This is a genomic window from Proteus columbae, assembly GCF_002777965.1.
Classification (GTDB): domain Bacteria; phylum Pseudomonadota; class Gammaproteobacteria; order Enterobacterales; family Enterobacteriaceae; genus Proteus; species Proteus columbae.
In genome coordinates, this window is the sequence record NZ_NGVR01000006.1 from 1 (window position 1) to 57,671 (window position 57,671).

The 57,671-nt window shown below is 38.1% G+C and carries 49 protein-coding genes, 1 tRNA gene and 1 pseudogene (1 of these 51 running past the window's edge); 14 read left to right on the plus strand and 37 right to left on the minus strand.

Annotation, left to right across the window (positions count from 1 at the left end; genetic code table 11):
• From CBE70_RS01395 to yieE, 10 genes and pseudogenes are all read right to left on the minus strand, one after another.
• Nucleotides 1-579 (minus strand): annotated as a pseudogene (locus tag CBE70_RS01395) (VENN motif pre-toxin domain-containing protein); the annotation flags it as partial.
• The gene (locus tag CBE70_RS01400; RefSeq protein ID WP_100157909.1) at nt 474-11,741 is read right to left on the minus strand and encodes a two-partner secretion domain-containing protein; all 11,268 of its coding nucleotides are present in this window, start codon (nt 11,739-11,741) and stop codon (nt 474-476) included. The gene CBE70_RS01400 and the pseudogene CBE70_RS01395, both read right to left, overlap by 106 nt.
• A gap of 62 nt (nt 11,742-11,803) precedes the next feature.
• Entirely contained in the window at nt 11,804-13,483 is a 1,680-nt protein-coding gene (locus CBE70_RS01405; RefSeq protein WP_232797323.1) for a ShlB/FhaC/HecB family hemolysin secretion/activation protein, read from the minus strand.
• A gap of 433 nt (nt 13,484-13,916) precedes the next feature.
• On the minus strand, nt 13,917-15,296 hold the full coding sequence (locus CBE70_RS01410; protein WP_088493212.1) for an APC family permease: 1,380 nt from the start codon (nt 15,294-15,296) through the stop codon (nt 13,917-13,919).
• Nucleotides 15,286-15,495: a hypothetical protein gene (locus CBE70_RS18655; RefSeq protein WP_100157911.1), complete on the minus strand. Its 210-nt coding sequence runs from the start codon at nt 15,493-15,495 to the stop codon at nt 15,286-15,288. The genes CBE70_RS01410 and CBE70_RS18655 overlap by 11 nt, the downstream gene beginning before the upstream one ends.
• A gap of 768 nt (nt 15,496-16,263) precedes the next feature.
• Nucleotides 16,264-18,282 carry a ligand-gated channel protein gene (locus CBE70_RS01420; RefSeq protein ID WP_100157912.1) on the minus strand — a complete coding sequence of 673 codons (2,019 nt, stop codon included), beginning with the start codon at nt 18,280-18,282 and terminating at the stop codon, nt 16,264-16,266.
• 177 nt (nt 18,283-18,459) lie between these two features.
• Nucleotides 18,460-19,242 (minus strand): ABC transporter ATP-binding protein, encoded by a 783-nt coding sequence (locus CBE70_RS01425; RefSeq protein WP_100157913.1) that lies wholly within the window; start codon nt 19,240-19,242, stop codon nt 18,460-18,462.
• A complete protein-coding gene (locus CBE70_RS01430; RefSeq protein ID WP_100157954.1) occupies nt 19,242-20,330 on the minus strand; it encodes a FecCD family ABC transporter permease in 1,089 nt (362 codons plus the stop codon). Before CBE70_RS01430 ends, CBE70_RS01425 begins: the two co-directional genes overlap by 1 nt.
• 485 nt (nt 20,331-20,815) lie before the next feature.
• Nucleotides 20,816-22,303, minus strand: a complete 1,488-nt coding sequence (locus CBE70_RS01435) for an amino acid permease (protein ID WP_100157914.1) — start codon at nt 22,301-22,303, stop codon at nt 20,816-20,818.
• 118 nt (nt 22,304-22,421) lie between these two features.
• The gene (gene yieE / locus CBE70_RS01440) at nt 22,422-23,315 is read right to left on the minus strand and encodes a DNA-binding transcriptional regulator YeiE (protein WP_100157915.1); all 894 of its coding nucleotides are present in this window, start codon (nt 23,313-23,315) and stop codon (nt 22,422-22,424) included.
• Nucleotides 23,316-23,499: 184 nt separating this feature from the next.
• Here yieE and CBE70_RS01445 point away from each other — a divergent pair, with 184 nt between their 5' ends.
• Nucleotides 23,500-24,594, plus strand: coding sequence for a YeiH family protein (locus CBE70_RS01445; RefSeq protein ID WP_198585677.1), 1,095 nt, complete (start codon nt 23,500-23,502; stop codon nt 24,592-24,594).
• Between the two features lie 167 nt (nt 24,595-24,761).
• A complete protein-coding gene (nfo, locus tag CBE70_RS01450; RefSeq protein WP_100157917.1) occupies nt 24,762-25,604 on the plus strand; it encodes a deoxyribonuclease IV in 843 nt (280 codons plus the stop codon).
• Between the two features lie 84 nt (nt 25,605-25,688).
• Here the strand turns inward: nfo and fruK are convergent, their stop codons facing one another.
• Complete coding sequence (gene fruK, locus CBE70_RS01455; RefSeq protein WP_100157918.1) at nt 25,689-26,627, minus strand: 1-phosphofructokinase; 939 nt, start codon at nt 26,625-26,627, stop codon at nt 25,689-25,691.
• Nucleotides 26,628-27,088: 461 nt separating this feature from the next.
• Between fruK and CBE70_RS01460 the strand changes: the two genes are divergently transcribed.
• The 3 genes from CBE70_RS01460 to yeiP all read left to right on the plus strand — a co-directional run bounded on the left by CBE70_RS01460 (nt 27,089) and on the right by yeiP (nt 29,789).
• Nucleotides 27,089-27,505 carry an NUDIX domain-containing protein gene (locus CBE70_RS01460; RefSeq protein WP_100157919.1) on the plus strand — a complete coding sequence of 139 codons (417 nt, stop codon included), beginning with the start codon at nt 27,089-27,091 and terminating at the stop codon, nt 27,503-27,505.
• Between the two features lie 308 nt (nt 27,506-27,813).
• A complete protein-coding gene (gene mtr, locus CBE70_RS01465) occupies nt 27,814-29,055 on the plus strand; it encodes a tryptophan permease (protein WP_100157920.1) in 1,242 nt (413 codons plus the stop codon).
• Between the two features lie 161 nt (nt 29,056-29,216).
• Entirely contained in the window at nt 29,217-29,789 is a 573-nt protein-coding gene (gene yeiP, locus CBE70_RS01470) for an elongation factor P-like protein YeiP (RefSeq protein WP_088493223.1), read from the plus strand.
• 143 nt (nt 29,790-29,932) lie between these two features.
• On the opposite strand, the gene CBE70_RS01475 is transcribed toward yeiP, so the two are convergent.
• On the minus strand, nt 29,933-30,262 hold the full coding sequence (locus CBE70_RS01475) for a hypothetical protein (protein WP_100157921.1): 330 nt from the start codon (nt 30,260-30,262) through the stop codon (nt 29,933-29,935).
• A gap of 266 nt (nt 30,263-30,528) precedes the next feature.
• The gene (locus tag CBE70_RS01480; RefSeq protein ID WP_100157922.1) at nt 30,529-30,840 is read right to left on the minus strand and encodes a hypothetical protein; all 312 of its coding nucleotides are present in this window, start codon (nt 30,838-30,840) and stop codon (nt 30,529-30,531) included.
• A 346-nt stretch (nt 30,841-31,186) separates the two neighbouring features.
• Between CBE70_RS01480 and CBE70_RS01485 the strand changes: the two genes are divergently transcribed.
• A complete protein-coding gene (locus CBE70_RS01485) occupies nt 31,187-31,894 on the plus strand; it encodes a phosphatase PAP2 family protein (RefSeq protein WP_100157923.1) in 708 nt (235 codons plus the stop codon).
• A gap of 362 nt (nt 31,895-32,256) precedes the next feature.
• Nucleotides 32,257-32,871 (plus strand): bifunctional murein DD-endopeptidase/murein LD-carboxypeptidase, encoded by a 615-nt coding sequence (gene mepS, locus CBE70_RS01490; RefSeq protein ID WP_100157924.1) that lies wholly within the window; start codon nt 32,257-32,259, stop codon nt 32,869-32,871.
• Nucleotides 32,872-33,006: 135 nt separating this feature from the next.
• Here mepS and CBE70_RS01495 read toward each other — a convergent pair whose 3' ends face one another.
• The 3 genes from CBE70_RS01495 to rsuA all read right to left on the minus strand — a co-directional run bounded on the left by CBE70_RS01495 (nt 33,007) and on the right by rsuA (nt 35,801).
• Nucleotides 33,007-33,354, minus strand: coding sequence for a YejG family protein (locus tag CBE70_RS01495; RefSeq protein WP_072062745.1), 348 nt, complete (start codon nt 33,352-33,354; stop codon nt 33,007-33,009).
• Nucleotides 33,355-33,874: 520 nt separating this feature from the next.
• Nucleotides 33,875-35,059, minus strand: a complete 1,185-nt coding sequence (locus CBE70_RS01500; RefSeq protein WP_232797324.1) for a Bcr/CflA family multidrug efflux MFS transporter — start codon at nt 35,057-35,059, stop codon at nt 33,875-33,877.
• Between the two features lie 37 nt (nt 35,060-35,096).
• A complete protein-coding gene (gene rsuA / locus CBE70_RS01505) occupies nt 35,097-35,801 on the minus strand; it encodes a 16S rRNA pseudouridine(516) synthase RsuA (protein ID WP_100157926.1) in 705 nt (234 codons plus the stop codon).
• 181 nt (nt 35,802-35,982) lie between these two features.
• Between rsuA and CBE70_RS01510 the strand changes: the two genes are divergently transcribed.
• Together CBE70_RS01510 and rplY are read left to right on the plus strand one after the other, a co-directional pair.
• On the plus strand, nt 35,983-37,746 hold the full coding sequence (locus CBE70_RS01510) for a DEAD/DEAH box helicase (protein WP_100157927.1): 1,764 nt from the start codon (nt 35,983-35,985) through the stop codon (nt 37,744-37,746).
• Between the two features lie 144 nt (nt 37,747-37,890).
• Entirely contained in the window at nt 37,891-38,175 is a 285-nt protein-coding gene (gene rplY / locus CBE70_RS01515) for a 50S ribosomal protein L25 (protein WP_023581385.1), read from the plus strand.
• An 84-nt stretch (nt 38,176-38,259) separates the two neighbouring features.
• Here the strand turns inward: rplY and yejK are convergent, their stop codons facing one another.
• On the minus strand, nt 38,260-39,264 hold the full coding sequence (gene yejK / locus CBE70_RS01520) for a nucleoid-associated protein YejK (RefSeq protein WP_099074944.1): 1,005 nt from the start codon (nt 39,262-39,264) through the stop codon (nt 38,260-38,262).
• A gap of 155 nt (nt 39,265-39,419) precedes the next feature.
• Here yejK and CBE70_RS01525 point away from each other — a divergent pair, with 155 nt between their 5' ends.
• From CBE70_RS01525 to CBE70_RS01545, 5 genes are all read left to right on the plus strand, one after another.
• Nucleotides 39,420-39,647, plus strand: a complete 228-nt coding sequence (locus CBE70_RS01525) for a YejL family protein (protein ID WP_100157928.1) — start codon at nt 39,420-39,422, stop codon at nt 39,645-39,647.
• 26 nt (nt 39,648-39,673) lie between these two features.
• Nucleotides 39,674-41,410 carry an LPS biosynthesis-modulating metalloenzyme YejM gene (gene yejM / locus CBE70_RS01530; protein WP_100157929.1) on the plus strand — a complete coding sequence of 579 codons (1,737 nt, stop codon included), beginning with the start codon at nt 39,674-39,676 and terminating at the stop codon, nt 41,408-41,410.
• A gap of 86 nt (nt 41,411-41,496) precedes the next feature.
• Nucleotides 41,497-41,573: transfer RNA gene (locus tag CBE70_RS01535), tRNA-Pro, on the plus strand.
• 214 nt (nt 41,574-41,787) lie between these two features.
• A complete protein-coding gene (locus tag CBE70_RS01540; protein WP_100157930.1) occupies nt 41,788-42,042 on the plus strand; it encodes a hypothetical protein in 255 nt (84 codons plus the stop codon).
• 61 nt (nt 42,043-42,103) lie between these two features.
• The gene (locus CBE70_RS01545) at nt 42,104-42,673 is read left to right on the plus strand and encodes a serine acetyltransferase (RefSeq protein WP_100157931.1); all 570 of its coding nucleotides are present in this window, start codon (nt 42,104-42,106) and stop codon (nt 42,671-42,673) included.
• 89 nt (nt 42,674-42,762) lie between these two features.
• Here the strand turns inward: CBE70_RS01545 and CBE70_RS18430 are convergent, their stop codons facing one another.
• The 20 genes from CBE70_RS18430 to CBE70_RS01650 form a co-directional block, all read right to left on the minus strand.
• Nucleotides 42,763-44,205, minus strand: coding sequence for a hypothetical protein (locus CBE70_RS18430; RefSeq protein ID WP_232797325.1), 1,443 nt, complete (start codon nt 44,203-44,205; stop codon nt 42,763-42,765).
• Between the two features lie 5 nt (nt 44,206-44,210).
• Nucleotides 44,211-44,867 (minus strand): DUF2612 domain-containing protein, encoded by a 657-nt coding sequence (locus CBE70_RS01560; RefSeq protein WP_100157932.1) that lies wholly within the window; start codon nt 44,865-44,867, stop codon nt 44,211-44,213.
• Nucleotides 44,864-46,051 (minus strand): baseplate J/gp47 family protein, encoded by a 1,188-nt coding sequence (locus CBE70_RS01565; protein WP_100157933.1) that lies wholly within the window; start codon nt 46,049-46,051, stop codon nt 44,864-44,866. Before CBE70_RS01565 ends, CBE70_RS01560 begins: the two co-directional genes overlap by 4 nt.
• Nucleotides 46,044-46,388, minus strand: a complete 345-nt coding sequence (locus tag CBE70_RS01570) for a hypothetical protein (RefSeq protein ID WP_100157934.1) — start codon at nt 46,386-46,388, stop codon at nt 46,044-46,046. Before CBE70_RS01570 ends, CBE70_RS01565 begins: the two co-directional genes overlap by 8 nt.
• Nucleotides 46,385-47,077, minus strand: a complete 693-nt coding sequence (locus tag CBE70_RS01575; RefSeq protein ID WP_100157935.1) for a Gp138 family membrane-puncturing spike protein — start codon at nt 47,075-47,077, stop codon at nt 46,385-46,387. The genes CBE70_RS01570 and CBE70_RS01575 overlap by 4 nt, the downstream gene beginning before the upstream one ends.
• Before the next feature lie 2 nt (nt 47,078-47,079).
• Nucleotides 47,080-47,892, minus strand: a complete 813-nt coding sequence (locus tag CBE70_RS01580; protein WP_100157936.1) for a baseplate hub protein — start codon at nt 47,890-47,892, stop codon at nt 47,080-47,082.
• On the minus strand, nt 47,861-48,178 hold the full coding sequence (locus CBE70_RS01585; protein WP_100157937.1) for a phage baseplate plug family protein: 318 nt from the start codon (nt 48,176-48,178) through the stop codon (nt 47,861-47,863). The genes CBE70_RS01580 and CBE70_RS01585 overlap by 32 nt, the downstream gene beginning before the upstream one ends.
• On the minus strand, nt 48,178-48,705 hold the full coding sequence (locus CBE70_RS01590; RefSeq protein WP_100157938.1) for a phage baseplate protein: 528 nt from the start codon (nt 48,703-48,705) through the stop codon (nt 48,178-48,180). The genes CBE70_RS01585 and CBE70_RS01590 overlap by 1 nt, the downstream gene beginning before the upstream one ends.
• Complete coding sequence (locus CBE70_RS01595; protein WP_100157939.1) at nt 48,702-50,963, minus strand: hypothetical protein; 2,262 nt, start codon at nt 50,961-50,963, stop codon at nt 48,702-48,704. The genes CBE70_RS01590 and CBE70_RS01595 overlap by 4 nt, the downstream gene beginning before the upstream one ends.
• A gap of 85 nt (nt 50,964-51,048) precedes the next feature.
• Nucleotides 51,049-51,507, minus strand: coding sequence for a hypothetical protein (locus CBE70_RS01600; protein ID WP_100157940.1), 459 nt, complete (start codon nt 51,505-51,507; stop codon nt 51,049-51,051).
• Nucleotides 51,508-51,556: 49 nt separating this feature from the next.
• The gene (locus CBE70_RS01605) at nt 51,557-52,009 is read right to left on the minus strand and encodes a phage tail fiber protein (protein WP_100157941.1); all 453 of its coding nucleotides are present in this window, start codon (nt 52,007-52,009) and stop codon (nt 51,557-51,559) included.
• 10 nt (nt 52,010-52,019) lie between these two features.
• Complete coding sequence (locus tag CBE70_RS01610; RefSeq protein WP_100157942.1) at nt 52,020-53,507, minus strand: DUF3383 domain-containing protein; 1,488 nt, start codon at nt 53,505-53,507, stop codon at nt 52,020-52,022.
• 8 nt (nt 53,508-53,515) lie between these two features.
• Nucleotides 53,516-54,031 (minus strand): phage gateway protein, encoded by a 516-nt coding sequence (locus CBE70_RS01615; protein WP_100157943.1) that lies wholly within the window; start codon nt 54,029-54,031, stop codon nt 53,516-53,518.
• Nucleotides 54,018-54,389, minus strand: coding sequence for a phage collar protein (locus tag CBE70_RS01620; RefSeq protein ID WP_100157944.1), 372 nt, complete (start codon nt 54,387-54,389; stop codon nt 54,018-54,020). The genes CBE70_RS01615 and CBE70_RS01620 overlap by 14 nt, the downstream gene beginning before the upstream one ends.
• Nucleotides 54,389-54,847, minus strand: a complete 459-nt coding sequence (locus tag CBE70_RS01625; RefSeq protein ID WP_100157945.1) for a hypothetical protein — start codon at nt 54,845-54,847, stop codon at nt 54,389-54,391. The genes CBE70_RS01620 and CBE70_RS01625 overlap by 1 nt, the downstream gene beginning before the upstream one ends.
• Nucleotides 54,847-55,278 carry a DUF4054 domain-containing protein gene (locus CBE70_RS01630; protein ID WP_082151820.1) on the minus strand — a complete coding sequence of 144 codons (432 nt, stop codon included), beginning with the start codon at nt 55,276-55,278 and terminating at the stop codon, nt 54,847-54,849. The genes CBE70_RS01625 and CBE70_RS01630 overlap by 1 nt, the downstream gene beginning before the upstream one ends.
• A gap of 2 nt (nt 55,279-55,280) precedes the next feature.
• The gene (locus CBE70_RS01635) at nt 55,281-55,622 is read right to left on the minus strand and encodes a hypothetical protein (RefSeq protein ID WP_036895353.1); all 342 of its coding nucleotides are present in this window, start codon (nt 55,620-55,622) and stop codon (nt 55,281-55,283) included.
• A gap of 69 nt (nt 55,623-55,691) precedes the next feature.
• Nucleotides 55,692-56,759, minus strand: a complete 1,068-nt coding sequence (locus CBE70_RS01640) for a major capsid family protein (protein ID WP_004250578.1) — start codon at nt 56,757-56,759, stop codon at nt 55,692-55,694.
• Nucleotides 56,759-57,256, minus strand: coding sequence for a structural cement protein Gp24 (locus CBE70_RS01645; RefSeq protein ID WP_100157946.1), 498 nt, complete (start codon nt 57,254-57,256; stop codon nt 56,759-56,761). The genes CBE70_RS01640 and CBE70_RS01645 overlap by 1 nt, the downstream gene beginning before the upstream one ends.
• Nucleotides 57,256-57,671, minus strand: the end of a protein-coding gene (locus CBE70_RS01650; protein WP_100157947.1) for a DUF2213 domain-containing protein. It continues 847 nt past the right edge of the window; the window shows 416 of its 1,263 coding nt (coding positions 848-1,263); its start codon lies off the right edge, out of view; the stop codon is at nt 57,256-57,258. The genes CBE70_RS01645 and CBE70_RS01650 overlap by 1 nt, the downstream gene beginning before the upstream one ends.

Below are 57,671 nucleotides of genomic sequence, written 5' to 3' on the forward strand. Positions count from 1 at the left end.
GGTGTCTGAAAGGCGATTTAATGTTGACTCTTCTTTGGCAGTATTGGTGCCACGAATAGTATCAACTGTGGTTGCCAAATCAATAATCTGCGCGCCAATTTCACCCACTAACTGCTGTTTCTGTTGGCGGTTTTGCTCTTTCTCTTTGTCGAAAATTTTATTTAATATGCTGTGAGCGTTATCCGTGTCTTGACTTAATTGCGCGATATCTTGCTGTTGATTATTGCTATCACGCACTGTCCATGTACCTTGTGATACCGCAGATTGGGTAGTGTTTTCAGCGCTATCGCTATGGTTGCCTGCCATGGCTAATGCATGCCCCATATTGGCAAGCATATTACCTTCAACGCCACCTGAAGTACTCACTCCACCCGATTGATGCTCAACTTTATATTCTGCGTAATTATGGATATCACTAAAGCCTAATGTACCCGTATCTAACTGGTTATTTTCTGCATCGGCTTTACTGCTGATCACCGCACCATCAAGCTGGGTATGTTTACCCACACTAATATCAAATCCTTGATTGCCTGCAAATAAGCCTGTTTGTTCTTCCACTGAACGGTATTTGCTGTCCATTTTATCGCGGCTAAACGAAATATTTGCCGAACCNCTTGCTGGCTTTCAAGATGTAAATCACCGCCCACCTTAGCAATAACTTTATCACCTTGCGCTTGAGCGCCTTTTAAGGTTGTATCTTGACCACTTTGTAGTGTGAGCGTTTGCCCCGCATTTAATGTGCTATTGGTGTAATAGGTATGATCGCCATCTTCAAATCCTTTCGCTCGACTACCATTGGCATTAATATTGACCCCAACTCCCCCCGAGCCCACCGTTACGCCAACACCAACAGATGCACTTTTGCTGCTGTTTTTGCTGTCTATTGTCTCTTGGTTTTGTGCTGATTGTAATGTGATATCTCGCGTGGCACTTAAGGTAAGATCACCCCCCGCCTGTAGCTCACTACCTGTAATGGTGATATCGCCTTGCTCTTTTCTTGTTGCCGTAATAGAGAGATTTTCACCTGCACTTAAGCTACTGCCTTGGGCAATATTTTGTTGCTGTACACGTTCAGATTCAGAGGAACTTTTACCATAAGCAACATTGGCACCAATCAACGTTGTGCTCTCATTATCAGTGCCAGATTGCGCATTATCTAATGCAATTGCACCTGCTGCCTGAGCACCCGAAAGCCCTGCTTTGATACTCTGCAAAGTACTAATTTGGCTATCATCCGTTTCTTTGGCTGCTTTGTATCCCGCAATAGCACCATTAATTGCACTTCCTGCGGTACCACTTAGTACAACGGTAAAACCACTCTGCTTAGTTTTGGTTTTGCTTAGTTCGGTGTAACTGTTTTCGGTGGCCAAAATGTCAACAGAATCCCCTGTAAGAGATATCTCTTTTTTGGCTATCATTTCACTGCCATCAACAGTGAGATTATCCCCTGAGCTAATGTGGATACTGCCATCAGTACTACCAATTACACTACCTTTTTGAGTCACGGCATTACTATTATTGAGTTGCTCAAATGCAGATTTACCCACAGTAAAGCCGATCCCCCCTGTACCACCAATACCTGATTTTTTGATTTTTTCTTCATAAGATTGGAAAGCAAGCTCTTCTACTGTGGTGAGCGATAATTGATTACCCGCATCAAGATTTATATCTTGTGTAGCAATAATCTCACTGCCCTGTGCAATTAAATCATTGCCAGCAGAAATAGAGATTTCATTTCCTTTTAGTTGCGTTCCTATTGCTTGTTTATTATGAATTTCAGCATGTGTAGTGCGAGTTTCCGAAGAGCCAAACGATTTATCTTTCGTCACACTGTGTGCAATTTGATCAATAGAGGAATAGCCACTCTGTAATGAAATATCATTACCTGCATTTAATCCTAGCGAGCCTGTGGCTTGAATATCCGTTGCTGTAAGACGAATATCTTCGCCCGATGTTACTGAGATATCACCCGCATAAAGATGAGATCCAATCTCTTCCTCAGTGGTTTTATGTAGATAATTATTGCTGTCCCAATCAATATTTTCTTGGCGACGCGTATTAATAGTGCCTAATTCAATATTTTTACCTGCGGTTAACGCCAATTGGCTGTTATCACCACTCGCTAGAATATCTGTTGCTGTTAACGCTAAATTACGCGTTGCTTTTAATGCAATCTCACCGTCAGGCTCTGTTAAATAAATGGCTGCACCACGATTTAACCATTGGTCAGTACTATTACCCGATACGGTTGCTGTACTAATAATGTCATTACCCGCTTGCAGATTAATGCGGTCTTGTCCTGCAATTTGCCCACCTTCATTTTTAATATCTTGCAACGCAAGTAAATCTATCGTTTGCCCTTTAATTAACCCTTGGTTAATTAAATTATCGGTTGAAGCTTGTAATCCTGTTTTACTTAAAATAGTGCCTTCATTTTTTAACTCAGGAATATTATTTAAAATAACTTCACTACCTGAAAGTAAGGCACCACTGTTTTGTAAATCACCAGGTAGAACACGAGCATAAACTTGAGGTACTAATATTTTTTCAACGGAGCCATTAGGTAATGTGATCTCTCTACTGGTTAATAGCACCATATCCGTCGTGATCATTGCCATCTGTTCAGGCGTTAATGTCACACCCGGTTTAATGCCAAACTCTTCACTAAAGCGAATACCTGCATCCATTAAAGTATGATATTGCTGTTCGTTATCATTATGCCCATCAAGATATTGATTACCGGTTAGCTGAATAATTTGATCGCGTACTATGCGTTGTTCATAGAAACCATCGCCAATACGTTTATGCGTATTATTGTGATCAACAGATAATGCATTTTGCATATAATCTGAACTTAACCACTCCCTTTTATTAGTAAATCTGGAGTCAGTTTCAACAATATATTGGCTATCGGTTCCTTTATTGACATTAAATAAGCGGTTTTCAGGGAGCTTTAATATAGGCGCCACCGTCTGAATTTTAACTTCGATGATTTTCTCTGCATTTGGCTTTGCTAACTGTGGAACAGTAATTACTTTACCAATAGGAAACTCAGGTTGTTTCTCTGATCGTTTTATTTCTGGCAATACGCTATTAGGCTGCGTAATCGTAGTTTGCTCAGAGTTAAATACTGAAACCGTGTCACCACTATTTAATACGATTTCTGTCGATTGATTGCCATTAATTGCATCATCAAGTTTTGTAGTGGTTATTTTATCAATGAGAGCAAGATCACCTTGGTCTGTTAATAAGCTCTCTTTATATTTTGTTAGTGATAGATCATCCCCAAAATCATAATCTATTTTTTCAGGCGTAATAGAGGTTAGCTCCGCAGTATCAACATCGACTTGATTATGATGAGCAATTAACCGACCAAATCTTCGTGTAGTGAATACTTTTATTTCACTCTGTTCACTTAATTCAGGACGTTTATCTAAGGTTAGATCAGTATTTTCTTTATATTCAAGTAATCCTAATGATAAATCAGTAACCACTTCAAACGGCCCATATCGAGAATGTGAAGTCGAGCTACTTTTCTTCTTACGGCCTGCTTTACGTTTACCCGGTCTTTTATGCTTTATTGCTGTACCTTCATGGTATTCAATACGCTGACCTACGGTTTCCTGATTATTAATATGCATACCATCAATAATCAGTTTGCCACCTGCAATAATATGGCTATCAATATTGTTTAAATTATCACCTTTTAAAGTGATATCTTTGCCCGCCAATATTAATGCCGGATCACGATGCAATAATTTTGACTCTTCTGTAATGATATTATATTTAAACTCATAGAAGTCTTTATATTGACGACCATTAATATTTAATAAATGCTCACGCGTATTGATGTTATACCAAATTCGCTCATCATCGGAATCAAATTTATCGCCACTATGATCAACACCGAATTGATACATTGGTACTTCTGATACTTTTTCCGGATCGCTGATTTTTAAATAGAGATCTCGATTATTAATTTCTGAAACATGAGCAAATAAATTTCCACTCGCTTCAATTGATGCACTTTCATTATTTAACACATCAGCGGCAACACTTTCTGGCAGATTTTCTGTTTCAAAACCCGCAATAGCCATATCGCCCCCACTGTAAATAAGGGCGTGATTACGGTTATTTATTGTATTACTGAAAAGCTGTAGGTTTTCACGAGAGGCTAATACCGGAGCAATATCTTCAAACAGTGCGTAATTATCGAATTGGTGGCTTTTTAGCTGAATATTATCACCATAAATGCGTCCACCTGCTTGATTATAAATAGCATCAGCCGTTAATGTGAGTGAGCCACCAAAAGCATCAATCAATCCTGTATTTTGCAGTTTTTCTGAAATCGTTAATGTCAGTTGTTTTGCACTAATTTCGCCATTACGCTTTTCATGCTCATCAATGCTTCTTTTGCTACGAGTCGTAATCAAATCATCATTTTCTACTGATGCTATTGATTCATTATTATTTAAATTAGTTGCTTGAATTGAAAGTTGATTACCTACATAAATAAATCCAGCGTTATGAATTTCATCATCTGAAGAGAGTGTTAAAGAATTCTGCGCTTTAATTGTGGCATCTTTTTCTAACTTAAAGGCTGTTTTTAATTGAATTTCACTGTTACCAGCCGAAAGAATTTCACCATTACCACTCAGCTTTTCAGCCCATAAACGAAGCTGTTGTGTCGCGGCTAATAGCCCCTTTTTATTATCAATAGCTAATTTATTTTCGCTTTTACCTTCAATAGCCAACATTGCAGCAGATATCAAGCCATGCTGATTATTCAGGTTTTCAGCCGGAATTAATTTAAGTTGTTCACTGGCTTGAATAACGCCTTGATGATTAAGCAAATCATTCACTGCTATATGAATATTATTTGCTTTTAATCCTAGGTTTTCATCGTCTGTTTGCTGATTATCAAGTTGTTGAGCCGTTACAGTGAGTTGTTCTTGAGATTGGATCTGACCTAATTGGTTATTTAATTCATTACTTAGCGTGATTTCAGTATTGTTACCCGCAAGAAGAACACCTTGTTGGTTATTAATACTCTTGCCGTTAATCAGTAAGTTATTTGCTGATAAGAGTGTTCCTTGCTGATTATCTAACTCACTTTGATTTAACTGAATATTCAGTTTGTCAGTTGCCTGAATATGTCCTTTTTGGTTATTAAGCCCTGCGACGTTAAGTTGGGTTTCAGTCGTCCCAATAATTTTGCCATTTAAATTGATCAGATCATTTTGTCTGGTATTTAACTTAAGCTGGCTATCTGATTGCAATAATCCATCGGTATTAACCAATTCTTGAGAATGGATATTTAACTCTTTTTGGGCGTATATGGTACCTTGATTATTCTGCAACTCACCGCTATTAATGGTTAGTGCATTAAGTGCAGTTATTTTCCCTTGCTGGTTATCAATATCGCCACTGTTTAATGAAATTGCACCAGAAGATACCAGCGTCCCTTCACGATTAATAAGTGGCGTATTAGAGTGACTAATCGTTAATAAATCGCCAGAAGAGATTTTTCCTTGATAGTTATTTAACTGTTCTGTTTGTAGATCTGCTTTTTGGCCTACAGTTATCAGCCCTCGCTGATTATTTAATTTTTCAGGGCTAATTAGTTTCAGCATACCAGCGACAGAAATTAATCCATTTTGGTTGTCTAGCTGCTCAACAGTTGCGTTCAGATTATGTTGAGTAATAATGCCCGCTCTCGCCTTGTTATTCGTATTAATTAACTTACCATTTGCATTAATGGTGAGCGCTTTAACGGCATAAATTAGCCCTTTCGCATTATTTATATTATTGGCATTAATGGTTAATTGATCGCTATTACTGGCAATGCTACCTTGCCTATTATCCAGATCGGCAGCATTAATAATTGCTTGCTTATTAGTGGCTATTTTTCCTGTTTGATTAACAAATTGCCCACTATAAATAGTAAGGTTAGCTAATGCACTTATTAGTCCATTTTGGTTATTAATATTCTGTTTTTGCGTGTTAATAACGACATTTTGATCCGCTCTAATAACACCTTTTTTATTATCAATTTCGGCTGATTTTAAATTTAAATCTCCCTGTTTGCTGCCTAATTGTGCTTGGTGATTAATCAGTTTTGTACTAGAAACATTTAAGTTATCATCAGAAATAACTCGCCCTTGAGTATTATTAAGCTCACCACTTTTTAGGTCTAATTTTCCTTGGCTAATAATGCCACCAGATAACGTTTGGCTATTGTTTAATTCATAACCTTGTGTATCTAAAGTGAAATTACCAACTGAATAGAGTGTGCCTTGTTGGTTATCTAGCGCTTGAGTCGTTAATTTAAAACCGTTTGCCTGACTAATAACTTCGCCACTACGGTTATTCACGCCTAAATTATTGAGTAATAAAGATTTAGCAGAAAAAATATAGCCAGATTGATTATTTAAATTACCTGTAACAAGGTTTAAGATCCCATGACTGATAATCCCAGCCTGAGATTTGGTATTGCTGTTATCTAACTGATTATTTTTTGTTGTAATATCTAATTGCGTTTTTGCCGTAATAAGACCATTTTGGTTATTAATAGCACCACTTTCTATAAATACACGTTCTTCTATGCTACCAATCTTACCTTTCTTATTATTGATTTCTTCAACAAACAGTGATTGTTTAGTCGTTGACGTGATTTTACCTTCAAGGTTATTAATATTGCCGGCATTAATATTTAATTCACCTTTACTTGTCATACCGCCACTCGTTGCCGTATCACTATTATCAATACGCTGTTTGTCAGTGTTAATGTTTAATGCTGTATTCGCCGTGATCAGTCCTGCATAATTTAACAGTTCATGACTAGCTATAATTAACTTGCCTGTTTGGCTTGCTAATACACCTTGCGTATTATCTAGTCGCTGTTTATTGGTATTAATATTTAGTTCTGTTTTGGCTGTAATCAATCCTGATTGATTAAGTAATTGAGCACTCTCTATGAGCAATTTCCCAGTTTGGCTTGCTAATGTACCTTGGTTATTATTAATTTCGCCTAACGTCAGCTTATTTTCTTGCTTCGCAATAATACGACCTTGCTGATTATTTAATGACTTAGCTGTTATTTCGATATCACTATAACTGACCACACCCAGATCATCTGACGTATTGTTATTACTAAATTGCTCAGATAGTCCTATTTGCAGTTTTTCTGATGAATAAATCAATCCTTCATCATTATCAAGTTCACTACCTTTTAATACTAAGTTTTGCTTAAGACTTGCCAGTTTTCCTTGTTGGTTATTCAATTGATTGAAGGTAATTTTGCTATCATTTTCAGCCGTTAAGTTACCCTCATTATTATTAATATCACCAGCATTAAGCGTTAAACTAGCTTTGGTTAAAATACCACCATTATTTTTGCTATTGCTATTATCAATAACATTTCCGTAGGTATTAATTACCATCTCTTTTAGGGAGTAAATTAACCCAGAAATATTTTTGATTGATGCAGAATCAATAGAAATAGTGCCATTATCAGCGGAAATAACGCCGTTATTATTGGCGATTTGTTGCTGATGCGTATTAATTATTACGTTATATTTGGCAACTAACTGGCCATCTTGGTTGTTTAGTTTTCCACTATCAATGGTGATATTTTTTTGACTAACAATTCCGCCACTTTTCAAGGTTTGTGAGTTATCGATAGCATATTTATTTGAATCTAATTTCAGATCACTTTGAGCAGAAATAACACCACTACGGTTGTCAATTTGATGTGTATTTAAAGTCAGTGATGACTTCTCACTTCCTAAACGACCTTGATAGTTAATTAAATCGCTATAAGATAAAATATTCGCACTATTACGAGCGATTATTTTACCGAGTGTGTTATCTAATTTTCCTTTAGTTTCACTGAATAATGCATCGTGGCTAGTGATTTTTCCTTTAGTATTATTTAGCTCACTTCCCATTATAAGCGTCATTAATTTATTAGAAATAAGTGATCCTTGCGTGTTATTCAGCGCTTTTTTTGTCTCAATTTCTAACGTCTCAAGACTCCTTATTTCTCCTTGGCTATTGTTTAATTCGCCATTAGTTAAAATATTAACTGAAGCATTACTGATCAACTTTCCTTTGGTGTTATCTAATTCACCTGTTGTAATATTGAGTGCATTTTTACTAAATATCTGGCTATTAGTTTTAGTACTTTGGTTACTTAAACGCTCACCTTGTGTATTAATGGTGATATTATTGGCACTTATTGAGCCATTATCATTAATCAGTTGTTTACTAGTAAGTGATAAATCGCTATTTAAGCTGCCTAATATGCCTTTTTGATTAATTAAGTTGCCACTTTTAACGGTTAACTGATCAGCAGAAACAATACGACCTTGTGTGCTATCAATATCCCCACTATTGATAATTAATCTCCCTTTTGTTTCGATACCCTTATTACCATCAATTGTTTGACGATTAATCAGGTTATCACGCAAAGTTAATTGTAATTGTTGAGGAGAAAACAGATGCCCTTGGTTATTATTTAGCGATATTCCTTTTAGTGTTAAACTCGCTAATTCGCTAAGAATTTGTCCAGATTGGTTAGTCACGATGTTAGTTTGTAAATCAACTTGCTGCTTAGCTAGGATTTGCCCTTGTTGATTATCAAGATCACCACTGTGAATATTTAATCCACCTTGGCTAACTATTCCGCCACTTTTTTGTGTTTCACTATTCGTTATTTTTTGCTGGTGGCTATCAATAATTAGATCTTTACCGGTAATAATCAGCCCTGCATGATTATTTATCGCACCTGTTTTTAACGTTGCATGATCAGATAATGTTAATCGACCAAATTGGTTGATAAAACCGGCTTTAGCTGTATTTAGTTGTAATTGGCTAGCACTAATATTACCTCGGATATTATCTAATAATCCCGTATTCAGTAGTAAGTTTTGTGTTGCTTGAATACCTTTATCTTTTTGTGTATCGCTATTAATTAACTGCTGTTTATTTGAGTCAATTGTAATATTAAATGCCTGTATTAACCCTGATGTATTATCCCACCCTTGCGTATTAGCCGTAAAATCACCTTGTGTAACGATTTTACCTTGCTGGTTATTAACAATTTTACTCTGGTGATCAATACGGTTTTTAGCATTGATAATCCCTTGACTATTGTTAATATCACCAACGTTTAGATGCAACTTCTCTTTACTAATAATTCCGCCCGATTGATGCGTATTTTGGTTATTTAACTCTCCACCTTGAGTCGATAACCACAAGGATTTTTCTGATTGAATAACACCTTGGTTGTTATCAACGTTATTTGCAGTTAAACGCAATCTATCTTGTGAAATTATTGTACCTTGTTGGTTATCTGCATTTCCTGTTAAAGTAATATTTAACCCATTAGCACCAATTTCACCTTTAGCGTTATTTAATGTACTCGCTTTTATTTCGCTGTTATTTTTACTAACAATTTTTCCTGCATTATTATCAAGCTTATTGTTCAGGGTAAGATCAATTGCTTTATCAGCATGAATATTGCCTTGTTGGTTAGTTAATATGTTGGCATTAAGTTTCAAATTATCTGCGGATATCAACTCACCTTTATCATTAGTAATAGTTGCTTTAGCGGTTATATCTAATCGATTTTGATTTAAGGTTCTCACTTTACCTTGCGTATTATCTATCTCTTTAGCATTGAGTGTTAATGCGCCTTGCGTCTGAATATTACCGCGTTGGTTACTGAGTGTTTTTTCTACGTTAATCGATGTAAGTTCAGTACCTGTTTGTTTTAAATTAGCGTCATTATGGTTAAGATTAACTGCACTGATCTCTATTTTTTTCGCTTGGGTTGTGGCTTTTTCTAAATCTAAATTTTTCCCTTGCAGAGAAAGTTGTCCTGTTGTTAATAGCGAACCTTCTTTACCCAATAGCGTTTCGGTTTTTAGGGTGATTGTGCCTTGTTGAGGTAGCGATATTGTGCCTTGTTGATTATTAAGCACTGTTGTTTTAATTATTAATTGGCGACCAAGACTTTGAATATCACCTTGTTGATTATTCAGCTTTTGATGATTTAGCGAGAGGTTTCCACTGGTATTAATCTCTCCTTTTTGGTTATTTAATACAACAGAATTGAGTTGTAATTCATGACCACCTAATTGACTTAATTTACCCTCGCTATTATCAATAAGATTAGGTGCAATAAGTTGAAGCTTATCACCACTGATCTCGCCTTTACGATTCATAATGTCTGTTTTGGCATTAAGCATTACCGTATTAGCATTAACTTGTGCAAGCTCTGTTTTAATTTGCCCTACTGATGCACTAATTTGTAGATCTTTACTTTGCGTTTTGCTATTTGAAATATCGACATTTTTAGCCGTTAAATTAATTTTATCGCCACTTAAATGCTGGCCAGCAGAAACAATATCATCCGTTACATTTAATGTTAACGAGGCAGAATTAACGGCATTACCACTATTATCAATGCCTGCACCCAATAGGCTCTTTTGTGTTGCTAAATATCCCTTAGCATCAATCTGAATATTTTCTTGTGCGAGTACCTTGCCTGATGCTGTTTGAGAAATGTTTTCTGTTGCTTCTAGTTGGATATTATTTTTAGCTTGTAATGTACCACTGTTCACAAGAACACCAGTGGTATTTAACGTTAGATTGTTATCTCCAGTGATCACACCTTGGTTATTTACACTTGCTGTATTAATTTGTAATTGTGCTTTAGACTGAATTATCCCCGTATTTATTAACTGTCCTTTTTCATTTAGAGTTAAACCACCTACTTCAGCACCAATCTCGCCTGCATTACGTACACCAACACCATATTCGGTGCCAATGAGTTTAATTTTATTGGCATACATACCACCGACAAGTGCCACATCAATGGAATAATCATTTTGTTTAGTCGCCGAATTATCTTGGCTAACCACATCACCATCATTATCTAATGTATTTTTACCCGTCGTAATTTCTAATTTATGGGCTTGAATGCGTGAATTAACCTCTACGGCACGCGCTAAAAGACGCGTGTAATCACTTTGACTATCATTTAGACCACTACCTGAAATGACAATCTTACCATTATTAATTTCATAGCCAGAAATTGCGCCTTCATGCGTTAATGTTTTACCTGCAACTAAAGTAGTATTTACAGCATTAATAAAGCCACATCCTTGGCAACTAATACCTGCTGGATTTGCAATAATAATTTCAGCGCGTTGTCCTGCTATTTCAATAAAACCATTTAATTGGCTCGGATTTTGGCTATTAATTTCATTTAAAATAACCTTAGCTTCACCATTAACAAGCCAAGGATTGCCAGTTACCATACCCGCTAATTGAGTTTGAGTATCTTGTAGACTGTTATTAAGGATCGCACCTTTATTATCAACATCAAATTGCGTAAATTGGTTACGAGAAACGCCATGTTGATTTGGCTGCTGGATATTAACTTGAGCTAACCCATTACTTGTTTGTAATACCGTTGCTTGTTGATTTTTAGGCGCGTGTTGATCAGCAATAATTTGGCTTGCTTGTGCTGAAAAACTCACTAATCCTTGCATTACCAGTAATACAAATGCCACGCTATTAAGTGATGTGCTAATAGGTAATGAAAAAATATTATTCCGTTTATTATTTTCACCGCTAGATTTAGTTAATTCAGAAACAACAACCATTAATTGTCGAGTACGATTATAAATAACGCGATAACATAATTTATTCATGAGTAAGATCCTTGCCATCAAGACAATAAATTTTTATTTAATTATTATTTTTTATTTAATATTTGAGTTAATTCTATGCTTTAATAATTAAAGTTAATACTAAACCCCAAATTAACATGATCCGTTTTAAAGCCATCGGGTTTAGATAGTGGTGTACCAATAAATGAGTCATATTTTATTGTGGATGAAAATAATGAACCTTTTATGCCCACAACTCCACCAGCAAGATGTTTACCTAATAATCGAGGATTATCCGTGTTTGTTTTTAGCTCACCGTAATCTACACCAAGATAAATAAACTGTTCCGATGCTGGATATTGCCAGCTCAATGTATTTTGTAAAAACCAACCTTCATTTGCACTGAGCGTTCTTTCACCATCAAATCCACGAATAGTCCAACGATTGCCAATTGCAAACTGATCAATAGGTGTTAATGCATCCTGTGTCATTTGTTTTCGATAATTTGCTTGATATTTAAACTGCTGCTGAGCAATAGATATTGGAATATCTAATTCGGCACGCCATGTTAAAATATTAGCTTTATCTGTTGCATAGTAATTATCAAGATACTGTTCTTCATAAGCAGCCATTGAACCAAACCAGCGAGTTCCTTTTTGGTAATTTATGCTAGCTTCCAAAGTTCCAAAACTGAAATATTGACGATGAGAGAGATTCATTAACCAATGACTAACTCGTCGGCGTTGTATTTCAATTTCAGTATTATCAATATAGTTTCGTAAGACTTTAGCTTGAACACCATAACGTAATGCCGTTTTACTCTTCTGATTACGGAAAAGAATGTATGACACACCTGCATTAATACTGTCACTTTCTCCTGAATAGAGAATATCTTTAATATGACCTGCTACTGTTTGAGAATAATCGTATTTAGAGGCGTTAATATCAAATAGCCAATAGCCAAAAGGAATTGAATAATGCGCCATAATATTTTGGTTATTCTTACTACCAACAAAATCTAAATCACGTTCTGTTGATAAATAAAACAAATCACTCATCGCTAAAGGGTTATCTAGCGCTAACATTAAGCCACCTTGATAACGCCCCGTTGCGGGTGATCCTGCATCATTGATCCATAATGAAGTATGCCAGAAACGAGATTGTTTTCGTTTTATCACAATATCGCTTTCACCCGCATTTTCACCTGGTTTAATTTCCATTTCAGCACTAACAACTGGCAATCGCTGTAGGTTTTCTAACCCTTGTTCAATATCACGTAAATCGAGTAGCTGTTTTTTATGCGCAGGCATACTGGTATACAGCAAAGCATATTTATCAGAATCATCAGTAAACTTAACATTGCGAATAATGCCGGGAACTATTGTTAAATATAATGTTCCACGACTAATATCTTGTTCAGGTACAACAATACGTGTTGTGATCCACCCATGTGTTAATAGGCGATTTTGCATGCGGGTGACGACGGTGTTTATTCCGTTTATCCCCAAACATTGCCCTATAAATTCAGTTTTAAAAAGAGGTAAGTTAACCCAATGAGGAATAACTTCTGCATTAGTTATTTCAATGTGCTCGATTTGAAAACAGAGTTTTTCTTCCGCTTCATTCTCTTTTTCTTCATATTGGCTAATATCAAAATATATATCTGGTGTTTCAGGTGTTAATTGTTGATAAAGAGCCTCTTGTTGACTTTGGTTATGCTGTTGTTGTTGATTAAATATTTCAGTCGCTTTTTCAGAAGCATATACTGAAGATATAGGAATATTAAATAGTGTAAAAAACACCCATAATTTCAAAAAGAGTATGATTTTTTTCATATTATGTAATAAATAAAGTCTGTGCTTTTAATTGTATTTATTTAGGATACATCTAATCTTTAATATTATTGATATTAATATATGTAAAGTAAATATCAATAATTGAATAACAAATAAAATACCGTGACTTTAACAATATAAAAATTAAAAAAATCAACTTATGTTAAAAAATCAGTCTTATGTAATAACAAAAATCACTTAATAAATTTATTAATGTTAACCTTAATAAATTATGAAAGTTAAAATAAATTACATTTTATATTATTTTAATTTGAAAAATTTAAAGTAAAATATTTTATTATTGAAATATTTATTCCATGTAAATAAAAACTTAAAATAAAAAAATGGCTTCATTACTGAAGCCATTTCTACACTGATTTTTATGACAATTTTTATAGCATTACTTTTCTGGCATTTGTGGCATTGGCCGGCGGAACCGACGAGTGATCCACACCATATAAAGTATACCAATTGCGCCCCAAACAAGCCCTAACTCCATAGAACCTGGTTCAAGGTTTATCCACAAGACACCCATTGTCGCAGCACCAATGATAGGTAATATCAGGTAATTAATGTGATCCATTAATCCTTTATTACGGCGCTCACGAATATAGAACTGTGAAATAACAGACAGATTCACGAAAGTAAACGCAACTAACGCACCAAAGTTAATTAATGCAGTTGCAGTCACTAAATCAAAGAACACGGCACCCAAGGCTAAGAAACCGACTAATAGCACGTTAAATGCAGGTGTACGCCATTTAGGATGTACGTAACCAAATGTCTTCTCTGGGAATACTCCATCGCGACCCATAACATAAAGTAAACGAGCAACACCTGCGTGAGCCGCCATACCGGATGCTAATACAGTCACACAAGAGAACACTAAAATAATGGACTGGAATAAAGCACCAGCGACATACAGCATTATTTCAGGTTGCGACTCTTCTGGATTCTTGAATCGTGAAATATCTGGGAAATACAATTGTAAAAAGTAAGAAACAGCAATAAAGATGATCCCACCAATTAGCGCAGTTAAGAAAATTGCTTTAGGGATAACTTTACCAGCATTTGGTGTCTCTTCTGATAATGTACTGATACCGTCAAAACCTAAGAATGAGAAACAGAGTATTGTCGCTCCGGTTATCATCGGTATAACTTCAGCATCAACAGACGCAAACGGTCTAAAGGTCCATAACTCCCCTGCACCTTCTCCGTTATAAACACCGTGAATAAGTAATCCAACAAACACAACCATTACTGCCACTTGCACAATAACAATTGCTGTATTTAAGTTAGCAACAACGTTAATACCACGCAGGTTAAAGAACGTCATTAAAGCCACTAAGCCAAATACAAAGATCCACGGTTCAACACCCGGGAATATTGCTTGTAAATAGATTTTCGCCAATAAAATATTGATCATTGGCATAAATAAATAGTCGAGTAAAGACGACCAACCCACCATAAAGCCAACATAAGGACTCATGGATTTTTGAGCATAAGTATACGCAGAGCCTGCGGAAGGAAAACGCTTAACTAATTTTCCATAACTTACAGCTGTAAATAAAATTGCAACTAAAGCAATCGCATACGAGGTTGCTACGTGACCATTCGTAATGCCAGAAACGATACCAAATGTATCGAAAATAGTCATAGGCTGTAAAAAAGCAAGCCCCATCATGACTACCTGCATTAGAGTCAAGGTTTTACGTAATTGAACTCGATTGTTAGCACCAGTTTGGTTAGTGCCGATAGAGGAGATGACGTTATCTGACATTAGCGAACCCTCCCATAACTTCGGTTTGAGTATTAGATAAACTCAACCGACAGTTACTGGGAAGACTTCGCATCTGCCTATAAACAGAATAGAATGAAGTTTTTAAAGATGTGTATGTGTTTAGGAGACGCCGTGCTCCGTAGTCATCATTGCCCGCAGTGCCGTTAGGCCCGACTGCGAAAGAGAATAATTGTACCATATTAGCATTCCTCTATCATGACAACCCTTTCTCTAAGGGGCTGGCTGCTAATCAAATTATGTTATCTATTCAGACTCAAATGAATCTGACCTCTTGGTGTAGTAATAAGTAAAAATGCAAAAAAAAACCGATGCACTTTAAACGCATCAGTCATATTTTTAGTGGGCGCATTTTGCACGTCTCAGACTTAAATAGCAATACATTTTCATCAAAAAGCCTCCTTTTTTTACGATCTTTTCAATTCGCAAACTAAGTCAACATATAACGCCACATTTTATTAACAATAATTGTGCTTTTATCACAAGTTTTAAGTTTTAAATACTTCAAAAGTCATTACTACATCGAAATAAAATAAAACATAATACATTGATAAATAAGAATTAAACTTCACATTAAAATTAATATCATCAACAGAACATCAAAATAAAGCATTTAAAATACATTAATAAGATTAATGCTAATATTTTGTTAACTCATGCTTTCTTTATTTCCCAAAAATAGACTTTTAATAAAAAGTGTCTATTTTTTAATAGCCTGTTTTATATAAATAAAAAGTAAGAAAATAAATTAAGAAAAAAATGACTGGTAATAAGTAGAAATAACAATCTAATAGTCCGAATAAAACGATGAATAAGATGAATTATTGAGCTAAATATAGACCTCAATATTTAAACTTTCCAGTATTAATTCTGAGCAAATGAAAGAAAATTAGAGATAAAAAAAGACTCCACAAGTGGAGTCTTAATGACACAAACTGAGGGTGAAAAATTAGAAGTTATAGTTCAAGCCAATGTTGTAACGACGACCTTCTAATGTAGTATTAAAATGTTCTTGGTCAATACGACGATCTAGCACGTTATAAACACCACCAATCACATTAAGTTGTTTGGTTAAGCTGTAGCTGGTACCAATATCAACAAATGCATAAGAAGGCGTACCATGTGACATAGAGGTGCGTGATAAGTAATCAGAGGTTTTACCTCGGAAGTTAATACGCGCCCAGGTTTCCATTTCTGGTGTTGTTTCCCAGTTTAAGGTCGCATTAGCCATATGGCGTGGCTGTTTATTTAATGGCTTACCTTTGAAATCACCACTTTTTTGTTCAGTATCAGTAAAGGTATAGTTAGCCGCTAAATTCCACTCTGGTGATATCGTCCAATTAAAGGTGGCTTCAATACCACGCATATTGGCTTTATCTACGTTAGTTCTATCACTAACAAAGTCATAAGGCTTCCCATTATTACCAACACCATCTGCTAATGTACAATCACGTAGATCCGTCATTTTAGAACCGTCTTTATTTGTACGGCTATCACAACGACGATCTTCCATAATCTTATCTTTAAAGTCGGTATTGAAAAGACCTAAACTTGCCGTCAGGTTTTCACGGTTATCCCAAATAATTGAGATTTCTTCAGTCACTGATTTTTCAGGTTTTAAGCTTGGGTTACCATAAATAACTGCATCATAACTACCACCACCTGTACCTTGACCCCATGATGCTGTTGCTTGACGTAAATCAGGAGAACGATAACCGGTAGATACCCCTCCTTTTAACGTCCACTCATCAGCAAGATGCCATACGCCATATACTCGTGGTGTCCAGTGCGTACCAAAGTTTTCATCTTTATCCATACGCAGACCGCCCGTTAAAGCGAAATCGTTGGTCATCGCCCACTCATCTTCAGCAAATAATGCCCAACTATAACGGTCTAATTTATTGCTACCTTTAAGTTTATTCCCTTCATCTTTTAATTCTTCATAACGATATTGGGCACCAACACTTAAGGTATGATCACCTAACATTAAAACCGTCTGATTACGCACGGTTGTGTCGTCATAATCCATTTTACGAGATGGATTACGGCTTTCATCACGCTGAACATATGTATTCATCGTTCCAAAATCATAAACACCATCATGAGTAAGTGCATAATGTGTCAGTTCATAGTCAGTAAAACTACTTTCAGGGGTTTTTCCTCGGCTAGGCACCCCTGATTTAGAATGCCACACACGGGAGTCACGATGTTGATTATCTTTTTTAAACTCAAAATCAATCGTGTTCTGCTCATCAGGTGTCCAACTTAAAGTACCGCCACCTGTTGCTGTGATCTGACGGTTATAGCCATTCACAATTTTGTCTTCGCTACGGTGTGAATATTGACCTTGAATTTTCAAGCCCAACACATTATCAATTAATGGACCACCCGCATAAAAACTGCCTTGATTAGTGTTACCTGAATCTTTACGCTCTGTAATAGTACTGTCCGCACGTAAACTAAAGTTCCACTCTTTTTGCGCTTTACGGGTAATAATATTGATAACCCCACCCATTGCATCTGAACCATATAAAGAAGACATTGGGCCACGTACAACTTCAATACGTTCAATAGCAGGTAAAGGCGGTAACCAACCTTGTTCAATACCAGAGTTATCACTATTAGGACGCGTTTCACGCGATGTAACACGCTTACCATCAACCAAAATCATGGTATATTTTGCATCCATACCACGAATACTAATATCAGAACTACTTCCACCGCCTGTTACTAATACGCCGGGAACATCTTTTAATGCGTCAGTCACATCACGGTAAGATTTGGTTTCTAGCTGTTCACGAGTGACAACAGAAACCGATGCAGGTGCATCTTCAACAGTTTGCTTAAACCCAGAAGCGGTTGTTACAAGCAATTTTTCTACATTTTCTGCTGATGCAGTCATAACAAAACTTGATGCAATAGCAGCAACAACGCCAAGCGCGATTTTATTTTTATTTAACACTACCATTCCCGATTCTCCAAGAATATATATTCTTTACGTTTTATATAGATGGATATATCGACGATTGCTCAGAAATTAGGGTAATAAATAAATTTAATTACCCTTGGTTATTTTAATATTATTTTTATATCCCTATTTACTGCATCCCTATATTGACTTCTTTTCTCTTTCTCTTTTACTTCTCTATATTTTATCCACTAAACCATCAATAATAATTTGGGGTATTCCTTGTGAACAATATTCCAATCGACCTTGAACACCATAAACATCGGCAAGGCTTTGTGCCGTGATAACCTTATCTGGTGCGCCTTGTGCAATTAACTGTCCTTGTTTCAACATTAATACATGTTCGCCATGTCGTAAGGCGATATTAATATCGTGGACAACGACGACAGTAATAATATTTCTACGTTGTGTTTCTTTAGCAACTAAATCCATTACATGATATTGGTAATTAAGATCTAGTGCGCTTAATGGCTCATCCAATAATAATAAAGAAGGTTGTCTAATTAATGATTGAGCAAGCCCAACTAATTGTTTTTGACCACCTGATAATTCATCTAAATATCGTAATGCTAAATGCTCAATACCTAATTGGCGCAATAAGTGCATTACCTGAGCTTCACTATGTTCATTATGTAATCCACCTGAAGCACGCTGCGCCACAATAATGGATTCTAAAACATGTAAATGAACACCAGCAGGTAATGTTTGTGGCAAATAGACTACATTTTGAGCACGTTGTGCAAAATTCATCGACGCTAGATCGTTGCCATCTAAACTGACAACACCAGATGATTTATTTAATCCAGCCAACGCTCTTAATAATGTTGATTTTCCGCTACCGTTTGGCCCCAATAATACGGTGACTTTTCCTTTTGGCAATGGCTCAACATCTAGTGCCTTAATGATAAGATGTTTAGCATATCCAGCACTAAAATCTTGGATCTTTAATCCTTCCATCATTAGATATTCCCTCTATGACGTAAAATCATACTGAGGAAAAATGGCACGCCCACCAGCGATGTCACAATACCCACTGGAATAATGACACCCGGTATTAAATTTTTAGAAGCAATAGATGCCAATGATAAAACTAAAGCACCAATTAATGCGCTTGCTGGCAGATAGAATCGATGATCTTCACCAAACATCATGCGAGCAATATGAGGGGCAACTAAACCAATAAAGGCAATTGGCCCAACAAAAGCAACGGCGAGCGCGGTTAAAATACTGATGCGCAGTAATGAGCCTAATCTTAAACGCTTTACATCAATACCAAAGCTAATCGCTCTATCTTCACCTAATCGCAATGCAGTTAATTTCCATGAACTCATCCATGAAATCACCATAATGACAGCAAAAGCACCTGTCATAACACCGAGTTTTACCCATGTTGCACGCGCTAAACTTCCCATAGTCCAGAAAACCAAACCTTGGAGAGTGTCTTCTGTTGCAATAAATTGCATCATTGAGACTAGTGCATTAAAGGTAAACACCATTGCAATACCAAAAAGCACCACGCCAGATGTAGGAACACGAGTCCAACGAGTAATTCCATCTAATAATAAAGCTGATAATAATGCGAAGAGAAACGCATTCGCCGAAATAAACCATTGGTCAGGAATACCCGGAATACCAATACCTAAAACAATCGCCAATGCAGCACCAAATGAAGCTGCATTTGATAAACCGAGTGTGAATGGACTTGCTAACGGGTTATTTAGAATAGTTTGCATTTCTGCACCCGCTAATCCTAGCGACATGCCTACCACAACCGCCATTAGGGCATAAGGTAAGCGAATGTCCCATACAATCACTCGAGAACCTGCGTCAACAAGCTCTGGTTGAAAAAGGGTTGTTAATAATTTATCAAGCGATAAACCAGAAGGTCCCATGGTGAAATCTAACACCACTGAACCACAAATAATTAAAACGATAACTCCCAACCATAGCATGCGTTTATTCATCATTTTTCGATAATGGACTTTCACATTATCTGATTCATTTTTTTCATGCTCTTGTGTGGCGAGTCTCTCTGACATAATGCTCATATCAATTGTTGTACCTAGTTTTTTTTCTACGTTTTTCTGCTTCTGCCAACACATTCAACAGGCAAAAACATACCGTACAACTCATCAACTGTTTCTTATGTACCAAAAGCCAGTTATTAATTTGAGACAATTCATTCAACAAAGAAGTGAGTCGCAAAATTATTATACGGTGAAATATATCCGCTGTGTAACTTATTATATGGCGATAAATTATTGGTTGGCTGTATTGAGCACTAGAAGGGCTAATTATTATCAGACTCATTACATTAAGCATATTATTTACAACCAACAGCGCCATTATTTTATTTTTCAGCAAATAAATTATACGCCAACAATAAAGCAAATAATAATAATTATCAATGCGATTGTTAATATAATTAGAATTTTTGTATGTTTTTTATAATTGACTGGTGAAAAAATGAAAAACGCCCGTTTTATAGTGATCGATATCACAAAACGGGCGTTCTAATAACTTGATTTATAGGTTATTTTTTATTCGCAATATGTGTTGGAAATTCCATTTCGTTATAACGAATAAAGCGGGTCTTCTTCACAATCTTATAAGTAAACCAAATTAATAAAAATAATGGGATACCAATATAGGTTGCAATTGCACCATACCAATCAATCGTATCTTCTAAGAAAGCTTGGTAATTTTGGCCTAATGTAATAATTAAACACAATATAAAGGCAAAAATAGGACCAATTGGGAAGAAACCTGAGCGATAAGGTAAGTCATTTAAATCACGACCTTGTGCAACATAACCTTTACGGAAACGATAGTGGCTAATCGCAATACCTAACCATGCAATAAAACCGGTCATTCCCGAAGTATTTAATAACCATAAGTAGACAGTTTGGTTTCCGTACATTGAGCTTAAGAAGCATAGACCAGCAACAACTGTTGTCGCATAAAGCGCATTACGTGGTACACCGTTTTTAGACAATTTACCAAAGCATTTTGGTGCTTTGCCTTCTCTTGCTAATGTAAACAGCATACGTGTCGATGCATACATGCCTGAGTTACCAGCAGAAAGTACCGCAGTTAAGATAACCGCATTCATAATGGCAGCCGCAGATAATAATCCCGCATTTTTAAAAACTAGCGTGAATGGGCTAACGCTAATATCACCCACATCATTACGCAGTAAACTAGGATCAGTGTAAGGGATAATTAAGCTAATAATTAAAATCGCGAAGATATAAAATAATAAGATTCGCCAGAAGACTTTACGCACAGCTTTTGGAATATTTTTAGCCGGATCTTTAGATTCACCTGCCGCAATACCAATTAATTCTGTACCTTGGAATGAGAAACCAACAATCATGGCAACACCGATCATGGCGGCAAATCCACCCGCAAAAGGTGCATCACCAATTTCCCAATTATGCCAACCTGCGTTTTCGGCACCTTTCATAATGCCAGTGATCATCGCAATACCCACAATAATAAAGATAATTACTGTGGAAACCTTGATTAATGAAAACCAATATTCCGCCTCACCAAATCCTTTTACAGAGATATAGTTGAGTAGGAAAATAACGCCAAGGAAGAGAGCACTCCAGATCCAACCATCAACATCAGGGAACCAATAGAGCATCACCAATTGTGCAGCAACAAGGTCAACAGCAATAGTAACTGCCCAGTTATACCAATAGTTCCAACCTAATGCGAAACCAAAGCCTTCTTCTACATACTTAGAGCCGTATGTTGAGAATGAGCCGGAAACTGGCATAAATGCGGCTAATTCCCCAAGGCTTGTCATTAGAAAATAGACCATTAATCCAATTAAAGCATAAGAGAGTAATGCCCCACCCGGCCCTGCTTGAGCAACAGTTGCACCAGATGCGACAAAAAGTCCTGTACCAATTGAACCACCAATAGCGATCATCGCTAAATGTCGCGCTTTTAACTCTCGGCGCAAAGTGCGTACTGCGCCCGAACCAGCAGTACTATTTTGTTGTTCTGACATAACATTCCACTTTTATATTCACTTTTCTAACGAGGATTGTAGCAAATCTGTCGTTCGTGAATAGCAAGGATCTGGGATTATAAGATACCTTCATGATCGGGCGTTAATTATTAGCAATTTATGAAAAATTGCCGATTAAGTGTTCAGCATTGCAATACGTCAGAAGTTTTTTCAGTGCATCAGAGACATGTTTTTGACGATGATATACAAGATATAGAGTACGTTGTAAGGCCAACCCCTCTACTTTTATCTCTTTTAATGAGCCGTTATTAATCTGCTCTTCAATAACTCGGCGAGATAAACAGCTGATCCCCATTTCATACATCACGGCGTGTTTTATTGCTTCTGAGTTACCTAATTCCATTTCAATGCGGTAGCCCGGTAAAGAAGCGAATAAAAGATGGTTAAGTACATCTCGAGTTCCCGAACCATTTTCTCGTAAAATCCAAGGAGCTGACTGTAAATCAGTTAAAGTCACTTTTGGTGCTTTAGCTAACGGATGATCGGGCGAGCAAAAAATAACCATTTCATCTAAAAGCCATTTCTGACTAATGAGCTCAGAACTTTGACAAGCACCTTCGATTAATCCTAAATCAACACGGAATTCGCTCACTAATTTAACGACTTCCTCAGTATTTCCAATACTCATTTCTAGTGGAATATCAGGATAGTTACGATGAAAATTCCCCAGCATTTGGGGTAAAATATAATTACCTATTGTTGTACTTGCAGCGATGCGTAATGCACCATTTCCAGCTTGGAATAACTGCTCCACTTCTGTTGCTCGTTCAAGTAAAGATAATGCTCTGGGATAAAGTAATCGCCCATGTTCATTCGTGACAAGCCGTTTTCCCACTCTGTCAAAAAGCTGTACGCCTAGCTGGCTTTCAAGATCAGTTAAAGATGCACTGACAGCAGATTGAGATAAAGCAAGCTGTTGTGATGCTTGCGTTGTAGAACCACTCTTGAGAACTTCAGTAAAGACTTCCAGTTGCCGCAACGTAATTCGCATATCCATTCCACCTTTGAGCCGTCATTGTAATAACATACTATCCACAAACCAGTAACATACCAAGTACATTTAAGAAAATACACCCATATTAGTTTTACTGGTTATTATTATAAAAATAATGAGTTTAATAAATAAGATTACTTGTTATATGCTTATGCAAAATTCATATAAGCAAGGTTTTTCTATGTCAGAGCAAAGTCAACCTATTACATTGGCGAAAAAATGTTTTACTCCAGTTTATCGCTGGCTTCCTGGTTTATTACTAACAGGCGTATTAACTGCGCTTGCTATTTATATTGGTGATATTCCTTGGTTTTCTAGCATGGGTTTAGGCGCATTAACGCTGGCTATTCTATTCGGTATTATTGTGGGTAATACTTTTTATCCTGTTGCAAAGCCTTATAGTGACGAAGGTGTCAAATTCGCTAAACACTATTTATTACGTACAGGTATTATTTTGTACGGTTTTAGACTGACTTTTCAGCAAATTGCAGATGTAGGCGCAACAGGTTTAATTATAGATGCCATTATGCTGATATCGACTTTTCTTATTGCTATGTGGATTGGCCGTAAATATTTCGGTTTAGATGAACAAACTGTCATTTTGATTGGTGCGGGTAGTAGTATTTGTGGTGCTGCGGCTGTTATGGCGACAGAGCCTGTTGTTAAAGCACAAGCAAGCCAAGTCGCTGTTGCGGTTTCTACTGTTGTGATTTTCGGGACTATTGGTATTTTTCTTTACCCTTGGTTCTATCACTTAAATGCATTTGCAGGCTGGCTACCATTTACAGAAGAAACCTTTGGTATTTTCTCAGGTTCAACAATTCACGAAGTGGCTCAAGTCGTCGCCGTAGGACACTCAATTAGCCCTGATGCTGAAAATGCGGCAGTTATTAGTAAAATGATCCGCGTAATGATGCTAGCACCGTTCTTAATTATTCTTTCAACTTATTTAAGTAAAAAGAAAAGCAAGGCAAACAATGGTGCACAAGCTACTGAGAAAAGCCCAATTACTATTCCTTGGTTTGCCGTATTCTTTATTTTAATGGCGGGCTTTAACTCTTTGAATTTAATTCCGGCGTCTATTGTTAGCTACATTGTGACTATCGATACTATTCTATTAGCGATGGCCATGGTGGCATTAGGTTTAACAACTCATATTAGTGCTATCCGACAAGCAGGCGTCAAACCGTTACTGTTAGCATTATTCTTATTTTTCTGGTTAACCCTTGGTGGTGCGATGATTAATATCTTTATTCAAACTGTGTTGATGTCTTAATAGGAATATCGCTAAAAAATTAATCTCCCTTAAAATTTCGCCTTGAGAAGTACTTTTCAATTGCGCAACTATTTTTAGTTGCGCTTTTTTGCTTTTATCATCTCAATATGATGTTATACGCTGTATGTTTGTTATCATGGTGTGAAATAAATCTAAGGAGAGAAATAATGAAATTTGTTGGCGCACATGTCAGTGCTGCTGGTGGCGTCGATCAGGCGGTATTACGCGCACATGAAATAAAAGCGACTGCGTTTGCCCTTTTTACTAAGAATCAGCGCCAGTGGAAAGCAGCACCATTATCCACAGAGGTCATTGATAAATTTAAAAAGAACTGCGAGCTTTATAGTTATAGCCCTTCTCAAATTTTACCCCATGACAGTTATCTTATTAATTTAGGTCACCCTGAAGAAGATGCTCTCGAAAAATCGAGAGATGCATTTTTAGATGAAATGCAGCGTTGTGAACAACTGGGTATTGAGTTACTGAATTTCCATCCAGGAAGTCATTTAAATAAGATTGATGTTGATAAGTGCCTACAAAAAATTGCCCAATCAATTAACATCACTTTAGAAAAAACAAAAAATGTCACTGCCGTTATTGAAAATACAGCAGGGCAAGGAACAAACCTAGGTTATCGTTTTGAGCATCTAGCCTCCATTATTGATGGCGTAGAAGATAAATCTCGTGTAGGTGTTTGTATTGATACTTGCCACACTTTTGCCGCAGGTTATGATTTAAGAACAATTGAAGATTGCGAAAAAACATTCGCTGAATTTGAAAAGATTGTCGGCTTTCAATACCTAAAAGCGATGCACCTTAATGATGCAAAAAGCGAATTAGCCAGTCGTGTAGACCGTCACCATAGTTTAGGTGAAGGTAATATTGGTAAAGTGCCTTTTAGTTATATTATGCAAGATAAACGTTTTGATGGTATTCCGCTGATTTTAGAAACCATTAATCCTGATATTTGGCCTGACGAAATTGCTTGGTTGAAATCACAACAAGCCTAATAACGATACTAACAGCAACACTTGCAGTAATAAGATTTGCGGTTTATACAATTTTGGTTTTATAACAATAAACCGCAAATTATTTTATTTAATGGGTGTTAACTCAATCTTAGTCATCATTTCAGCAAGCTGGCTTCTGTCTTTTATTCCGACATCAGGCTGACTGACTGATAATGCAGAGATGGCGGTTGCAAGGCGTAATGTATGCTCACTCGTTTGGCTCATTAATAAACCATAGACTAATCCAGCAACCATTGAATCTCCTGCACCAACGGTACTTATCACATCACAATGTGGCGGTTTTGCAAGCCATGCACCAGATGCATTTACCCATAAAGCCCCTCTTTCACCTAGTGAAATAACGACATGCGCAATGCCTTTATCTCGCAGTCGATGCGCTGCTTTAATAATATCTGCCATTTCAGTTAATGAATGTCCAACCCACGCCTCTAATTCACGATGATTAGGTTTTATCAACCAAGGTGCTGCTTTTAACCCTGCGACTAAAGCATCACGACTGCTGTCAAAAATAATGCATGGGCATAATATTCTTAGCTTAATCATCCATTGGGTAAAGGCTTCAGGATCAACACCATTAGGTAAACTTCCACTGACAACCACCATATCAAAATGACCAAGCCAATTAAGCGAATCTGTTGCAAAACGCTGCCAATCTTGCGGTGATACTGTAAACCCTGAAAAATTAAAGTCGGTGACTCGCCCTTTTCCTTCGGTTAGCTTTACATTAATGCGTGTTCGTCCTGACACTAGATAAAAACGGTTAGCCATACCATTTTCACTAAAGAAGTGCTGAAACTCTTCTTGATTTTCACGTCCCATAAACCCGCTAACAGTAATATCGATACCTAAATCACGTAAGACTTTCGCGACATTATTGCCTTTACCAGCAGGATTAAGTCCAGCAGTTCGGACTAAATTAACACCACCTACGTCAATAGCTGGACAAGCACCAACAAGATCATAAGCAGGGTTTAAGGTGATCGTAGCGACACGGCGACTCATGCCTTCACTCCCCAATCATTTTTTATTATGAATATTTAGGGTGCTATATATAGCATCAATTAACCTTTTATTCAGTGAAATTGAGCGGCTTCTCCTTGCACTCTATTCATCCTCAATGGAGAATATCACCCGTAAAAAGCGACTTATTTTATACATTAACTAGAGCGTGCTGACCTTTTTATGGTCAATTTTTATTTGAATTAAAAGCATTTTAGATAAGACGAGAGATTCGCCGCCTAGTGAACTAGGCTAGAATTTCTCAACACAGAATAAAATGAGTAAAACGTCTTTTAATCGAACCCGTAGGGCTGTTTTGACGTTTGTTTTATTTTAAGTGGTCATTGTTAATATCAATCAATGCCCATAATTGTTGAATAGATTGCTTTACACTCTTTTCTTACTGTAAAAATAAGCAGAAAAGATCAACACGCTCTAAATAAAAAAGAAAAAAGGAGTCTCAAATGTCAGTCGTAGTCGGTGTTGGTGTAATTATCACTAATGAAAATGGTGAAGTATTATTAGGAAAGCGTTGTGGAAAACATGCCCCTTATTGGTCAATTTTTGGTGGACATGTTGATGAAGGTGAAACTTTTGAACAATGTGCTATTCGAGAAATAGAAGAAGAAATTGGTATTGCGATCACTGAACCACAAGTGATTGGTATTAGCAATAATCTAGAAACTTACCAATTAGAAGGTAAACACACAGTTTCTATTTGTATGATCGCACAACACCAAGGTGACGAGCCTAAATTGATGGAGCCAGATAAATGTTCTGAGCTTCGCTGGTGTTCTCCAGATAATTTACTTGAGCCACACTTTGAAGCCAGTCGCAATTCTATTGCATTATGGAAAAGTAAGCAGTTTTATCAAGGCTAATTGTTTTATCAAGATTGATTAAAAACACGCTATCACTTTCATTATTCTGGATCTTTTTTATTCAGAATAATGTTCGGATTATCTATTTCTACACAAATTTTCACTTATTTATGGTCGTATTTCTTTACTATTTCTAATAATCCTCACACTAATCTATTGATTTATATAATCACCTTTTTCTACTGTATTATTTTTACTCACTTTTTTCTTTTATAAAGCACAATAACCTCTATTTACACCTTTATAGCAAACGTGTATTCTTTACACCATCAAGCTAGTACATTGAGTCAATTTTATAAGGACATCTTATGTCAGAAGTCACATCAATAACAAAGCGCCCATCCATACTTGGTGGTGCAATGATCATTGCTGGCACCGCTGTGGGTGCAGGCATGTTTTCCATTCCTATTGTGACTTCCGGTGTCTGGTTTACCGGTTCTATTTTTCTTCTGATTTACACTTGGTTTTGTTTATTTATGTCTGGGTTAATGATTTTAGAAGTAAACCTTCATTATCCTTTAGGCTCAAGCTTTCATACCATTACCAAAGACTTATTAGGAAAAGGCTGGAGTACTATTAATGGGCTATCGATTGCGTTTGTTCTTTATATTTTAACTTACGCTTATATTTCTGCGGGTAGCTCTATTATTGTGCAAAACTTTGCAGATGTGATAAGCGTACCTCAAGCTATTGCAGGTTTAGTCTTTGCATTAATTGTTGCTTTCTTTGTTTGGTTATCAACACGCGCTGTGGATCGATTAAGTACCATTTTAATTGGCGGCATGGTAATTGCCTTTGTGTTAGCTATTGGCGGTCTATTTACGGAAGTAAAAATGCCAGTGTTATTTAACACTAATGAAAACAATGCAAGCTACTTGCCTTATGCTTTAGCCGCATTACCTTATTTACTGACCTCATTTGGTTATCACGGTAATATTCCAGGCTTAGTGACGTATTATCGTAAAGATGGCAAAGCGGTTATGAAAAGCTTGCTTATTGGTACCTTGATTTCACTGGCAATTTATATTTTATGGCAGTTTGTTGTACAAGGTAATATTCCTCGCGAAGGTTTCAAACAAGTAATTGCTGATGGTGGGAATATTGGTAACTTATTAGCACAAATGCGTTCAGCAACCGCCAATGCCTCTGTATCAATGTTATTAGACTTTTTCTCTTATATGGCATTAGCAAGTTCATTCTTAGGAGTGTCATTAGGATTATTCGATTACTTAGCAGACTTCTTTAAGTTTTCAAATACAGGAAGCGGTCGATTTAAATCTGCATTAGTAACGTTTATACCACCGACTATTTTGGCAATTATTTTTCCTGATGGTTTCTTATATGCCATTGGTTTTGCAGGACTGGCAGCAACAATTTGGGCTGCGATTATTCCAGCATTAATGGCAAAAGCGAGTCGTGAGCGTAACCAAAGTCAAAGTTTTAAAGCTCCCGGTGGTATGTTTATGATTGGTTTCGTCATTTTATTTGGTGTTATTAATGCCAGCGCACATATTTTAGCGAACTTTAATCTTCTTCCTGTTTACCGTTAATTTCTTTTCTAAAAGCCTGCATCTAAAGCCAGCCCATACTTGAGCTGGCTTTGTTTTTTTATCAAATCTTATAAAAAAATGTGTGAATAACTTGCCAAGTTTCTACACTGCGAGTAATTTTGTCGCCATTATCGTCAATGTTATTTAATGGAAGGTTTTATATGGCAAAAGCCAATGAAATTAAACGTGGTATGGCTGTTAGTTATAACAACAAGTTATTACTGGTAAAAGATATCGACATCCAAGCACCAAGTGCTCGTGGTGCAAGTACGCTGTACAAAATGCGTTTTACTGACATCCGTACAGGCCAGAAAGTAGAAGAGCGTTTTAAAGGTGATGATATGATTGATACCATCAGCTTAACACGTCGTGCTGTGAGTTTTTCTTACATTGATGGTGATGAATATATCTTTATGGATAATGAAGATTACACACCATATACCTTCAAAAAAGATCAAATTGAAGATGAATTACTGTTTATTCCTGAGGAAGGCTTAGCAGGAATGCAAGTATTAACAATGGATGGTCAAGTTTTAGCATTAGAACTGCCACAAACTGTGGATATGGAAATTGTTGAAACTGTTCCAGGTATTAAAGGCGCTTCTGCAAGTGCTCGTACTAAACCTGCAACATTGCCAACAGGATTAGTTATTCAGGTTCCTGAATACCTTTCTACTGGCGATAAAGTTCGTATTCATATTGCAGAACGTCGCTATATGGGCCGAGCTGACTAATCAACAGTCAAAAAAACCTACTCATTAGCTATATAGCTAATGTTGCTTTAAATAGGTCAGATAATCGTAAGAAACCCAATGTGACAAACGATTATTTGACTTGTTTATCTTTTGCAACCTACCTCTGTCTACCCACAGACGCCTTAAAAATATTGAACGTCAATAACACCATTTTTTTGGGTAGTATCCATCCAACGGATCTCAGCCTTGCCCATATCTTGAGGCAAAATAATAGTTTGTTGGGATTTATCAAAAGACGCAGGAACAATAGATTGAGTAGATGTAAACACTTTGTTGTGTTTGTAACATTGGTATTCAGCTTTATCAAATGTGAAATTCATCTCACATGCAGGATCCACAATCGCACCCCGCAGATAAATCTGCCCTGTTGTTTGCATGGGATCAGATGCCCAAGCTAATGATATCGAACTGGAAACGAGAAGACTGCATACTACGGTCAGATATTTTCTCATAACGACCTCACTTCTTGTTTGCGCTAGCAGGTATGAGGATCACACCTACCCGACATATTTTCATCATAGCAATAAAATATGACATTTATATAGACATAAGAGGAATATTTGATGTCTATCAAATATAAGTGTTCGATGTTTATAAATAAGAAATCAACGTTGATTAAACTTAAGTCAAATATTTTTAACTTTAATAACAGCTAAATAAAAGCATTAAAATTTTATTTAATTAATACAATTATTTTTATTATTAGATCTATGGAAGATTAATTATAAACAATGTTCATCACAGCTAAATCGTCATTAATCCATTTAATATCCATAGAACCTTTGTTGTTAATCAATTTAGAGTTAAAGTGCTTATTCCTTTCTAACTGATATTGAGATTCCTGCATTTCACTACCATTCCAACAGCTTGTTTTAAAAGTATTTTTCTCTGTATCCATTAGACAATTGCCCTCAACAATTGCACCAACAAAAGTTATAGTTCCGGAACCAATGACTTTATTTTCCTTAGCCAAAGTAGGTGTACTTAATAATAAAGTTAAGCACGTAGCTGCAATACAAAATTTATTCAAAATTAATCTCCTAAGATTATTGGGTGTGTAAATTCCACAAGCCAATATGTTATTAAAGTCCTAACTAATATCGGCTTGTTACTTTATTTATTTAACTTTTATCTTTAATTAAAGAATAGAAAAAAATTATATAATACTCAAATTACGAGTATCGAGAAAAAATATTCTAAATTTAGGATAAGTGGGTATGAAAAAATCTAACAGAAATGAAACTAAAGCATAACATTTGTATAGGCAGCAAATTGCAAAGATCTATTTTTTTATTTTGGTTATAGTCCTATAATCAAACTCAAACTTATTGTGATCTAGATCACCAAATACACGCAAAATTTGTCATTTTATTACTATGAAACTTTCTCATTTCCACCAAAAAGCACTGGCTATTTTTCTACTTAATCTTGCAGGTCTAATTATTTTTTTCTCTTGGTATCTTCCAGCACAACACGGATTTTGGCTATCAATTGATACCCATATTTTTTATTTTTTTAATCAGCACATTTTGCCTGATACTTTTTTTGCCTCTTTTGTGGCTTATACAAATAATAGAAAGTTTGATTTAGTTATTTTGCTGGCGATGGGGGTACTTTATTACAATACATTCCGTAAAAAAGATTATATGGGTAAACGCCATCTTGTAATTGTGGGATTAGTGATGGTAATAAGTGCGGTACTGATCAATCAAATTGGACAAAATATTCCCATTGAAAGACCAAGTCCGACACTTTATTTTCAAGATGTGCATAGAGTGGGCATTGTGACAGGCATTCCTACAAAAGATGCCTCAGGTGATAGCTTCCCTGGCGATCATGGCTTAATGCTACTTATCTTCTGTAGCTTTATATTACGTTATCTCTCGTTTCGTTCTTTCTTATGTGCTCTTCTTATTACTGTCGTATTTTCATTACCAAGAATTATGGCTGGTGCACATTGGGCATCAGATATATTAGTTGGTTCTATTTCTTTAACTTTAATCACAACAAGCTGGTTATTAATCACACCATTATCAGATATTATTGTCAGACAATTAGAAGAACATCTTCCTTTTAAAAAATAAAAGAGAAAACATATCTAATTTATTAAAAGAGAATAAGTGCAATATGGCACTTATTCTTTTGGTCATTTTTTTGACAGTTAAATGATATTATTATGACAAAATGAGATCTATTTTAAGTATTAGCACTTTATTATCTAATGTTTTGTAAATTAAGCTTCTTTTCTCTCGCCATTTAGCCCCTCTTTCTGTACACTTTTCTGGTTTCCTCATTATTTATTGTTTAATGTGGATATTTACGTGCTTTAGAGCACGTTTTTCGCGAAATAAGGTTGCCAGAGTTAAATTACACTATATTCTCTGGTTATTTGGTGAATAATTCATGTGCGCTTCTGCACGTAAGGATGTAAGGGAAATCTGTCACAATGAGAACAAAACCGTATATGAGAATGCTTAAGCTCATACCGGCGTTCATTGTTGTAGCTACGCTATCGGCATGTAGCTCACAGAACGCAAATTCACGCTTAGCGAATTCAAGCACCACCCCACTTAATACATCATCAAGCACATCTATTTCCCAAGCATCACAAGATGAATTTGAATCATTGGTGAAGAATCTCGATATAAAATCTAAGATACTTGACCAATATGCAGACTGGAAAGGCGTAGCTTACCGTTTAGGCGGAGATACTAAAAAAGGCATCGACTGTTCTGCCTTTGTACAAAGAACCTTTCTTGATCAATTCGGTGTAGAACTTCCTCGCTCAACCTCAGACCAACAATTCTCCGGTACTCAGGTTAATAAATCAAAATTACAAGCAGGCGATCTCGTTCTATTCAAAACAGGCCGTACTATGCGCCATGTTGGAATTTACATCGGTAATGATAAATTTGTACATGCATCCACCAGCAATGGTGTAACAGTGTCAGAAATGTCTAATGTATACTGGAATAAACGTTTTTACGCAGCAAGACGTGTTATTGACAAAAATGACGCAGCGCTTGTTGAAAACAACCTTTCGCAAAATGTATTAAGATAATTAATTCCCTTATATCTTATTGCCTTACTGCAATAAAAAAGCCTCATTAAAAATAAATAATGAGGCTTTTTTTATATTCTTGACCATGCTTAAACCGCACAGTAACTACGTTGGTTTTATAACATTAACTAGTTGTTATAAATAAGAATATGCTGTTGGGAATGGCTCCGCAATAGCGACACCCGCGTTTTTTAAGCAACATAATGCAGCACATTCATCGTCGCTATGAAGGAAAAGGCAAGGAGCTCCATCCCACTCAATCACAACGCTATCAATATGGAGATTACTCAGATACTGACGCAAATTCTGTATTGCTTCATCCAGTGTCATACCATCATGACTTAATAATTTTAAGCCAATCAGCGTATTTTGCTTTCCTGCATCATTTTCAGGCAGTATTTCTACTCTTGTACCTGCAAAGCCTGCTAGCCACCGATAACTCAGCGGCAGCTTATGAACTACCGAAAGTTGTACATTATCCACAAATCAATCCTGTTTCATCAACACGTTAATTTAATACATCATCAATACGAGTTTGAACTGACTTGCTCACACGCATATTAGAACTTTGTTAATCATAGAACATAAATATTACAATTGCTTTACAAAAAAAGCGAAGAGACGTATCAAACCATTCGTTTAGCTTAGTGTTTGCAGATATTCATGTCTGCAATGCTTAATCTCTTCAATTATTCTTTCATTTATTTAACATTTTATCAACCATATAAAATAATTGTATAAAATATTACGCATTCAAGTAAAACAATCCATCAATTTTTATCACGATACTTCATATCAACAAAACAATAATAGATGATTATTAAAATAAATTTTACTTAATTTAACAAAATAACAACATCAAGTATTGATTCAAATCAAAAAATCACACTAATTTGAAACGATTCATGAAATATAACAGAGGAAAATGTGGTGTTTTTAGAGGAAATAGAGACAGGAAAAGAGGAGCACGCTATAAATTTCTGTTATTTATAGCGTGCTATTCTTATTTATAACGACGAGCAAGCAAAATAAAACCCATAGCAAACAGCACACAGAATGCCATAGAGCTTACCATTGGCCATTCTGATTTTGCTGGTAGCATAGCAATAGCCGTTCCGACTAAAGCACCAACACCAAAACGCACTGTTCCTGCAAGAGAAGAAACTGTTCCTGCCATATGGGGATAGTCATCAAGAATAACGGCCATCGCATTCGATGTGATCATCGCGATCCCGCCCACATACATTGCTACGCCCACAACAAGGAAGTAGAAATGTAAATTAAGAGCGACCACCAGCAATAAAAAGATCCCCATAAAACATTGAATAGTTAATCCTAGGCGTAACATATTCAACGCACCAAATCGACGAACATATCGCCCATTAATGCTTGTCATCACAATTAAGAAGATGATATTGAAACCAAAATATAATCCAAATTGATCAAAGGGAATACCATGCAATTCGATGTAGACAAAAGGGCCAGCACTAAGAAATGAAAACATGCCAGCAAAAGAAAAACCTGAAGCCAAAATATAGCAAAGGACACGACGTGTTCTAAACAGACTAATAAATTGGCTAAATGTCACTCTTAAGCTAAAGCGTTGGCGACGCTCTTTTGGTAATGTTTCTGGAATATAAAAAGCAATTAATGCAGATGCAATCACGGCGGCTATCGCGATACTCCAAAAAATAGCATGCCATGAAAACCAATTCATCACCCAAGCACCTAATAACGGCGCTAATAAAGGTGCGATAGTCATAACTAGTGCAACAAAAGACATACTTCTAGAGAAGTCATCTCTAGAGAACATATCTCTCATCAATGCATTAATAACAACACTTGCCGCAGCTGCTGCAAAACCATGTAAAAAGCGCATCCCAATTAACATATCTATTGATTCAGATAATGCACATGCACTAGAAGCAAAAGCAAAAACAATTACGCCGCCCAAAATGACAGGCTTACGTCCCAAACTATCAGCCATAGGACCATAGACTAATTGCCCAATAGCAAAACCAAAAATATAGATACTTAATGTCATTTGTACTTTGCCACTAGGCACACCAAAATCTTGCGCAATAGTTGGTAAACTTGGCAAATACATATCTATAGCCAATGGCATAAGCATGGAAATAAGTCCCAGTATTAAAATGAGACTAAGGTACGACGAACGTTGCTGTTGCACGCAGATAAACTCCCAAAAACGACAGGATAAATAATAATTATTGAGGTAGGTGAATGCTGTTGATCTCTTCTTCTGTTAATGGACGATATTCGCCCTCAGCTAAAGTCTCATCTAATGTGATATCCCCAATACGCTCACGATGTAATGCACTCACATGATTACCCACTGCTGCAAACATACGTTTTACTTGGTGGTATTTGCCTTCACTAATAGTGAGCTTGACTTCTGTTGGCGTAATAATTTCTAACGTGGCTGGTTTGGTTAGATCTTTTTCACCGTTAAGTTGAACACCTTTTTGGAATTGTTCAGCAACACCCTCTCCAATCGGCTCTTCTAACGTAACCAGATAGGTTTTCTCACAATGATGTTTTGGTGCCGTAATACGATGTGACCATTGACCATTATCCGTTAATAAAACAAGCCCCGTTGTATCAATATCTAAACGCCCAGCCGCATGTAATTTATGTGCTAAAGGTTCATCAATAAAATAGAGGATAGTTGGATTAACTGGATCGTCTGTTGAACATACATAGCCAATTGGCTTGTTCAACATAAAGTAACGAGGCCCTAAAATTTGAGTTAAGACATTACCGTCGTAAGCTACTTCTTGCTCTGGTGCAATTTTAGTTGAACCGCTTTTCACCATTTCGCCATCAATTGTTACAAGCCCTGCTCTTAATTCACGAAGGATCAAGCTACGGCTAATACCCAATTGCTGGGATAAAAATTTATCTAATCGCATGAATTTCTCTGAAAAATGGAAGAATACCATCTGATATGAGGTATCTATTAAAAATGAATATTAACAATAAAACAACTAATTAATTTATAAATAAACTATTACGCTCTTTACGCCTCTCTTATTCGCGCCACCCATAAAAAAATGTTACGCTGACGCCCCGTTTGATTTCTTATGCAGAGTTATGGCTTTTACACTCAGACCTTATCAACTTGACGCTGTTAACGCGACAATCTCTTATTTTCGCCAACACAATACACCTGCGGTAATTGTATTACCTACTGGCGCAGGAAAAAGTTTAGTGATTGCAGAACTCGCTAAAAAAGCGCGCGGACGTGTATTGGTGCTAGCACACGTAAAAGAATTAGTAGAACAGAACCATAGCAAATATGAGGCTTATGGTCTATCTGCGGATATTTTTGCTGCGGGCTTACAACAAAAAGAGAGTAGCGGAAAAGTTGTTTTTGGTAGTGTGCAATCTGTTGCCCGTAATTTATCGCGGTTTAGTGATACTTTTTCTCTTCTTATTATTGATGAATGCCATCGCATTAGTTTGTCTGAAGATAGCCAATATCAGCAAGTCATTAAACAATTACAATCCATTAATCCACAATTACGGATCTTAGGATTAACTGCAACACCTTATCGTTTACCTACAGGTTGGATTTATCAATATCATTATCACGGTATGATCAGAGGCGATGAAGACTGCTTTTTCCGTGATTGTATCTATGAATTGCCATTGCGCTATATGATAAGCAATCATTTTTTAGTTCCACCAACTCGCTTAGATATGCCTATATTGCAATACGACTTTAGCCAAGTAAGAACAAGTCAAAATGGGATATTTAATGAGGAAGATCTAAACCGTGAAATAAAGAGACAAAAACGTATTACACCTCATATTGTTGCTCAAATTATTGAATATGCAGAAAGTTGCCGAGGTGTAATGATATTTGCAGCGACGGTTGAACATGCAAAAGAGATCCTTTCTCTTTTACCACAAGACGAAGCGGCATTAGTCAGTGCGGATACTCCTTCTAATGAACGTGATGATCTTATTTCTCGTTTTAAGCAGCAACAATTACGTTATATGGTTAATGTTGCCGTATTAACAACAGGTTTTGATGCGCCTCATGTTGATTTAATTGCTATCTTACGCCCCACTGAGTCTGTGAGTTTATACCAGCAAATTGTAGGGCGAGGATTAAGATTATTTGCAGGAAAAACAGAATGCCTGATTTTAGATTATGCTGGTAATCCTCATGATCTCTATCTACCCGAAGTTGGTACTAAAAAACCCAATCCAAATAGTAAACCTGTACAAGTTTTTTGTCCTATCTGTCAATTTGCCAATACCTTTTGGGGAATTGTAGATTCTGATGGGGATATCATTGAACACTATGGTCGCCGTTGCCAAGGTTGGGAGCTCAATGAACAAGGGCAAAAACAGCAATGTGAATTTCGTTTCCGCTTTAAATTGTGCCCTCATTGTAATGAAGAAAATGATATTGCAGCACGTCGCTGTGTTCATTGTGATGAGATCTTAGTTGATCCTGATGATATGCTCAAAGCGGCATTAAAACTTAAAGGGGCATTAGTTCTACGCTGTGGTGGAATGCAATTTAAATCAGGAAATGATGTTAAAGGTGAATGGTTAGAAATTAATTATTACGATGAAGAAGGCACTTCTGTTTCTGAACGTTTTCGATTAACAACACCAGCTCAACGAAAAGTATTTGAATTAAAATTTTTACGAGAGCATCAACGCGCACCGGGTGTCCCTTTTGTTTGGCATAATGCCAACGACATTATTAAACAGTTTGATTTGTTACGTCACCCTGACTTTATTGTCGCCCATAAAGGTAAAAAAGAGCACTTTTGGAAGATAAGAAATAAGATTTTTGACTATGCGGGCCGCTACCGAAAAGCAGATACCTTGTATTAATCTGGATTTATATTTGCTGTTAGAGGACTTTTTCGTTAAAATGCGACCCGCTTTATCTATTTTTAGATAAACCAAATCTCGAGCTTGTTGCTGGGTCGCCTGTAACAAGTATGTATTTTCTTTCTTTTTCATAAGAGAAAAAAGATGTTAACTATCAAAGCAACTGTACGTAAAGAGCAGGGTAAGGGTGCGAGCCGCCGCCTGCGTGTGGCTAACCGTTTTCCTGCTATCGTTTATGGCGGAAATGAAGAGCCAATCGCTATCGATTTAGATCACAACGAAGTAATCAACCAAGAACACAAATCAGAATTCTATTCAGATTTCGTAAACCTGGTTATCGATGGCAAAGAAACTAAAGTTAAAGTTAAAGCAGTGCAACGTCACGAGTATAAGCCAAAAATTACTCATATCGACTTCCTGCGCGCTTAATAAGCCACCCTTCGAGCTTTATTTTTCGGGACGCCGAGCATATAACGCCACTTAATGTGGCGTTATTTGTTTCTACCTGCTTAATTATTTTTCTGATGCTCTACGTTGTAGCTGATCACGTAAATTAGGCGGTGTACCTTTAATGGTGAGCGTATCTGTTGCTGGATCCCAGAATATTCTCTCCCCTAATAATTTCGCATCAAAATTCACTGTTAATCCACCACCACTTCCTGAGTATTTCATCAGTTGACGTAACGTACTGCGATCTGCGGGGAATGTTTCAGCTAATTCATAGCCTTTTTCTTCAGTAAATTGAGCAAAGTTTTGATCGCCCAAAGACGGTAATTCTTCAGCAAGCTCTGTTAAGGCAATTTCTTCGCCCGATTGTAATTGCTCATTACAGTAGCTATATACTTGCTCACGACAAGTTTGACGTTCTTGCTTGCCCATTTCTGAGGCTTCACAAAAATCGTCAACCGCTTGTAATAGACCTTTATTTTGAACTTTAGCGTTTAAACCTTCTTGGGCACCTAAAAAGTCCATAAAGAAATCAGAAACTTTACGTCCAACACGACCTTTTAAAAACGTTAAATAACGTAAAGAGTCGGGTGCCGTTTCCCACTCAGTTAAATCGATACGAGCAATAATGTCTGCATGAGGAATATCTAAATAGCGCGTTGATGACACATCAAGGCTGTCATTTACCCACATACTGTTACAACTACTAAGTACAGCAATTAAAAGGTAATCCACCGCTAAGTAGCGATAGTGACAAAAAAGAACGGTGCCACCTTCTGCAAAAGGATATTTTGCTAATTCATCTTTTAGTCTCACGGTAGCTGCGCGTGAAAAACCTAAAAAGTTCTCTTCGCCTTTACGTTGTAAGCGTAGCGCTTCTGCTAATTCACTTTCTTCATTAAACAGACCATAAGCTTTACTTTTTGCACTGTATACACGATGCAACTCTTCAATCATCTCCTGAACAACGGGTTCAATTTCTAAGAGTGAATCACGTAGCACAACTTCTAATGTCTGCTCATCTCGCTTAATAAGTTGATGCAAAACTAATTGGTTAATATCTAGACTCATGGTCGTCCTCTTCTATTGCGTCTCTTTATCGTGCGCGTATTCAAACACTCCCTACTTTCAGTATCAAGGGAAAATTAATTAATTTAATAGCGGAAAAAGGCCTAGTAATACGGTAATATATAGCGTTTTATTCATTTAGTAGGAATTCAGATTTTATGCCACAAAAATCCCGTTATAGTGATGAACAAGTTGAGCAATTACTAGCAGAACTTGTCAGCGTTCTTGAAAAACATCATACTCCTACAGATCTTTCTTTGATGGTGTTGGGGAACATGGTGACAAACTTAATTAATACAAGTATTGCCCCTGCTCAATGCATGCTGATTGCCGATTCTTTTGTTCACGCATTGCGTGCTTCAATTGATGAAGGCAATATTCACTAATAAACATAGAAAAATTATTTATAGACATGGTAACGAGACCTCAGTCCTATCGTGAAAAAGTATCCCAAATGATCAGTTGGGGTCACTGGTTTGCGCTATTTAATATTATTCTAAGCTTACTGCTTGGGAGCCGTTACCTGTTTATTTCTGATTGGCCTGCAACTTTTGCTGGTCGTTTTTACGCTATTGTGAGTTGGATGGGACATTTTAGTTTTATTGTCTTTGCTATCTATATACTCATCCTTTTCCCTCTCACCTTTGTAGCTGTTTCTCAACGGCTACTTAGAGTTGTTTCCTGTGCCCTAGCTAGTGCCGGATTAACTATCCTTATTTTTGATATCGCCGTTTACCAACAATTTCAACTCCATTTGACTCAACTTGTTTGGGATCTCGTTATTAATCCAGATGAAGGTGAAATGGCGCGTGAATGGCAACTTATCTTTATTGGTATTCCCATAATATTTCTTATTGAAATGCTTTTTGCAACATGGAGTTGGCAAAAATTACGCAGCTTAAACCGCCAACGCTGGGGTAAACCATTAGCTGGTGTCTTTATTACTTGCTTTATATTATCTCACTCTATGTCAATTTGGGCTGATGCTAACTTCTATCGCCCAATCACCATGCAACGAGCTAACTTACCGTTATCGTATCCAATGACAGCACGTAAATTCCTTGAACGTCATGGTTTTATTAATCAATCAGAATATGAGCAACGTGTTATCAGTGAAGGTAACCCAGCAGCACAAGGTATCACCTATCCTCTTGCTCCATTAATCTATGCCAAGGATACTTACTCTTATAACTTGCTGGTGGTTGTCATTGATGGTTTAGGTAACGAAGAAGTGCCTGAATTACCAAGCCTGCAACAATTTGCAGAAAATAATCTTTATTTTTCAAACCATTATTCATCAGGCATTAATAATGACACTGCATTATTTGGCCTATTTTATGGTATTTCGCCTTCTTATTTAGACAGTGTATTAAGTAGCAGAAAAAACTCTGCACTTTTCGATGCGTTAAGTTATCGAAACTACCAATTAGCAATGTTTTCAACTAATGGTTTCCAAACACCACTGTTTAAACAAGCTGTACTATCAGATTTCTCTCTCCCAACATCACGCAGTGGTGATAACAATGCCACCATTGATAGTTGGAGTAATTGGTTGATCAAAAACAGCCAAACAGCCCCTTGGTTCTCTTTCTTACAAATTAATGGTCACACCAATAATGCGTCTCAACGCACCACATTAAATGATCAACTAGAGACAATATTTAAAACATTACAAGACACCAAAGTGCTAGATAATACTGTTGTGGTTATCACTTCTAGCTATCATCAAGACAACAATAAGAAGCAGATTAATCAATGGCTTTCAGATAAGACCACTTTCAATTTAAGCCAATCACAAGTGCCATTGATGATACATTGGCCAAATATGACGCCACAGGTTATTGATCGCATGACAAGTCATCAAGATGTTATGACAACCTTGATGCAGCATGTTTTACATGTCATTAGTCCAGCAGATAACTATTCACAAGGTGAAGATTTATTCGCTAGCACTCGTAATCATCCATGGATTTTTACAGGTGATGAAGAGGCGTTTGTCGTCTTTTTACAAGATAATACCTTATTGATAGATAAGCATGGTCGGTACGCTTTATTTGATAAATCAGGTCAAGAGATCAGCACTGCAAAACCTGATTTGAAATTATTACTGCAAGTTCTGGCTGAGCAGAAGCGTTTTATTGAACGCTAACACTATTAAGTGACGTATAAAATTACGTCACTTAATTAGCAAAGGGTTGCTTTAGCAGCCAAAAACAGTAATATACAGAGCACAGACGGCATGTAGCGCAGCCTGGTAGCGCACTGTCATGGGGTGTCAGGGGTCGTAGGTTCAAATCCTATCATGCCGACCAAAATTCCTTAGAAAAACCAACCGCTTATGGTTGGTTTTTTTATGCCTGAAATTTGCCACTGGTAAAACTCTGGTAAAACTCTGGTAAAACGACGACAAATCATCTCTCAAAATCCTCCTTTCTTTAGCTCATAAAATTGCCCTTTTCTCCTTGCTATTCTATTCGTTACCTTATATAAAATGCTGTATAAAAACACAGTTAAATAGGTGATGCCATGATTAAACTCGAAATCAATAATGCGGAATATATTGCTCAGTTAGAAGAGGCTCGTTTATCTGCAGATAATCCGTATGGCTATCTGTTTATGGATATTATCTTTTCTGATCCAAGGTTTGATGAAAATACGTTTGAAATGAAGAATGTTCGTAGGGAACCGATGAGAACGTATATGACAGAGGATGTGGCGAGAGATTTGTTTGAGCAATTGGAGCGATTTTTATATAGTAAAAATACTGTGTATAATTTTTAAAAAGATAAATATTCAGTTAAACACAATTAATTTATATAAAGATTTATTTTGGAATACAACAATGAATAGTTATGACTACACTAGTTACAGATTTTTAAAGCAATGTTTATCTGTCGAAGTGATTAAATCCAATGATAAAAAGTTTTCATGGCGTAGAGCCATGTTAAGAAGTTATAAGTGCCATGATAGGCGTTTTATTTTTTGGTGGAGAATTGCCAGTTTCTTACATCATAAAACTCATTCAAAACTCGCAAATTATATAAATCGAAAGATATCTTTAAAATATGGAGCTGAAATTAATTTAAATGCAAAAATAAAACCAGGGATATCATTTGCCCATTTATCTGGCGTCATTATCACAGGTCTAGCTACAATTGGTGAAAACTGTCACATTAGACAAAACACTACAATAGGTGTTGGTGGTTCTCGATATTCTGAAATCAAAAATAAGAGATTCATTATTATTGGTGATAACGTTGAAATCGGTGCCCACTCATGCATTATTGGTAATACACTTACCATTGGTAACAACGTTATCATAGGCGCGATGTCTTTTATTAATAAAGATATTCCAGATAATTGTACTTGCTATACAAAAAAAGAAAATATACTTATTATCAATAACGCATAACTCATTATAAGAAAGATGATACTCCATAGAAAAGCATCATCTTTCTAAATTAAATAAATTTAGTTTTAATCAAATCAAATCAAATCAAATCAAATCAAATATAGTTTCTTAATCGTCAGTGTGGTTGCAACAATATGTATTCTTGTTCCATTCTCTGTTGTTTTCATTCTAGTCCATTTATCACCATTATTTATAGTGACAAGAAGATTATCCGCAGGTATACGGATCTCTGTTAATCCAATTTCATTCCTATCCGATAACATATATAAAGAACGACCTCGAATATCATAATTGACCTTAACTGAATTTCCGTCATTCAAAGTACCATTATAAATCTCACCAACCCAATTTTTAGGTGTATATCGACTATCACTCTCAGCTTTAGTATAACTACTCCCAGCAGTGGCATAACTCCCTTTAGGCTGATATTTATTATCAGTTTCTGCTTTTGAATAACTGTAACCGGATGCTTGATAGCTCCCTTTTGGTTGGTATTTACCGTCAGACTCTGCCTTTGTATACGAAGCGCCTACTAAAGCGTAATTACCCACTGGTTGGTAATTCCCTTTGCTTTGATAGCGTACGTCACTTTCTGCTTTTGTATAGCTACTTCCAGCTGTCGCATAGCTCCCTTTAGCTTGATATCGACCATCCGATTCGGTCTTAGTATATGAATCACCAGCTAGTGACATTGTTCCATTTTGGTATGGAATTCTAACAATTCGATATTCGCTACCAGTGGTTATCGCTAGTGCGCCCCCATCGGCCAATGTTTTTAAGTGCACTCGGTTTGTACCGGAGTAGGCACCAATTTCATCCTTAGCATAACTAGCTCCAGTAAACGAAGCTCCTGATAGCAGAGCGTAATTTCCTTTAGGTTGATATTTACCGTCAGACTCTGCCTTAGTATATGAAGCACCGGCTAACGCATAATTGCCCGAAGGTTGATAATTCCCTTTTGATTGATAACGTCCATCACTTTCCGTTTTTGTGTAACTATCCCCTTTGTTTGCGTAGTTTCCCGCAGGAGCATAATTCCCTTTTGGCTGATACTTGGTGTCAGTTTCTGCCTTTGAGTAGCTATAACCAGATGGTGTGTAATTGCCTAAAGGTTGAAAACGTTGATCTGATTCTGTTTTAGAATAAGCGCCTACATCACCTGCTGTGGCATCGGCTTTTAACTCTACCCATGCATTGCCGGCAACCGGCTCAATATTGTTATTCTCAACTTTAGACTGCCAGACTTTATTTTTATGGTACACAATAGCGCGTATCGCATACGGCTTACCGGCTTCATCCCATTTTGGAAAACCAAATAGCTGAATTTCGCCAATCGCTTCCGTGATATCGTGAAATATCCCGTTCATTTTTTCACGTTCAATATCTTTCGCAGCAGGATCTGTGACTTGGTCACGCTCATAGTCGTAACCATAACCTTGTGTATAAGATACTGAGCCGTCTGGTTGGATTTCTACGGGTATAGAAGCCTTATCCCCTTGTGTTGCAAAGGGGGTTTTAAAAATAGTTGTCATAGGAATTATGCTCCGAAGTTACTGCCTAAGAAGTTTTTACGATGCTGACCAACGCCAAACGCTTTTTTGGTCACAATGCGATATTTGACACCAACGCCAGAAGGGCGTGGCATTAAGTCGAAGTTTTCAAGAAGAACTCGTAGACGTTCGTCAGGGTTGAAGTTAAAGACGTAATACATGTAAGTCATATCCAGTGGATCAAGGACAAAAACTTTGCTGTCATCACGCCAAAAGAAACGTTTTAAAAATTCATTAATATTGGTGACCGTGGGGCTTTGTGTCAGATTAAAATAGCGCATTCGTACTAACATACGTTTTTGTTCAACGGTCAGTGACAAGGTGTAATCCGCATTACGCCTGAAATTGGCTTTAAAATTAGCTTTCTTTTTGCTAAAACCAAACCCGACTTTATTTTTATCGCTCGGTGGAATATCAATACCTAACGGTACATCCAGAATGCGAGACCAAATCGACAAACCAAAATCATTCGCGGTATCGATATTAAACACATCTCGGTACCAGTTTTGCCAAAATGACACCATTGATTTTTCAAAGTGAGAGGCTTTAAAACTAGCGAGTTTCTTTAAATTCTCTGCATCTTCATACTGCCAGAGGATCGCTTTCAATAGGTCTGAATGGAACTCAAATTGTTGAACGTTCATACAATCACCACTTGCACAGCACCCCGTTGCAAGCGTGCGATTTGATTAATGGCAATCGGAATTAACGCAACATTCCACACTTTCCCATCTAGCGACAATTCAACTTTAGTCACGAACAGACGAGGCTCTACAGTATTCACTGCAGACGCTATCTCAAAAGGTGACACTTCACGCCCAACAATCAAACCGTTATCGCCATCCAACTCTCCACGCGTCCATTGTTCTATGGCACTGGGAATAATAGTTTGCGCATCAACGGCTGATTTTTTAACGGTCACTCGACAAAAAACGGTGATCTCCTTAGGGCGTGAAAATTTCACTTTATATTCTTGTCCACTTACCGGCTCTACAACACCGATTTCAATCTCACCATTAAAAGCCGATCCAATGGTTTTGGTTCTCAGCAATGATTTAGCAATTTCGTTACTGTCACCCCCTTCAACACAGACATAAATGCTATGAGGTAACAGAGAAACTCCATCAATAGTGAGCACTGCATCGGTGTAGTTCTCACGAAAAGAAAGCGAGTTAACACCCTCTAATTCATACAGTGAAGAGGTGATCGCTTCTGCGACACTGACGGTATTTTTAGCCAGTGTTTGCTTACGCCGTCGCCTTGCTTTGATATCAGATTCAGCATAACGACCAACAACTGCATGAGTGGGGTTATTGACTTTTTCCCAACCTAATACTGAGCTAGCCACAGAATTCAGTTGGCCGGCACCGCATTCAACAGGGCCATATTCAACCGCCCTCATATCCCCTGTTGCTTTGCCGGTATTATCAATAATCAAGGGTGAAACTGTTTCGAACATGGCACCAGCAACACTGGATGCTAATGAGCCCTTGGGAATAATCGTGCTGGGTACGCCACTAAATTCAACGCTGGAAAGATAAGAGTGAGTGGCATTAATGCGTTGGCCACCCATTAGCGCCCATATTGCATCAAGAAAAACACCACCAGCAATATCGGGATTGATTTGATTTGCTAACTCGGCATTATTTCTCACCATTGCATCACGGTTTTCAACTTCCATCGTCGCTAGTGCGCCCTGCGGTGTCTCAGGGGCAAGGTTAATCGATTGACCAAACACCGCACGAAACTCGCTTTCGACATCATCACGTATTGTGGCCGTGTCGGGAAGAATAACGCCTTTATTATTAATATAACGATAATCAGCCATTCAATGTAAATCCTCCGTATATCGTGCGAATTGTCGCTTGGTACTTCAATTCACCGTTCTCGACTGTGGCGCTAAAATGGATCACTTCAACCACCTCTTCAATTTCGCTCATACGTTGTCTAAACGCCGTTTCAAACATCGGGATATCAGCTTGGCGACCAAAGGTTGTTGGCCAGAACGGAATACCTTTATCTTTTTTATGTAACATTTCACCACGCACTGCCTTGGCAAAATGCTGACAAAGGTTTTTAACCGCATCGTCTTTTTCACTGAACTGAAGGTTTCCATCAGGGCCAATAAAGAGATCATTATTTTTATCGATTGAAAATGTTCTCATAGAGGCGCTCCTGAATTTCCATGACCGGTCTCAACACCACTATGCTGATGAGTAGAACCGATATCTTTTCCATTGTGTTTCATCGTGCCACCACTAGAGTCACTATTACCATTTACGGACTGATTGCCATTCACTGTGACGTTGCCATTAAACGTAGTTTCAGGCACATTGACTTCAAGAACGGGCGAATCTAAAACCGCTTTACCCTCATGCAGGGATAAACACACAGAGCCATCCATTGATTGGATCACCAAGGCATCAATGTTTTTTCCATCAATCGCCCAACCTTTAATCGTATCAGGGAAAAACATCGCATCACTGAATGAATGGAGGCGTGCGGTATTAGGTTGATCCTCCAATCCCCCGCGCTGAAAAATCAGGCTAATATCTCTGTCGTTGGCTTTTATCCAACCAAAATCACCCGGTTTAATCGGTGCGCGAATAAAGAAACCGCCACCCCCAAATCTAAAAACGGGAATGTTGGCCAATGGTGCACGCCCGACCGTTCCCCCTTCCGTTGTTACCATCATCACCAGTGGTTTGATAACAGCACGATTGGTTTTATCGTCATAACTGACCACTGTTGCAGGGAGCATGTCCTCTGTATTCATCATCAAGTTACGAAATGCAGACGAGAGCGCACCAGCCAGCGAACCATCACTGGCAATATCAGTATTGGGTTTATTCATGGTTATGCTCGTTTACAGGTAGCCTGATAAAAGAAAGGATCATCATGTGACGCAACATCAAATTTCAGTTGTTCAATGATATAGTCGCCATTAAGTGCAGAATTAAATTTACTCTCGAGCCGTAGCATCCCTCCTAGTTCTGAGGCACCATCAATCAAATAAGTGACAGATAATCCTTTTTCGGTGGCTTTAGGTATACCCACCATGCCTGATTTCATGCTGAGAATGCGCAGACGACCTTTTAAGGCTTGGTTATCATCTTTTACAAACAACGTATCATCATCAATAAAGGCTTTAACGTTTCCTGCTTCCTGCAGTCGTTGTACTTGCTGTAATGCTGAACCGCAAAAATACCAATTGGCAATATTTTTATCGGTAGCTTGAAAGTCCAATCTAACCTTGCAATCCTTCGCCACAGCTGAAGCGATCTCGCTCATTTTCTGCATAGCGCCACCACTGGAAGAAACAATATCACCTGAGCTGGCGTTATTAGTTTTAGCCTTAATGGTTAGCGTTACATCGGGAGGTGAGGCAATTTCTGCACTGACAATATCACCGGTAAAGATACGAAATAATCCCGTATTAATGCGCCCTACCTCAAGGTAAAGACGACGAGTTTGTTTACTTTTATGATAAGGGCTGGTTTCAGTGAGAAGGTAATCTCTAGTATGGGCGTTTAATCCATCAATACTAATTGTGCATTCATTTTGTAAGGGGTTTGCGTACTTGGTGCCGTTAGCTTTAATTCGTAATCCTTCATACCACTGCAGTCGTTCTGCAACTTCAATCCCCACCCGTATTCGTCGTAAGTCCATCTTCACTCCAAATAATTAATGATTGGGTTCTATCGAATAATTCATACCAGGGCAGAGCATCATTTTCTGTTATAAATGCTAAATTCGTGCCATCAGTCAGGTAGCGATAAGGAATGATAGGTGTGTTTGCTACCGCGCGCATACCCACGGCGATAACCTCACTTTCTCGTTCAATATCGAGATACATCGCATGTCGACCAGCTTTTATTGTTAGCGTCCAATTAACTCCCTCTAAATTGACAGATAAGCGTTGGTTTGGAATAGCTTTTAAGGGAATAGTTTTCATTAGAAGCTCCAATCACCATCTGCGATACGTGTTGCAACCGAACCTTTTTTCTTAGTCTCAGTATCGGCTTCTTTTGTTTGCACATTTCCCCGATTTACGGTTGATGACTGCGTTGGCTTTTGAGTAGCTCGAGGCGGTAAATCTCCGTATTCAGGCTCAACAGTGCGCCACTCAACAAACCGTAGCGACAGTTTTATCGCATCCATCATGTCGGGTATTTCATCATGATTAAAACTCGTCAATAACATGGGTTGATAGGTTTTTACTCGGGTTTGAATACCGACCAGTTTGTGTTCATCAAAAACTTGTTGCATCGATGAGAAACTGTTTTTTATTTCCCCTGTTAGTACTAAATCCATGCCAATTTCAATGGGGTTGATAATCACATGATCACTACGTGTTTCACCACTTTCAACTTGAAATTGTGTCGCTTTATGCTCATCTCTAATGTTGACTTGAATAGGACTCACACTATCAAACAGTGTAGAAAACGACTCTAAATCAAATATTTTGACCTCTGTGATCATTTTGCTACTCCCGTTGCATTTTGCTGATTGAAATCGGCTAGTTGATCTTGCAATGCATCCTTTACGCCCGATGCCATACCCTGCGCATCTGTGGCTTGAGTTTCAACCTTAATTTCTCCAATACTTACGTTACTTTCATTCTTCACATTGGATTGATTACTGATGGCTTGGCTGGTGATAGGGTTCATCGCATTATTGGCAATCGCATCTAATTGTGCATTGGCTTGAGCAATAGATTGTCTAACAGGTGGCTGTTGTGCCGTTTGGCTTTCTTCTTGAGGAATGGCATATTCAATCTCACCATTATCATTGACTTTACGCTCTACATTTTGATTAACAGTGATTTCTTCATCATCACCGAACCCAAAAAACTCTTTGGCTGACTTCCAGCCATTTTTAACCGCATTAAGTCCTGTATTTACCCAACCAATGATTTTTTCTACTTGCTCCCACATCCATTCAAACGCGCCCACAACGGCATCCGTTACCGTAGTAAAAACACCCGCAAAGGACTTACCCCATCCTGCAATCACTGAAATACAATTGATGAGAAACTTAACATAAGCCTTTAAGCCTGTTGCCATTAAATCCCAACCAGCGACAACAACATCTGCTACAACACCAACAATAACCTTTAGATATTCAAATAACTTTTTGAATGTTTCCCATAATGCAAGAATGATGATTTTCAACTGAGGGTATTTTTCAAGAATACGCCCAATCATCGAATCATTACCGTCAATAAAGTTCATGATATCGTCATAAACAATTGCAAAAGCTGCCGCTAATAGTGCAATAACGGCGATGATGGCAATAATAGGGAAAAGTGTTGTCCATGTGCTAATACTGGCCAACTTCATGGCATGTATGTATTTCCCCATCAAAATAGTTGCAACAGCAGTAAAGAAGCCTACTACAATATTTTTGTTTTCTTGGCAAAATTTGACAAAGGTTTGCACCCAAGAAAGGACTTTAGTTAACGCTGGTAACGCACTATTCATAATACTCATCATGACACTACTGAATACGGTTTTTAATCCTCCAGTCACTTCCTTATATTTTTGGGATTGTAATGCAAGTTCCTTTGTAACAACGCCATTCTCCTTTTGCTTTTTAGTCAACGCCTCGAGTTCTTTTCGTCCTTTAAGAATGGATTCAACAATTTTATTGTCTGTTATTCCCACTTCTTTAATTCGAAATACGGCTTCTTCTTTGCTCATCCCTTGCACAGCATCAGACAAGCGATATATGCCCTCCATTGCGCCAATAGATTCTCCTTTCATATCTTTTAATGAGATATTTAAACTTTTGAAAACATCTGCTTTCCCTGATGAAGTATCTTGTAATGCTTCACCAATACTTTCAGACATATCCATCAATGAGTCACGAGCGCCTTGAGCATCTCCTCCCATTGAGGTTATGACTTTGCCAAAAGCATCAACATCTTCAACAGGAAGTTCTAAGGCTTCCGCGGATTGAGAAAGCGTATTCACTTCTTCTGCTGTTGTTTGAATAAATGACGCAATTCCCCCTACCGTTAAACCAATCCCAACCATCCCTGCCATTCGACCGAGAAAACCAGCTAACGACGAGGTGGCCTTACCATAATTATCCGCAACCTCATCGGCAGACTCAGCTAATTCATTATTTCGCCTCGTCAGTCGTTCCGTTTCTCTAGATGCCGAATTATTCGTGGCAATTTGATCATTGATTGACTGTTCAGCTCTCTGAATATTACGTTCGAGTAATACAATGCCTTCCGATAGTTTTTTATTACTTTCTGATGAGAGAGCATTAGACTGTAAAAGTAACTTCGCATACTCAAGATAATCTTTCATTTTCTCTATGTATGCGCTTAACTCAGCTTGGGCAGTATCACTATCAATATTTATCTCAGTATGTTCATTGGATACATTACCTAAACTATCAATAATATTTTGAACAATATTATCAATGTCTTCAGAATTCCCCTCCGCTTCTTCAGTGATCCGTTTAATTTCTGAAATGATGGCATCAGAGGCATTTGATGCATCGCCATTAACATGAATATCAACTGAATTTGATGATAGCGCTGTCAATTGTGCGGATAGATTTTGAATAAATTGCGTAAATCCATCAGCACCGATAGTTGCCGATTGTTGCGCCTTTTTCATCTCAGCGATAATGTCATCAGTCGATTTGCTCACTCGATTAAACGCATCATCGGCTTGGCGGGTATCAAATTCAAATACCTGAACAAATGTATCTAGCAAGGCCATATGATTTATCCTTTCGATGAAGCCAGCGCTTCGTTATAACGATTAGTAATAGCAATTTCCCACAGGTCAAACGCCTCTTCTAAATCTATTGACGTTTTGAGTTCGGTGAGTGTGGCGAAACCGGCTGAGATGATGACGGCAAAGAAGCCATCAACGTTTTTATAATCGACGGGAGTGAACCGGTGATTTTGTTGAGCAGGAATTGGAGGAAACCTTGGCTCCCGTCTTTGCCGAAAAAACTGGTGTTATACTTCAACATTTCCAGTTCTAGACGAATAAGGGCTTCACCATCGGGCACATGGTTATCAATTAATGTGCTGGTCTTCAGATAAATCTCTTGCCCCTCTTTTTCGACAGCAACATACGCCATCATCTTTAACATAGCTTCTTTGCTGACTTCATAGTCGCCAATTTTAGGCGCATTCGATAAAGGGTATTTTGCCAGAATTTCACGTCCAATCGTTGCTGGTAATCGGCTAATAATAAAGGTGTGCTCTTCACGATCAGCATCGGTGATCGTAATTTCTTTCGGTTTAATCAACATGATTGATATCCATAAAAAAGGCGGAGGAACCGCCTAGAATTAACGTAAATTAACGTGCGCGCGTGCGGTCAAAGTCTTGGAATACGAAGGTATACGCTTTGGATTTGTGTCGTCCTGCACTGGCAACAGAGCTACCACGACTACCATTGGTGATTTTGCCGTTGCGTGCCGTGGTTGTTGAGCCATCACCATACGAAGCGACCAGAGTGATAATATCCCCCGCATGCCGTTGTCCACGTCGTGCGGTGTTCGATTCCAATAAGATAGCGAGATTTTCGTCTTCTTCACTGCCCGCTAAGACGTTAATGGTGACCGTTTGAGGTGTTGGCGTTGACCATGTAACCAAATTACCGTTGATATCCATTCCTGTTTGCGCAATGTCCACTGCAGGCAAATCTAATGGATCGGCATCATCAGCGAAGGTGGTAATTTGAATACCGGCAGGAAAGGTTTTGTGTGCTTGAATAACAATACTCAAGCCGGTTGCTGATACATCATGCATATTGTGTTCCTTACACTAAGTTGTGAGAGCCTTCGACTTTACGAACCCAATCGCCCTTACCGTAAATTAATACGTATTTCATCACGTACTCGGGTAAATCAGAGGGTCCTGTGTTTTCGACAATTTGAGCGTTGTACCAATAACCTTTGTTTTGTACATCGTGCCATGCTAAATCATCACCAGAAGCGTCTGTCACCGCGATTTTCTGCACATCAGTTAAGGTTTTTCCCGCTAGAATAGTGCCGCTATTAATCGCCTTGGTTACCGCCCCCGCAATCACCATCATTGCTCTTGCTTCACCGTCTTTATTAGCCGGTACTCCACGAGTGGACATCAACAAACTGAACCACTGTTGCGCGATATAGGCTTTTAACCATTGCTCATTAGCATGGACGCTCATATCTAATGGGTTAGCAACACCACCACATAAGAAACCACGTTGATAGAAACTTATATGCGAACCCGATACGGCCGTTTCTCCGTAATAATTCACCCGTAATTTATCTAAGCGATCGGCATCGATATCGGTCGTAATTTGAGACGGGAACGTGACACCAAATTGACGATACATATAGTTTGTTGTCGCATTGGTTCGGTCATAATCCGTGGCTGACATAATGGCCATAGGTAACGCTTGAACAAAAAAATTATCCGCTGTTTTCAAGTTTAAGCCCGTTGAAGCCGTACCCACCAGTGCCCCGCTAAAATCTTCTGCATTTTGATTGGTCACAGACAAGTGCAATTGATACTTCACGTTTTCACCTGCCACGTACTGCGCCAACTCTACGGCATGCTCTAATGAGAGTTCCGTTAAAAACGTTGCACTACCAAAAGAGTCAGAAACAGCCTCAGAAGCAATAAAGGCTTGTAACGGGGTTTGCGCTGGATTACCAGCTGATGATGTGCCGTGGCTAATATTCATTGCATCAGCAAGTACCGATTGACGCACACTAATATCTGCACGCTCTTGTACGCCACCGCTAATGACAAAGGCACTATCCAGTGAATTAAATGTGACATAAGCGCTAGCAAATTGAGGCTCACTTTCTGCGTTTAATTTCGCTTGCACAGCTGTTGCAACGTCCGCGTATGACGTACTTTCAGTGAGATCAATTCCTGTGATTGTTTTTGTCACTTTTCCGATAGTGATATTAAGTTCACCGTCATTAATTAATTTTAAATCAGCTAAATCTCCTGTCTTTTCGCCAAACAAGGTAGGCGCTCGACCAACAGGCTCATAAGAGGCAATTTGCAGTTCTTTCGGCTTACTTGCTGGTGCAGGACTGACATAGCTGAAATACTGACGCGCAAAATGTGCCTCGGGGGAGTCAGTACCCAATAAGTCATCCACTTGGCCACTGGCAAATTCAAGCACTTTACCGGCAGGGATTTTAGGGTTAGTTGAAAAAATACGAGCCGTGAGCTTACGCATCGGTACAGCAGACGCGCCAATCACCGCACTCGCGATATCGACATAGCGAGTTTGTTTGATAGACATAACGTTCCTTAAATACGATAGATATCGGGATACAACGCACTCACGGCGTCTGTATCAGGATGAAGTGTGCGATTAAATGTCACATTGAAATCAAATGAGGGGTTTTGTTCGTAGTTGCCCTGGTCATTCAGAAAATAAGGTGTTCGAATACCGCTTGCCCGCTGAACGCCAATGCCTTGTTTGCGGAGAGCTTCAACAAAGGGCAATGAATTGGCGATCATTCTGACAATAGCGGTAATATCACTCGCTGAATAATGGCCTAACTGGGTAACGAAAGCCTGAACTTGGTACGTTTTTTCGGATAACTGGTTTTCTTGGTGATTGGCTTTATTGCCTTGAACGTTATATTTACGCCCTTGCCAGCCGTAGCCGTTTTCATTAATGGGAAAGAACATCACCATATTATCTTCACGGCCTTGCTTGGTAGATTGAAAACCGGCTTTAACGGGGATCTCAATGTCGACTGCTTTTAACTGCAACAAGAGTTGTTTGCGAATAGCAATATCAACCTCATAATCCGTCATAAGTACCCGCCTCGATACAGATCACCGATTTCCAACCATCTTGTTCGTACCAGTCAGCATCACCCACAACATCATATTTTCGACCATTGAATACAAGAAAATCAGGAGATGTTCCTCGTTGTACAGCTTTAATATCATGAGAGGTATATAAGCGTCGGTACACTTGGCTCGAATCTAATCCCATTGATTGAACATCTTGAGTATCAACGGCCTGCCAACTGCCACGAACTTCTACGGGATCATAATAATAATTTTGGTCATTCCCTCGTTTATCAGGTGCCCGTTCTTTAAATCGAAACCAGAGCACCTTTTGCTGTGGAATATAACGTGAAGCAATACGATTTAAGTTACCAAACATTATTTATCCTCCACTGCGAAACTAACCGCTTGAAGCATTTGGCCGGTATCGACTAACGGCTTATCGGTGGCTTTCCCTTTGCTGTGACAGCGTGCTCTTGCTTTGACCGTTGACTCCTCCAGTGCAGGTGTTGTGACTGCTTTTATTGCCATTTTCACATCGCCCGCAACCGTCGCACCAATTTGAGTCAGCCCATTATCCAGAGTGATGTTGCCCTTAATAGAGGCTTTCACAGCACGAAAATTTAACTGACTATAATCCTGCTTTTTATCATTCATGGTCGGTCGTAAAAATGGGCGAGGAGGAATGCCACCAGCGAGATAGCCCAACTCTTGAATAGAGGCAATATAAGCAATAGGTGTTCCATCGGGATATTTTGCGTGCTCAAAGAAGCCAACACTTAATCGCTTTTTAGCCAATTCATCATAAACCGCTTTTAATTGCGCTAATTTAGTCATTAACGTAATCGCCCTCCTCGTGTAAACCGTCCTCCTACACCACGAAATGCTGAACGCTCACCGCCACCACCAAAATATTGAGGAACGCTACAACGTTTAATGAGTGCTAGAAACTGCTGGCCGAAGGTTGTCATTTTAAACCAGTGCGACCAGTCCGAACCGGCAGGAGGTGCCGTAAATGACACGCTTACCTTATCGATAGTCACACTCGTCACAACACCCGTGGGCGACTCATCATCAGCAATCATTTTTCTGAGTGTTAGCATGTGTGCAACAACAAGCATCCACAGCTCGTTAGTACAAACACCCTTACAGGCAGAGAAATAGTTCAGCGCAGATTGAGCAATGATAAATATTTCATCATCACCCACACCGTTAAACTGAGGATAGAGCACACGGAATGACGTTAAAGGAAATGTGCTCGTCTCCATGATCACTTACCTTTTTTGTTGGTTTTAGGAACGTCTAACTTTTCAGCCTCTAACGATTCAGGCGTGTCAGGGGCTGATTGATCGCTCGCTTCCATATCTGTGGCGACTTTTTCGGGATCTTCTTTACGAGGCTCAACGGTAATAAAACCATTCTCACAATGAAGGTTAAAAACGTGATTTTCTTTGAGCTGTTTATATTGCTCATCAGAAATTTCTGTCACACGGCCACGCGGTGTGTACATGTGTTTAGTCATCACGTTCGCTTGACCCGCAATAAACACTTTCCCGTCTCTCACGGTGTAGTTCTGGTCATTTGATAAGGTGCAATATGCGTAAAGAGGCATGGAGTACTCTCCTGTTGTTTGGATATAAAAAAGCCCTCAAATGAGGGCGCAAAAAGAGAAGTGGTAAGATTAAATGCCTGTTAAGCGTGTCACCGCCCACGGACGGGTCACAAATACACCTGCAGTCGCATTGGTTGCATCTTCCATATACCCTTTAATTTGGTTGAGTGAACCTAATAACTGGTATTTCACAGGAACGACTTGAAGGATCACCGCACTGGTTGCCGTTGAGCCATCATCAATGCTATCTGCGAACATATAGGCCACATCAGCCCCACCATTTGCGCCAACAAATTCAGGAGAGAAAACCAGACGCATATTTGGATAGTTTTCATTTATCCATTGTTTAACTGTTTCACCACGTGCCACCGGATTAGCCACATTCAGTGCAGAACGAAAGCCCAACGGTAATGTTAAGGTGATTGGCGTATCATCTTTGATGATACCGCCAGAACTCGTTTCAATACGTGAGAACATATCGGTAATATCAGCAGTAATATCTGCAAATGTTCCACCTTTCCATTTACCCTTTGCTGTTTCATAGGCGGGTAAGTTAGGCTCATTCATCAAACCAAAGACGCGCGTTTCAGGGCTATTAAACCCGTAGTAACCCACGCGCTCACGACCTTGCTCTAATGATTCAGTCACTGAATTACGTTTTTCTTCCATCGCAACAAAGCCAGCAGAAGATTGACGCGCTTCTTCTAATTTACCCACTTGGAAGCCTAATTCGAAACGGACAAGACCACGGCGCTCTTGGTCTTGCGCATAAGACGCTAATGGTACATTGGTATGATCACCATAAAGTTCGGCTTTACCGGTTGGTGTCGCCACATTCAGAATGATTTCTTCATCATGCCACTCGCCCGCATTAACGATACCCGTGATTTCATCTAACACACGCACGCGCGTAGCAGTACGAATGACACCCGGTAAAACGTGTTGCAACATTTCACGCTGAATTAAACCACCCTGCATTGCGCCACCGCTAATTGCGGAGTCCATCGCAGAAAAACCACCAAAGCCGATTTGCGCTAATTCTCCGTATGTCCATTTCTGGTCAGGGTTAATATTTAGTTGGCCATGTTTTTTGACATCACGGCCAGACATGTGAAACTTAATTTTACTGACTGGCATTATTCACCTTCCTTTGGAGATGCTGGATATGGGATTTCTGTTAAACGAATAATGCCCAAGTGAGCACTTTCTGTGGATTCAAGGTGTCGGCTGATAAAACCAATGACACGATCACCAGCACTAATGGTTGCTTTAGACGATAACGAGCCGTCAACTTCATCGAACACAACCGGTGCGTTGATTTTCCCTGCCACTTCTTTTAGCTCAACAAAAACTTCACCCATTGTCAGGAATTCACCTTGCGTACCGTTACGAGCGAATGCTTCTTCGATACGATAGGCTTTAGGGTTAATCATGATCCCCGCAAATGCCCCTTTACCCCCAACTTGAACAGACTCTACGGAATCATCTTTGTAGGTATAGGCGCGACCGAAAATATTCAGATTTTCATCTGCTGAACTAAGAATTGCTGAAACAGCACGAATAGGGCCTGCATGACTAATTTCACCGACAACACCAGAAATTAAGCCATTTGCTACTGATTTAGGAATTGCCATTATTTAGCTCCCCATTTATCCATAATTGTTTTATTGCTCACTGCAGAGTCCATTGTTGAGCTGGGCTTTTGAGAATCAGGTACACGTCCCTGCATCCATGCATCAAGAGCAATCGCTTCGGTTCCCTTACTGCATTGAATACCCAGTTCTTTAACACCGTACTCCGCGACTTGTTGTTGAGTCATAGCAGAGTGGTCAAACACACCAATAAACGGCGTTAATTTATGCGCTAACGCATCACGCGCACCGATTTGTTTGAGTAATTCACCCGTATCCATTGCCGGTTTTGCTTTCTCTAATCGCTTAATTTTACGTTTTAGCGATGCCATTTCATCCATTGCAGTCATGCTACGATTTAGGCGCTTTAAACGACGATTAAGACCATCGGTAGTTGCTTGGTCAAGATGCTCTTTAG

Excerpts from the sequence above, each read along its gene's own strand:
- CBE70_RS01590 (WP_100157938.1), bottom strand. The coding sequence starts at position 48,705 with ATGATCACAGAGGTCAAAATATTTGATTTAGAGTCGTTTTCTACACTG.
- CBE70_RS01410 (WP_088493212.1), bottom strand. The coding sequence starts at position 15,296 with ATGTCAGATAACGTCATCTCCTCTATCGGCACTAACCAAACTGGTGCT.
- CBE70_RS01445 (WP_198585677.1), top strand. The coding sequence starts at position 23,500 with ATGTCAGAGCAAAGTCAACCTATTACATTGGCGAAAAAATGTTTTACT.
- rsuA (WP_100157926.1), bottom strand. The coding sequence starts at position 35,801 with ATGCGATTAGATAAATTTTTATCCCAGCAATTGGGTATTAGCCGTAGC.
- CBE70_RS18655 (WP_100157911.1), bottom strand. The coding sequence starts at position 15,495 with ATGGTACAATTATTCTCTTTCGCAGTCGGGCCTAACGGCACTGCGGGC.
- CBE70_RS01580 (WP_100157936.1), bottom strand. The coding sequence starts at position 47,892 with ATGGACTTACGACGAATACGGGTGGGGATTGAAGTTGCAGAACGACTG.
- CBE70_RS01645 (WP_100157946.1), bottom strand. The coding sequence starts at position 57,256 with ATGGCAATTCCTAAATCAGTAGCAAATGGCTTAATTTCTGGTGTTGTC.
- yejK (WP_099074944.1), bottom strand. The coding sequence starts at position 39,264 with ATGAGTCTAGATATTAACCAATTAGTTTTGCATCAACTTATTAAGCGA.
- CBE70_RS01595 (WP_100157939.1), bottom strand. The coding sequence starts at position 50,963 with ATGGCCTTGCTAGATACATTTGTTCAGGTATTTGAATTTGATACCCGC.
- CBE70_RS01430 (WP_100157954.1), bottom strand. The coding sequence starts at position 20,330 with ATGAGCATTATGTCAGAGAGACTCGCCACACAAGAGCATGAAAAAAAT.
- CBE70_RS01460 (WP_100157919.1), top strand. The coding sequence starts at position 27,089 with ATGTCAGTCGTAGTCGGTGTTGGTGTAATTATCACTAATGAAAATGGT.
- CBE70_RS01560 (WP_100157932.1), bottom strand. The coding sequence starts at position 44,867 with ATGAACGTTCAACAATTTGAGTTCCATTCAGACCTATTGAAAGCGATC.
- CBE70_RS01525 (WP_100157928.1), top strand. The coding sequence starts at position 39,420 with ATGCCACAAAAATCCCGTTATAGTGATGAACAAGTTGAGCAATTACTA.
- CBE70_RS01435 (WP_100157914.1), bottom strand. The coding sequence starts at position 22,303 with ATGTCAGAACAACAAAATAGTACTGCTGGTTCGGGCGCAGTACGCACT.
- CBE70_RS01545 (WP_100157931.1), top strand. The coding sequence starts at position 42,104 with ATGAATAGTTATGACTACACTAGTTACAGATTTTTAAAGCAATGTTTA.
- CBE70_RS01615 (WP_100157943.1), bottom strand. The coding sequence starts at position 54,031 with ATGACGGATTATGAGGTTGATATTGCTATTCGCAAACAACTCTTGTTG.
- CBE70_RS01425 (WP_100157913.1), bottom strand. The coding sequence starts at position 19,242 with ATGATGGAAGGATTAAAGATCCAAGATTTTAGTGCTGGATATGCTAAA.
- rplY (WP_023581385.1), top strand. The coding sequence starts at position 37,891 with ATGTTAACTATCAAAGCAACTGTACGTAAAGAGCAGGGTAAGGGTGCG.
- CBE70_RS01605 (WP_100157941.1), bottom strand. The coding sequence starts at position 52,009 with ATGCATGATGTATCAGCAACCGGCTTGAGTATTGTTATTCAAGCACAC.
- mepS (WP_100157924.1), top strand. The coding sequence starts at position 32,257 with ATGAGAACAAAACCGTATATGAGAATGCTTAAGCTCATACCGGCGTTC.
- CBE70_RS01585 (WP_100157937.1), bottom strand. The coding sequence starts at position 48,178 with ATGAAAACTATTCCCTTAAAAGCTATTCCAAACCAACGCTTATCTGTC.
- CBE70_RS01635 (WP_036895353.1), bottom strand. The coding sequence starts at position 55,622 with ATGCCTCTTTACGCATATTGCACCTTATCAAATGACCAGAACTACACC.
- yeiP (WP_088493223.1), top strand. The coding sequence starts at position 29,217 with ATGGCAAAAGCCAATGAAATTAAACGTGGTATGGCTGTTAGTTATAAC.
- CBE70_RS01420 (WP_100157912.1), bottom strand. The coding sequence starts at position 18,282 with ATGGTAGTGTTAAATAAAAATAAAATCGCGCTTGGCGTTGTTGCTGCT.
- fruK (WP_100157918.1), bottom strand. The coding sequence starts at position 26,627 with ATGAGTCGCCGTGTCGCTACGATCACCTTAAACCCTGCTTATGATCTT.
- CBE70_RS01625 (WP_100157945.1), bottom strand. The coding sequence starts at position 54,847 with ATGACTAAATTAGCGCAATTAAAAGCGGTTTATGATGAATTGGCTAAA.
- CBE70_RS01620 (WP_100157944.1), bottom strand. The coding sequence starts at position 54,389 with ATGTTTGGTAACTTAAATCGTATTGCTTCACGTTATATTCCACAGCAA.
- CBE70_RS01565 (WP_100157933.1), bottom strand. The coding sequence starts at position 46,051 with ATGGCTGATTATCGTTATATTAATAATAAAGGCGTTATTCTTCCCGAC.
- CBE70_RS01610 (WP_100157942.1), bottom strand. The coding sequence starts at position 53,507 with ATGTCTATCAAACAAACTCGCTATGTCGATATCGCGAGTGCGGTGATT.
- CBE70_RS01640 (WP_004250578.1), bottom strand. The coding sequence starts at position 56,759 with ATGCCAGTCAGTAAAATTAAGTTTCACATGTCTGGCCGTGATGTCAAA.
- yieE (WP_100157915.1), bottom strand. The coding sequence starts at position 23,315 with ATGCGAATTACGTTGCGGCAACTGGAAGTCTTTACTGAAGTTCTCAAG.
- nfo (WP_100157917.1), top strand. The coding sequence starts at position 24,762 with ATGAAATTTGTTGGCGCACATGTCAGTGCTGCTGGTGGCGTCGATCAG.
- yejM (WP_100157929.1), top strand. The coding sequence starts at position 39,674 with ATGGTAACGAGACCTCAGTCCTATCGTGAAAAAGTATCCCAAATGATC.
- CBE70_RS01475 (WP_100157921.1), bottom strand. The coding sequence starts at position 30,262 with ATGAGAAAATATCTGACCGTAGTATGCAGTCTTCTCGTTTCCAGTTCG.
- CBE70_RS01575 (WP_100157935.1), bottom strand. The coding sequence starts at position 47,077 with ATGAATAAACCCAATACTGATATTGCCAGTGATGGTTCGCTGGCTGGT.
- CBE70_RS18430 (WP_232797325.1), bottom strand. The coding sequence starts at position 44,205 with ATGACAACTATTTTTAAAACCCCCTTTGCAACACAAGGGGATAAGGCT.
- CBE70_RS01570 (WP_100157934.1), bottom strand. The coding sequence starts at position 46,388 with ATGAGAACATTTTCAATCGATAAAAATAATGATCTCTTTATTGGCCCT.
- CBE70_RS01540 (WP_100157930.1), top strand. The coding sequence starts at position 41,788 with ATGATTAAACTCGAAATCAATAATGCGGAATATATTGCTCAGTTAGAA.
- CBE70_RS01600 (WP_100157940.1), bottom strand. The coding sequence starts at position 51,507 with ATGTTGATTAAACCGAAAGAAATTACGATCACCGATGCTGATCGTGAA.
- CBE70_RS01485 (WP_100157923.1), top strand. The coding sequence starts at position 31,187 with ATGAAACTTTCTCATTTCCACCAAAAAGCACTGGCTATTTTTCTACTT.
- mtr (WP_100157920.1), top strand. The coding sequence starts at position 27,814 with ATGTCAGAAGTCACATCAATAACAAAGCGCCCATCCATACTTGGTGGT.
- CBE70_RS01510 (WP_100157927.1), top strand. The coding sequence starts at position 35,983 with ATGGCTTTTACACTCAGACCTTATCAACTTGACGCTGTTAACGCGACA.
- CBE70_RS01630 (WP_082151820.1), bottom strand. The coding sequence starts at position 55,278 with ATGGAGACGAGCACATTTCCTTTAACGTCATTCCGTGTGCTCTATCCT.